The sequence below is a fragment of the Enterobacillus tribolii genome (assembly GCF_003363015.1).
In the GTDB taxonomy this organism is placed as follows: Bacteria; Pseudomonadota; Gammaproteobacteria; order Enterobacterales; family Enterobacteriaceae; genus Enterobacillus; species Enterobacillus tribolii.
Genome location: NZ_QRAP01000005.1, coordinates 344,283 through 401,953 on the forward strand (window position 1 = coordinate 344,283; position 57,671 = coordinate 401,953).

At 57.2% G+C, this 57,671-nt stretch carries 50 protein-coding genes and 1 pseudogene (2 of these 51 cut by a window edge); 17 read left to right on the forward strand and 34 right to left on the reverse strand.

The genetic code is table 11. The features are described 5' to 3' along the window. The 3 genes from C8D90_RS12880 to C8D90_RS12890 all read left to right on the forward strand — a co-directional run. Positions 1-3,240, forward strand: partial view of a response regulator gene (locus C8D90_RS12880; RefSeq protein WP_115458847.1) — the 3' portion only. It extends 258 nt beyond the left edge of the window; only the last 3,240 of its 3,498 coding nucleotides appear in the window; its start codon lies off the left edge, out of view; the stop codon is at positions 3,238-3,240. A 164-nt stretch (positions 3,241-3,404) separates the two neighbouring features. Then, positions 3,405-3,839, forward strand: a complete 435-nt coding sequence (locus C8D90_RS12885; protein WP_115458848.1) for a DUF1090 domain-containing protein — start codon at positions 3,405-3,407, stop codon at positions 3,837-3,839. Positions 3,840-3,931: 92 nt separating this feature from the next. Continuing rightward, on the forward strand, positions 3,932-6,160 hold the full coding sequence (locus C8D90_RS12890) for a fimbria/pilus outer membrane usher protein (RefSeq protein WP_115458849.1): 2,229 nt from the start codon (positions 3,932-3,934) through the stop codon (positions 6,158-6,160). Between the two features lie 35 nt (positions 6,161-6,195). On the opposite strand, the gene cybC is transcribed toward C8D90_RS12890, so the two are convergent. The 3 genes from cybC to pmbA all read right to left on the reverse strand — a co-directional run bounded on the left by cybC (position 6,196) and on the right by pmbA (position 8,694). Continuing rightward, positions 6,196-6,582 carry a cytochrome b562 gene (cybC, locus tag C8D90_RS12895; protein WP_115458850.1) on the reverse strand — a complete coding sequence of 129 codons (387 nt, stop codon included), beginning with the start codon at positions 6,580-6,582 and terminating at the stop codon, positions 6,196-6,198. Between the two features lie 140 nt (positions 6,583-6,722). Continuing rightward, positions 6,723-7,280, reverse strand: a complete 558-nt coding sequence (locus C8D90_RS12900; RefSeq protein ID WP_115458851.1) for a GNAT family N-acetyltransferase — start codon at positions 7,278-7,280, stop codon at positions 6,723-6,725. A gap of 73 nt (positions 7,281-7,353) precedes the next feature. Further along, positions 7,354-8,694 carry a metalloprotease PmbA gene (pmbA, locus tag C8D90_RS12905; protein WP_115458852.1) on the reverse strand — a complete coding sequence of 447 codons (1,341 nt, stop codon included), beginning with the start codon at positions 8,692-8,694 and terminating at the stop codon, positions 7,354-7,356. A 178-nt stretch (positions 8,695-8,872) separates the two neighbouring features. Between pmbA and yjgA the strand changes: the two genes are divergently transcribed. Continuing rightward, positions 8,873-9,415 (forward strand): ribosome biogenesis factor YjgA, encoded by a 543-nt coding sequence (gene yjgA / locus C8D90_RS12910; protein ID WP_115458853.1) that lies wholly within the window; start codon positions 8,873-8,875, stop codon positions 9,413-9,415. A gap of 48 nt (positions 9,416-9,463) precedes the next feature. Here the strand turns inward: yjgA and C8D90_RS12915 are convergent, their stop codons facing one another. From C8D90_RS12915 to C8D90_RS12925, 3 genes are all read right to left on the reverse strand, one after another. After that, the gene (locus tag C8D90_RS12915; RefSeq protein ID WP_115458854.1) at positions 9,464-9,739 is read right to left on the reverse strand and encodes a barstar family protein; all 276 of its coding nucleotides are present in this window, start codon (positions 9,737-9,739) and stop codon (positions 9,464-9,466) included. 4 nt (positions 9,740-9,743) lie between these two features. After that, positions 9,744-10,196 (reverse strand): ribonuclease domain-containing protein, encoded by a 453-nt coding sequence (locus tag C8D90_RS12920; RefSeq protein WP_115458855.1) that lies wholly within the window; start codon positions 10,194-10,196, stop codon positions 9,744-9,746. 197 nt (positions 10,197-10,393) lie between these two features. Continuing rightward, a complete protein-coding gene (locus C8D90_RS12925) occupies positions 10,394-10,657 on the reverse strand; it encodes a YdgH/BhsA/McbA-like domain containing protein (RefSeq protein WP_115458856.1) in 264 nt (87 codons plus the stop codon). 451 nt (positions 10,658-11,108) lie between these two features. Between C8D90_RS12925 and C8D90_RS12935 the strand changes: the two genes are divergently transcribed. Beyond that, positions 11,109-11,933, forward strand: coding sequence for an AraC family transcriptional regulator (locus tag C8D90_RS12935; protein ID WP_115458858.1), 825 nt, complete (start codon positions 11,109-11,111; stop codon positions 11,931-11,933). A 49-nt stretch (positions 11,934-11,982) separates the two neighbouring features. After that, positions 11,983-12,624, forward strand: a complete 642-nt coding sequence (locus tag C8D90_RS12940; protein WP_115458859.1) for a LysE family translocator — start codon at positions 11,983-11,985, stop codon at positions 12,622-12,624. A 38-nt stretch (positions 12,625-12,662) separates the two neighbouring features. Here the strand turns inward: C8D90_RS12940 and mgrA are convergent, their stop codons facing one another. Then, positions 12,663-13,697, reverse strand: a complete 1,035-nt coding sequence (gene mgrA / locus C8D90_RS12945; protein ID WP_115458860.1) for an L-glyceraldehyde 3-phosphate reductase — start codon at positions 13,695-13,697, stop codon at positions 12,663-12,665. 221 nt (positions 13,698-13,918) lie between these two features. Between mgrA and C8D90_RS12950 the strand changes: the two genes are divergently transcribed. Next, entirely contained in the window at positions 13,919-14,812 is an 894-nt protein-coding gene (locus C8D90_RS12950; protein WP_115458861.1) for a pirin family protein, read from the forward strand. A 35-nt stretch (positions 14,813-14,847) separates the two neighbouring features. Beyond that, the gene (locus C8D90_RS12955) at positions 14,848-15,834 is read left to right on the forward strand and encodes a hypothetical protein (protein ID WP_115458862.1); all 987 of its coding nucleotides are present in this window, start codon (positions 14,848-14,850) and stop codon (positions 15,832-15,834) included. Positions 15,835-15,865: 31 nt separating this feature from the next. Here C8D90_RS12955 and rtcR read toward each other — a convergent pair whose 3' ends face one another. Continuing rightward, positions 15,866-17,449, reverse strand: coding sequence for an RNA repair transcriptional activator RtcR (gene rtcR / locus C8D90_RS12960; RefSeq protein ID WP_115458863.1), 1,584 nt, complete (start codon positions 17,447-17,449; stop codon positions 15,866-15,868). A gap of 523 nt (positions 17,450-17,972) precedes the next feature. Here rtcR and C8D90_RS12965 point away from each other — a divergent pair. From C8D90_RS12965 to C8D90_RS12980, 4 genes are all read left to right on the forward strand, one after another. Further along, on the forward strand, positions 17,973-19,106 hold the full coding sequence (locus C8D90_RS12965; protein ID WP_115458922.1) for a slipin family protein: 1,134 nt from the start codon (positions 17,973-17,975) through the stop codon (positions 19,104-19,106). 4 nt (positions 19,107-19,110) lie between these two features. Next, positions 19,111-20,337 carry an RtcB family protein gene (locus C8D90_RS12970; RefSeq protein WP_115458864.1) on the forward strand — a complete coding sequence of 409 codons (1,227 nt, stop codon included), beginning with the start codon at positions 19,111-19,113 and terminating at the stop codon, positions 20,335-20,337. 19 nt (positions 20,338-20,356) lie between these two features. Further along, entirely contained in the window at positions 20,357-21,148 is a 792-nt protein-coding gene (locus C8D90_RS12975) for a nucleotidyltransferase domain-containing protein (protein ID WP_115458865.1), read from the forward strand. A gap of 108 nt (positions 21,149-21,256) precedes the next feature. Beyond that, positions 21,257-21,706, forward strand: a complete 450-nt coding sequence (locus C8D90_RS12980; RefSeq protein ID WP_115458866.1) for a MarR family transcriptional regulator — start codon at positions 21,257-21,259, stop codon at positions 21,704-21,706. Between the two features lie 15 nt (positions 21,707-21,721). Here C8D90_RS12980 and C8D90_RS12985 read toward each other — a convergent pair whose 3' ends face one another. After that, positions 21,722-23,125, reverse strand: a complete 1,404-nt coding sequence (locus C8D90_RS12985; RefSeq protein ID WP_115458923.1) for an RtcB family protein — start codon at positions 23,123-23,125, stop codon at positions 21,722-21,724. A gap of 262 nt (positions 23,126-23,387) precedes the next feature. On the opposite strand from C8D90_RS12985, the gene C8D90_RS12990 reads away from it, so the two are divergent. Then, complete coding sequence (locus tag C8D90_RS12990; protein WP_115458867.1) at positions 23,388-24,269, forward strand: PHP domain-containing protein; 882 nt, start codon at positions 23,388-23,390, stop codon at positions 24,267-24,269. A 1-nt stretch (position 24,270) separates the two neighbouring features. On the opposite strand, the gene C8D90_RS12995 is transcribed toward C8D90_RS12990, so the two are convergent. After that, positions 24,271-25,179 carry a LysR family transcriptional regulator gene (locus tag C8D90_RS12995; RefSeq protein WP_115458868.1) on the reverse strand — a complete coding sequence of 303 codons (909 nt, stop codon included), beginning with the start codon at positions 25,177-25,179 and terminating at the stop codon, positions 24,271-24,273. A gap of 224 nt (positions 25,180-25,403) precedes the next feature. On the opposite strand from C8D90_RS12995, the gene C8D90_RS13000 reads away from it, so the two are divergent. Next, positions 25,404-26,654, forward strand: coding sequence for an MFS transporter (locus C8D90_RS13000; protein ID WP_115458869.1), 1,251 nt, complete (start codon positions 25,404-25,406; stop codon positions 26,652-26,654). Between the two features lie 144 nt (positions 26,655-26,798). Here C8D90_RS13000 and C8D90_RS13005 read toward each other — a convergent pair whose 3' ends face one another. The 3 genes and pseudogenes from C8D90_RS13005 to C8D90_RS13010 all read right to left on the reverse strand — a co-directional run bounded on the left by C8D90_RS13005 (position 26,799) and on the right by C8D90_RS13010 (position 29,794). After that, positions 26,799-27,758: a hypothetical protein gene (locus C8D90_RS13005; protein ID WP_115458870.1), complete on the reverse strand. Its 960-nt coding sequence runs from the start codon at positions 27,756-27,758 to the stop codon at positions 26,799-26,801. A 229-nt stretch (positions 27,759-27,987) separates the two neighbouring features. Then, positions 27,988-28,308, reverse strand: a pseudogene (locus C8D90_RS22505) (putative T6SS immunity periplasmic lipoprotein); the annotation flags it as partial. A gap of 271 nt (positions 28,309-28,579) precedes the next feature. After that, complete coding sequence (locus tag C8D90_RS13010; RefSeq protein WP_115458871.1) at positions 28,580-29,794, reverse strand: MFS transporter; 1,215 nt, start codon at positions 29,792-29,794, stop codon at positions 28,580-28,582. A gap of 465 nt (positions 29,795-30,259) precedes the next feature. On the opposite strand from C8D90_RS13010, the gene C8D90_RS13015 reads away from it, so the two are divergent. The 3 genes from C8D90_RS13015 to C8D90_RS13025 are packed head-to-tail and all read left to right on the forward strand — an operon-like array spanning position 30,260 to position 35,162. Further along, positions 30,260-31,300 (forward strand): HlyD family secretion protein, encoded by a 1,041-nt coding sequence (locus tag C8D90_RS13015; RefSeq protein ID WP_376744967.1) that lies wholly within the window; start codon positions 30,260-30,262, stop codon positions 31,298-31,300. Further along, entirely contained in the window at positions 31,297-34,038 is a 2,742-nt protein-coding gene (rbbA, locus tag C8D90_RS13020) for a ribosome-associated ATPase/putative transporter RbbA (RefSeq protein ID WP_115458873.1), read from the forward strand. The genes C8D90_RS13015 and rbbA overlap by 4 nt, the downstream gene beginning before the upstream one ends. Beyond that, positions 34,038-35,162 carry an ABC transporter permease gene (locus C8D90_RS13025; RefSeq protein WP_115458874.1) on the forward strand — a complete coding sequence of 375 codons (1,125 nt, stop codon included), beginning with the start codon at positions 34,038-34,040 and terminating at the stop codon, positions 35,160-35,162. The genes rbbA and C8D90_RS13025 overlap by 1 nt, the downstream gene beginning before the upstream one ends. A 2-nt stretch (positions 35,163-35,164) precedes the next feature. Here the strand turns inward: C8D90_RS13025 and C8D90_RS13030 are convergent, their stop codons facing one another. The 21 genes from C8D90_RS13030 to C8D90_RS13130 form a co-directional block, all read right to left on the reverse strand. Beyond that, positions 35,165-35,728 (reverse strand): RNA polymerase sigma factor, encoded by a 564-nt coding sequence (locus tag C8D90_RS13030; RefSeq protein ID WP_115458924.1) that lies wholly within the window; start codon positions 35,726-35,728, stop codon positions 35,165-35,167. 5 nt (positions 35,729-35,733) lie between these two features. Then, a complete protein-coding gene (locus C8D90_RS13035; protein ID WP_115458875.1) occupies positions 35,734-36,225 on the reverse strand; it encodes a hypothetical protein in 492 nt (163 codons plus the stop codon). A 239-nt stretch (positions 36,226-36,464) separates the two neighbouring features. Beyond that, the gene (locus C8D90_RS13040) at positions 36,465-37,199 is read right to left on the reverse strand and encodes an SDR family NAD(P)-dependent oxidoreductase (protein WP_115458876.1); all 735 of its coding nucleotides are present in this window, start codon (positions 37,197-37,199) and stop codon (positions 36,465-36,467) included. Next, complete coding sequence (locus C8D90_RS13045) at positions 37,196-37,456, reverse strand: acyl carrier protein (RefSeq protein ID WP_115458877.1); 261 nt, start codon at positions 37,454-37,456, stop codon at positions 37,196-37,198. Before C8D90_RS13045 ends, C8D90_RS13040 begins: the two co-directional genes overlap by 4 nt. Before the next feature lie 18 nt (positions 37,457-37,474). Further along, the gene (locus C8D90_RS13050; RefSeq protein WP_115458878.1) at positions 37,475-38,296 is read right to left on the reverse strand and encodes a MaoC family dehydratase; all 822 of its coding nucleotides are present in this window, start codon (positions 38,294-38,296) and stop codon (positions 37,475-37,477) included. Further along, positions 38,293-39,552 (reverse strand): beta-ketoacyl-[acyl-carrier-protein] synthase family protein, encoded by a 1,260-nt coding sequence (locus C8D90_RS13055; RefSeq protein WP_115458879.1) that lies wholly within the window; start codon positions 39,550-39,552, stop codon positions 38,293-38,295. The genes C8D90_RS13050 and C8D90_RS13055 overlap by 4 nt, the downstream gene beginning before the upstream one ends. Beyond that, positions 39,545-40,945: an efflux transporter outer membrane subunit gene (locus C8D90_RS13060; protein ID WP_115458880.1), complete on the reverse strand. Its 1,401-nt coding sequence runs from the start codon at positions 40,943-40,945 to the stop codon at positions 39,545-39,547. Before C8D90_RS13060 ends, C8D90_RS13055 begins: the two co-directional genes overlap by 8 nt. Positions 40,946-40,947: 2 nt before the next feature. Beyond that, the gene (locus C8D90_RS13065; protein ID WP_115458881.1) at positions 40,948-42,906 is read right to left on the reverse strand and encodes an ABC transporter permease; all 1,959 of its coding nucleotides are present in this window, start codon (positions 42,904-42,906) and stop codon (positions 40,948-40,950) included. A gap of 2 nt (positions 42,907-42,908) precedes the next feature. After that, the gene (locus C8D90_RS13070) at positions 42,909-44,075 is read right to left on the reverse strand and encodes an efflux RND transporter periplasmic adaptor subunit (protein WP_115458882.1); all 1,167 of its coding nucleotides are present in this window, start codon (positions 44,073-44,075) and stop codon (positions 42,909-42,911) included. A 12-nt stretch (positions 44,076-44,087) separates the two neighbouring features. Next, positions 44,088-46,247 (reverse strand): peptidase domain-containing ABC transporter, encoded by a 2,160-nt coding sequence (locus C8D90_RS13075; RefSeq protein ID WP_115458883.1) that lies wholly within the window; start codon positions 46,245-46,247, stop codon positions 44,088-44,090. A gap of 22 nt (positions 46,248-46,269) precedes the next feature. Beyond that, on the reverse strand, positions 46,270-47,220 hold the full coding sequence (locus tag C8D90_RS13080; protein ID WP_115458884.1) for a lysophospholipid acyltransferase family protein: 951 nt from the start codon (positions 47,218-47,220) through the stop codon (positions 46,270-46,272). Next, positions 47,221-47,901 carry a DsbA family protein gene (locus C8D90_RS13085; protein ID WP_230473013.1) on the reverse strand — a complete coding sequence of 227 codons (681 nt, stop codon included), beginning with the start codon at positions 47,899-47,901 and terminating at the stop codon, positions 47,221-47,223. A gap of 215 nt (positions 47,902-48,116) precedes the next feature. Further along, complete coding sequence (locus C8D90_RS13090; protein WP_115458885.1) at positions 48,117-48,311, reverse strand: DUF4762 family protein; 195 nt, start codon at positions 48,309-48,311, stop codon at positions 48,117-48,119. Positions 48,312-49,143: 832 nt separating this feature from the next. Beyond that, on the reverse strand, positions 49,144-53,433 hold the full coding sequence (locus C8D90_RS13095) for an FKBP-type peptidyl-prolyl cis-trans isomerase N-terminal domain-containing protein (protein ID WP_115458886.1): 4,290 nt from the start codon (positions 53,431-53,433) through the stop codon (positions 49,144-49,146). A 151-nt stretch (positions 53,434-53,584) separates the two neighbouring features. Then, positions 53,585-53,989, reverse strand: coding sequence for a hypothetical protein (locus tag C8D90_RS21980; RefSeq protein ID WP_147291360.1), 405 nt, complete (start codon positions 53,987-53,989; stop codon positions 53,585-53,587). A gap of 378 nt (positions 53,990-54,367) precedes the next feature. After that, the gene (locus C8D90_RS13105) at positions 54,368-55,012 is read right to left on the reverse strand and encodes a LuxR C-terminal-related transcriptional regulator (RefSeq protein WP_115458888.1); all 645 of its coding nucleotides are present in this window, start codon (positions 55,010-55,012) and stop codon (positions 54,368-54,370) included. A gap of 27 nt (positions 55,013-55,039) precedes the next feature. After that, complete coding sequence (locus C8D90_RS13110; RefSeq protein ID WP_230473014.1) at positions 55,040-55,762, reverse strand: response regulator transcription factor; 723 nt, start codon at positions 55,760-55,762, stop codon at positions 55,040-55,042. Between the two features lie 166 nt (positions 55,763-55,928). Next, positions 55,929-56,441, reverse strand: a complete 513-nt coding sequence (locus tag C8D90_RS13115) for a fimbrial protein (protein ID WP_115458889.1) — start codon at positions 56,439-56,441, stop codon at positions 55,929-55,931. A gap of 35 nt (positions 56,442-56,476) precedes the next feature. Further along, positions 56,477-56,986: a fimbrial protein gene (locus C8D90_RS13120; RefSeq protein WP_115458890.1), complete on the reverse strand. Its 510-nt coding sequence runs from the start codon at positions 56,984-56,986 to the stop codon at positions 56,477-56,479. Between the two features lie 60 nt (positions 56,987-57,046). Next, a complete protein-coding gene (locus C8D90_RS13125) occupies positions 57,047-57,601 on the reverse strand; it encodes a fimbrial protein (protein WP_115458891.1) in 555 nt (184 codons plus the stop codon). Positions 57,602-57,640: 39 nt separating this feature from the next. Beyond that, on the reverse strand, positions 57,641-57,671 hold the final stretch of the coding sequence (locus C8D90_RS13130) for a fimbrial protein (RefSeq protein WP_162844397.1). Its footprint extends 1,112 nt past the window's final position; only the last 31 of its 1,143 coding nucleotides appear in the window; its start codon lies beyond the right edge, outside the window; it ends in the stop codon at positions 57,641-57,643.

Below are 57,671 nucleotides of genomic sequence, written 5' to 3' on the forward strand. Positions count from 1 at the left end.
TACAGCGGCATCAGCGCGGACTATGCCCAGCTTATCGGCCGCAACCTGAATATTCAGACCAAGGTTTACTACTATCCGGATTACAATTCGGCGCTGAACGCCATCCGCACCCGCCAGATTGATTATCTGGTGCTGGCCTCCGAGCGTGAACGCAACGAAGGGCTGATCCTGAGTACGCCCTACCTGCCTACCGTGCCCGCGATGGTGATGAACATTGATTCCACCAATACTCGGCGCGACCTGCGCATCGCCATCGATCCGCTGTACGCCGACAACGCAGAACTGCTGAAGCGCTATCCGGAGGCGACCCGGACGAAAGTAACGTCCACCCGCCACGCCCTGGAGTCGCTCTCGTTCCGCCAGCTCGATTTATTCGTCGGCGACATCGCCGGCGCCCAGTACATCGTCAATCAGGCCAACCTGCGCAACCTCAGCATCCGGCCGATTCCCGACGTTAACATCAGAGGGTTTTCTTTCGCCGCCCTGCCGGAAAATCAAACCCTGATTACCATCTTCAACAAGCTGCTGGCGGCGATTCCCGGCAACATCCGGGCCGACATCCAGCGCCGCTGGGACGGCGGTGTTCCGCTGTCGATGGGGAACCGCAACCTGTTGTTCACCACGCTGGAGCGGCGCTGGCTGGAAAAACACCCGGCGCTGAAGGTCGCGATCGTCGACGATCTGGCCCCCATCAGCTTCTTCGACAGCAAGGGCACCCTGCGCGGCATTGCAGAAGACATTATCACCGCCCTCGCCACCCGCACGGCCGTCCAGTTCATCCCCGAACGCTACGCCTCTTTGCACCAGGCGCAGGAAGCCATCGCCTCGGGCGAAGCGGATATCCTGATCAACTCGCTTTACAACAGCGCCAGCAAAAATGGCTTGCTGACCACCCGCACTTTTCTCTTTAACTCCTGGGCCGAAGTACGCCGCAAGAATGAGCTTAAGCACAAAGGCCCGCCCCGGCTTGCCGTCCTGACAGGCGGAGAACCGGACGCCACACTGGCGGAGCTGTATCCGGGCAGCCCGGTAACGCGCCAGGAAACGCTGCGCGCCGCGCTGGAACAGCTGAGACTGGGATTGGCGGATATCGCCATTATGCCGCTGATTAACGCGGATTTTCTGGTGTCTCACTACTATTCAGACACCCTGCGGATTAACGACAGCCTGGACGTCGAACCGGCCCGCTTCGTGCTGGCGGTCGCCGCCAACAACTACCCGCTGGCGACCATCCTCGACAAAACGTTGCTGAACATCCCGCCGGAGGATCTGCATACCATCACCCATAACTGGTACACCAACGCCAACCTTCCCGGAAATATCGGCCCGCGCCCGGAAAAACGCGTTACCCCCTGGTGGCTGCCCGCCGCCGCCGGCGTACTGAGCCTGTTCTGCCTGCTGCTGGCCTGGTACGCTTTTCGCCTGAAACGGTACAACCGCCAGATCGCCCGCAGCATTCTCGACACACTGCCGCTGCCCGCCTATGCCACGGATTTCAAAGGCCGTATCCGCTACGTCAACGATCGCTTCCTCAACGCGCTGTCGCTGCCCCGCGAAGAAACGCTGGGCAAACACCTCTCGACGCTGCTGCCGGTGCAATTGGACGACGCGCATACCCGCATTCTGCCCTCTTCCCGGCTGATCGAAACCGAGCGGGCCGACAAGAAAATCTCATTGCAGTTCTGGAATGAACTGATGCTGACGCCGGACGGCCAGGCCACCGGCTACATCGGCGGCTGGATCGACATTACCGCTCAGCAAAACCTGATCAGCGAACTGAAGAAGGCCAAAAGCGCGGCGGATAAAGCCAACCGCGCCAAGAGTACGTTCCTGGCGACCATGAGCCATGAAATCCGCACGCCGATGAGCGCCATTATCGGCATGCTGGAACTGGTGCTGCGCCGGAAGTCGGCGAATCAGCCGGACTGGGACGCCATCCACACCGCCTATGAGTCGGCGAACTCGCTGTTGATCCTGATCGGCGACATTCTGGACGTCTCGCGCATCGAATCCGACCGCCTGGTGCTGCACCCGGAGCGTGCCAATATCCGCCAGTTGATCGAGTCCGTGGCGGCGATGTTTGAAGGGCTGGCGCGCCAGCGGGGATTGCTGTTTCAGTTGGAGATCGACAGCGAAATCAGCGGCGACGTGCTGATCGACCCCGTGCGCTTCAAGCAGATTGTTTCCAACCTGCTGAGCAACGCCATCAAATTCACCCAGTCCGGGCGCATCCTGCTGCGGGCCGCGCCCGAACGCGAAGACTCCACCAGCCTCTACCTGGTGCTGAGCGTGCAGGACAGCGGCTGCGGTATCGATCAGGACACGCAGTCCCGCCTGTTCCGCCCGTTCCAGCAGGGCGACATGCCGGCAACGCGCCAGGGCGCGGGGCTGGGGCTGTATATCTGCCGCACCCTGGCGCAGATGATGGAGGGCGACATCACCCTGACCAGCCAGCCGGGCATCGGCACGGACGTCAATGTCCGGCTGCGCGTTCCCCGCCTTACGCACCTGGATCTGCTGCCGGTGTCTGCGCCGGCGCAAGCGCCGGAAAATCCGTCGCGCCTGATCCTGATCGTGGAAGATCATCCGGCCGGACGCATGCTGCTGACCCACCAGCTTCAGTACCTCGGCCACCGCGTCCTGTGCGCCAGCGATGGCGCACAGGCGCTGGCATTACTGGAACAACAGACGCCGGATCTGATCATCACCGACTGCAACATGCCGCGCATGAGCGGCTACGAGCTAACGCGCACCCTGCGCCAGCGCTATGCCGCGGACATCACCATCTGGGGGCTGACCGCCAACGCCCAGCGCGCGGTGCGGGAAGAGTGCTTACAGGCAGGCATGGATGACTGCTTGTTCAAGCCCATCAGCATCAACACCCTCTCCGAAAAGCTGGCTACGCTGCCCGCCCTGCCGGTCCACGCCTGGCAGCATTTCTCCCCGGAGCAGATACCCGCGGAGCTGCTGACACCGGAGAACCGGGAAGCCTTTGTCCGGCTGCAAATCGAGGCCATCGAAGAAGCGCTGCTCGTGCTTGACGGCGCCCCCGGCACGGCTACCCTGAAAGAAGCAATGCACAAGCTGCGCGGCGGGCTGTCGTTGATCGGCGCTGCGCCGCTGATCGCCCTGTGCCGGCAGGCCGAAGCCGCGCCGGAAGCCCCTCCCCTTGACGCACTGCGCCAGGAAGCCGGGCTACTGAGCGACGAGCTGAGCGCCTTTCAAAACATGTCATCATGAATGGACTACAGTGAAGTAGTCCATGCCTACCCCGAGCTTAGGAAGCAAGCCCATTGAGCTTACACAGGCACAGTACGTATCGTTATGGCTGAAGATTGCACGCCGGCGGATTAGCCGGTCGTGCGCCAATTGAAGTACTGATGACCTGAAATGGAGTTTACAAAATGAAATTTACCAAACGCACCCTGCTGTCCATCGCTATGATCGCTGGTCTGGGCACCATGTCTGCCGCTCACGCTTACGAAGACTGCAATGCCAAGCGCGCTGCGCTGGAAAACCAAATCCGTATCGCCGAGCAGTACGGTAACTACAACAAAGTAATGGGCCTGAAAAAAGCGCTGGCGAACGTCAACGCATACTGCACCAACGACAGCGTAGCCAAAGACGCAGAAAAGAAAGTGCAGAAACTGGAAAACAAAATCGCAGATAAAAAAGCTGACATCAGCGAAATCAAAGCCGATCTGAACAAAGCAAAAGCCAAAGGCGATGCGAAGAAAGTGGCTAAATACCAGAGCAAACTGACTGAGAAGCAAGCTGAGCTGAAAGAGCTGCAGGCAGAGCTGAAAGCTGCACGCGCTCAACTGGCTGCGATGAAGTAATTCCGCCGTATCCAATCTGTTACGCATTATAAGCCGGCCCCGCGGTAGTCCTGCCGCGGGGTCTTTACGTGCATCCGCCGGATATTGCCCTTATGCGTCGCCTGACGTCATGCCTGATACTCCACGCCCTGCTGGCGGCGCCCGCGCCCGTGCTCGCGGAGGCCCAACGCGTCTGGGTATTGGTTAACGACGAATATAAAGGCGAGCTGCTGCTCGATTTTAACGAAGATTTCCCCTGTCTGCGCCGCCCGCTGCTGGAAGAATGGGGCCTGCGCGAACAACTGCTGGCACAGGTCGTTCCGACACCGGATACCTGTCTTTCCCGCGCCGCGCTGCCGCCGGAAACCCACTATTACTACGACAGAATCGCGCAGCTCATTACCTTTACGTTTCCGGAAAAAGACGTGGAAATCCGCCCCAACGGCGTCAGCACCAGCCGCTGGGACGAAGGCATTACCGCGCTGTTCGTCAACTACCACCTCAACTACACCTGGGACAACGCCACCCGCAGCGAATACGAGCCCAAAAACAGCAACGCCTGGCTGGAGCTGGATTCCGGCCTGAACGTCGGCCCCTGGCGTCTGCGTTACCAGAACAGCATGCTGCGGGAGAAAACCGGCGAACGCACGTCCTACACCCGCCGCTTCAGCCTGGGTCGCAACATCCAGAGCTGGCGCAGCCGCTTCCTGGCCGGCGAAGGCGATACGCCTTCCGACCTGTTCGACAGCGTCTCCTTTCGCGGCGTGATGCTGAACAGCGACGAGAGCATGCTGCCCGACCGCTGGCGTGCGTTTTCTCCCAGAATTAAAGGGTTTGCCAAAAGTAACGCCGAAGTCACGCTGCGCCAGCGCGGCGAAGTGGTTTACCGCACCTTCGTCTTTCCGGGCGTCTTCACCCTGGACAACATCTACCCGCCCGAAGCCAACGGCGATCTGGAGATTACGGTGAAGGAGAGCGACGGAACGGAGAGCGTCAGGATCGTCCCTTACGCCTCCATGCCGAACCTGGTGCATGAAGGAAACGTCAATTATCAGTTGGTCTACGGGCACTACAAACCCTGGCGCGGCAGCGAACTGCCCCGCCCGGCCTTCGTGCAGGGCGCGCTCTTCGCCGGCCTGCCGGGCAACTTTTCGCTGTTCGGCGGCGTGATACACACCTCGCTGTATGACTCGCAGGCGCTGGGCATCGGTAAAAATCTGGGAACGTGGGGGGCGCTCTCCCTGGACGTAACCCACTCCCGCGCCACCCAGCCGCGCCGCAAAAGCGACGATCGCGGCGAAAGCTACCGCCTGCGCTACGCAAAAGCCTTTTTCGACACCGGCACCAGCATCAGCATGCAGCTACGCTATTATCCCGCAGGACGGCGCTACCGCAGCTTCCAGCAGGCGGTTAATCAGCAAAAAACCTGGTGGTGGGACTGGGACGACAACGGCAACTGGGACGGCGACGAAGATCCGGAAAAACGCTGGCGCGCCGAGCTAAACCTGAACCAAAACCTGTGGCAGGACGGCAACCTCTACCTGACCTACTGGCAGGAGGCCTTCCGCCGGGGCGGAAAAGAGCACAGCATGATGCTGGGCTATTCCGACACCTTCCGTGACGTGGACTACAGCATCTACGCCAGCTATGACAAAGCGCCGGGGTTGCGCGGCAACAAAGAGGTCAACTTTACCGTCAGCATCCCCTTCTCCGTTTTCCTGGGCGAAGATCGCGGGCGCGGCATGCGTCTTAATACCGAATATACCGCGGCGAACCGCAAAAGCGCGCGCGAAGCGCTGACCACGATTAACGGCTCCGCGCTGGACGACTACAGCCTGCGTTATCAGCTCGGCACCGCTTACAACGCGGAAAAGCACGGCAGCCTGCTCGCCAACCTGGATTACCAACACAACGCCGGGGAAATACGCCTGGGCACCACGCAGCGGCCGCACTCACGGCAATACGACGCAGACGTCACCGGCAGCGTGATGGTTCATCCGGGCGGCGTGACCCTGGGCCAAACGCTGGGCGATACCATGGCGCTGGTGGAAATTCCCGGCACGGCCGGCATCGGCATAGACAACCAGTTCGGCGTCACCACCGACAAAAACGGCTATGCGCTGGTCAGCTATATGACGCCATACCGCGTCAACCGCATTACGCCGGATACCCTCAATCTGCCGGAGAATATGACGCTGCCGCTGGAAGAAGTGGACGTCGTGCCCACGGCGGGCGCCGTTGCGTTTGCCCGTTTCCTGAGCGTGGAGTGGTCTGAAGATGAGGAAGGTGAAGATGAAGATGGAAACGCTGAGGGAGAGGCGCCGGTCCCCCCTCCCCGGTGAGCGCTTACTATCACGCCGGCGCGATGATGCGCAGCCTACTTATATTTCTTGTGATAAGTATTGCGCGTTTCTTTAAAGTTCTCCGCAGCCTGCTTCGCCTGCGTGAGCTGGCCAGCGTCCGCCAGTTGCTCCGCTTTATCGATCTGGCCGATCAACACGTCAAGGCCGTGGTGATAATCCTTCATTTTCTCGCTGTCCGCAGCTTCCTTTTCCAGCTTGGGCGGCGTGCCCTGTTTGGCCTCGTTGGCCGCCGTTTTCATTCCTTCCAGAGCTTGTTTAAAGTCCTGGGCGTTCTCCGCTTTCAGCGCCGCTTTGTAATGTTCGGCAAGATCATCCATAGCATCACCGACATCAACAGAGGCGGCGAGAGCATTACCGCTAAACAACGCAACGGCCACGATAGCCAGTAAAGTTTTACGCATAATGGGGTCCTTATGATTTATTCTTAACAATTACTCACGATGATTAACATAGGGGAGAGCGGAAAGCAGGGCAAGAGGATTTACATGAACATACATGAGGGCGGGCGTGATGACCGACCCGCACGGGAATGGCGGGAGCGTCAGCAGGCGGACAACGGGGCATTTTCCCATTCGCTGCGCAACAGTCCGTAAGCGTACTCGTCCCCCCACCCGCCTTTAAAAAAGATATTCTGCCGGAAGTGCGCCTCGCGGCGAAAGCCGAGTTTTTCCAGGAGACGGGCTGCGCGGTCGTTTCTGGCGTCGATGGTAGCAACAAGCCGGTGCTTGTTAAGCTGCTCAAACAACAGCGTAATAACCGCCGTAAGCGCTTCCCTGGCATATCCCTGCCGCTGGAATGGCTCATCAAATGTCATGCCCAGCTCAGCCTGCCTGCCTTCATCAATAAAGTGAACGGCGACGTCGCCGAGCAGTACGCCGTCTTCCGTGCGCACCACCGCAATCTGAAACCAGCTCCCCACGGTGTTGAATGCGAGGGGAAGCTGCTGCGCATAAAACGCTTCCGCGTCTTCCCGCGTGTAGTTTTCCCAGGTCTGAAAGCGGGCAACGGCGGGATTACTGCGATAACGGATGAAACCCGGTAAATCGGCATGCGTGAATTTACGCAAAGTCAGGCGTGAGGTAGTGAGCAGCAGTTCCATCAGTGACCCATCGAATTTTCTCTGTGGCGGCGTCGGAATAAACCACGCCGCCGGATGATCCTTCTTACGGCGCTTATTCCCCGGCAATCCGCATCGACGCCAGCAGCGCCGAGCCGCACTGAATATTACTGCGGGTTTCAATATCGTTGCCGAGGGCGACCAGGTTCCCCCACATCTCTTTCAGGTTCCCCGCGATGGTAATTTCGCTTACCGGGTACTGGATCTCGCCGTTTTCCACCCAGAATCCCGCCGCGCCGCGCGAATAGTCACCGGTCACACCGCTGACGCCCTGGCCCATCAATTCGGTAACCAGCAGGCCCTTATCCAGCTTTTTCAGCATGGCGTTAAAGTCGCCGCCGTTGCCCGCAATGCGCCAGTTATGGATGCCGCCGGCGTGGCCGGTGCTTTGCAACCCCAGCTTGCGCGCCGAATAGCTGGTCATCAGCCAGGTCTGCAACACGCCGTTCTCAACGATATTCCGCTCCAGAGTACGAACGCCTTCGCTGTCGAACGGCGTAGACGCCAGCCCTTTCAGCAAATGCGGGTGCTCGCTGATGGTCAGCCAGTCCGGCAGAATCTGTTTCCCCAGGCTATCGAGCAAAAACGTCGATTTACGGTAAACGCTGCCCCCGCTGATAGCGCCGACCAGATGGCCGAACAGCCCGGTCGCCACCTCAGCGCTGAACATCACCGGCGCCTGCATCGTCGCCAGACGGCGCGGGCTGAGACGCGCCAGCGTACGGCGCGCGCACTCTGCGCCGACCGCTTCCGGCGTGTCCAGATCGTGAATGTCACGGCCGATGGTGTAGGCGTAATCACGCTCCATGTCGCCGTTATGCTCGGCAATCACACAGCAGGAGATCGAATGGCGCGTGGAACAGTAGCTTTGCAGCATCCCTTCCGTATTCCCGAACACCTTGATGCCGTAATGGCTGTTGAAGCTGCCGCCTTCGGTATTGGTGATGCGCTCATCGGCCTCTAAAGCCGCCTGCTCGGCGCGCGCGGCCAGTTCAATACCCCGCTCGGCGTCAAGTTCGCAGGGGTGGAACAGGTCGAGATCGGGCGCCTCAAACGCCAGCAAATCCCGCTCGGCCACGCCGGCGCAGGGATCGGGCGACGTATAGCGGGCGATGTCCAGCGCGGCCTGCACCGTACGGGCAATCGCCTCCGGACTTAAATCGGTGGAAGACGCACTGCCCTTACGCTGCTGGTGGTACACCGTAATACCCAGCGCGCCGTCGCTGTTGAACTCTACGTTTTCCACTTCGCCGAAGCGGGTGCTCACGCCGATACCGGTGGTACGGGTCACTGACACCTCAGCGCCGTCCGCTCCCGCACGCGCCAGCTCCAACGCCCGTGACACCGCCTCTTCCAACGCCTTGCGCTGTTCTGCAACCTGAGTGACTATCTTCATCGATCCGCCGTCGTCATTGAGGATAAAAATGAACCGGAGGCATAATCCGGCTTTCCTTCGCTGAGTGTATCAGGAAGTTCGGGGAATTTCGCACTGCCCACCGTCATGCGCACTGGATAATCCCCCCGTCAACCTGATAGGATCACCCTCTTTACCGATAACGTTGCGGAGCCCGATCATGAACAAACACCCCGATGAAGAGTGGCTCGATGAGCTTCCTGAAGAGGAAGAAGACGAAGAGATTATCTGGGTCAGCAAAAGCGAAATTAAACGCGATGCCGAAGCGCTGAAAGATCTTGGCGCAGAGCTGGTTGAGCTGGGCAAAAACTCGCTGGACCGCATTCCGCTGGACGAGGATTTGCGTAGCGCGATTGAGCTGGCGCAACGCATTACCAGAGAAGGCCGCCGCCGCCAGTTGCAGTTGATCGGCAAACTGTTGCGCGCCCGCGATCCGGAACCGATCCAAATCGCGCTGGATAAGCTGAAAAACCGCCACAACCAGCAGGTTGCCCTGTTTCACAAGCTGGAACAGCTGCGCGACCGCCTGATCGCCGAAGGGGACGACGTCATCCCCGTGGTGCTGGAGCTGTATCCGCAGGCCGACCGCCAGCAGCTGCGCTCATTGGTGCGTAACGCGCAAAAAGAAAAAGCCGCGAATAAACCGCCCAAGTCCGCCCGCCAGATTTTTCAGTACCTGCGCGAACTGTCTGAAGGGAATTAGCCTTATCCCGGCGGCGGCCCGTGCCGCTGCCGGCGCTTTCTCCCGCCGTTACGCCCTGGGGCGGATATTAAAGCGCAGGTCGCCTTCCAGTTCTTCTTCAGCCTCTTCGAACAGCAGCACCAGCGCGCCGAAACGACGCTTTTTATGGGCGCTCAGGTTGACGAATTCAACCTCCACCGGCAGGCCGATGCCTCCGGTCACGACGTCCCATAGGGCATCCAGGTTTTCCCCGAATCCGTCCGGTAAGGCGAACTTCTGCGCAAACTGTCTATAAAATGCCGGAAAATCGGGAATTTCACTGAAATCAAAGCTCACCCTGGTCATGCGATCACTCCACACGGATAAAGTTACGATAGTGATCCTTGGTGACGTAAATCAGGCCGTCACTGGAATAAAGCAAACGATCGGCGTCACGCCGCCCGCAGCGGTAATTGATATCAGCCTCGCGCCATACCCGTTTGGCCTTATCCGGTAAACGCCCTTCACGGTTAGCGAAACGATCGCCGCCAATCGCCCGGCCGGGCAAAACGTCGCACAGGTTGCCGGAGCGCGCGTCCCAGCCGGCGCTGCGGGCCTGCTTCTTGGTTATATAGTAATCCGGCAGACGCTGGTGTTGCTGTACGTAACTCACCACCTTGTCCTGCCGGGTAAGCTGCTCGATGCTTTCCGTGCTCCCGGCGTCCTCGTCGGCGCGGACCTCCGCGTTGCCGCGCAGGTTCATCCATGCCATACCGGCCAGTACCAGAACGACCAGCAGTACTATCCATGTTCGTTTTGTCATATCTACCCCGTTTCGGCAAAGTCCGCCAAATCATAATCAAAAAAAATGAAACAAGCATGACACGGCGACGATGCACCGTTTCTGACAATGATAATAGCCGACGGGAAAGAAATCAGCGCGGAAGAATCCGCGCTGAATGACATCAGGGAGAAAGGGTAAACGGCGGGAAAACAGGTTTTCCCGACGTGAGGGAGTGCTTACTTATAAACGTCAGCAACGGCGCTGACGCGACCATGTTCACGGCCGGCAATGATCACGTAATATTTTCCGCCTTTCTCATCGGCCAGTTTCGACAGTTCCTCTTTGGCATCCATCGGCGAGGTTGCCTCCGCCGTCGTCGTCACTGTACCGATCTTGGTGTATTTTGCCGCTTCTTCTTTAGTAATTTCTTCTGCCGCGATGGCACCGAAAGACACTGCACTTACCAGTACCGCTGTTGTTATCAGTTTGAACGCCTTCATGCATCACTCCTGTTGGTAAGAATCATTAATAAACATTCGGTTAACAATACACACACAAAAGCTAGTACAATATCTCCTTTCACGCAATTTTCTTTATTATTTTAATTCAGAATAGTCACATTACTTAAAAAAGGTAAAAATAAAGAAAAGTGATGAGATAACACCATGAAAAACAAAAAGGATTATCTTTATTGACATTCATATCCGTCACTTAATAAGTATTGTCAAATAAATAAAGACGCGCACAAATCGATCACAACATAATGAAATTAATCAGGTTTTATCAAAATGCCCAAACATCTCAAAATTCACAAAACAAACGCATAAAATGTCAAAAATACCGCTTTTTATATTATAAATTAATATAAGAGATATCTTATATATTGCCATAATGAATTTAATGAGATACAGATAAGGTTTGCCGGAAAAAATAGCCAAAGGAATATCCGCTATGCCAACCCCCCGCCACATAACGCAATCCTTCCGGCGTTCCCCGGCCATACCTTATGCGGAGTTGCGTTCGACCTGGCATAGCCATCACGCGTATAAACGGCACACGCATCCTCAGCTTTCTCTCGGCGCTATCGTTCAGGGAGAGACGCACAGCGTTTGTCAGGGCAGGAAATATCATCTGCATGAAGGCGACCTGATTTTAATCGCTCCCAACGCCGTTCATAGCTGCAATCCGGTCGGCGGCGGCACGCGCAGCTATCATATGCTTTATCTCAAGCCGGAGTGGTGCCTGTCTCAGCTGGCCCCCTGGCATTCTTCCGGGGGAACGGCGCTGCATTGTCCTCCCGCCATCATCCGCGATCCCCGGCTGTTTCAGGAGTACCTGGACATTGTCGACCTGATGACACAACAACAGACTGACGTATTACCGCAACGGCTGAGCGCCCTGCTGCAATCGCTGCCCGGGCTGGGCGTCTCAAAAGCGGCGAACACTCTGCCGTACAGTGAGCGCTTGCAAACACGCCTGCTGGCGGATTTACAGTCTCCACCGACGCTGGATCAGTTGGCCGGTGAATTTTCCCTGCGCAAAGAAACGTTGATCAGGCACTTCCGGCGTGAAACCGGCCTGACGCCGGGCGCATTTCTCAGCAACGCACGGGTGGAATTCGCCCGGGAACGCCTGCGGGCAGGCGATGACATTACCGACGTCGGCTACCAGAGCGGCTTTGCCGATCAAAGTCACTTCCACAAAACGTTCGTAAATTACACCGCCTCAACGCCGGGCCAATATGCCGGGCGACGATCAATATCTGACAATTCCTGAGCCTTCCCCCTGCCTTACAGTGATCCGGTAATCGCATTCCGAGGTCGCTATGGACATATTCAACCTGCTTATTCCGCCCGCCTTTCCCGTGCTGGCGCTTTCTCATTTCGTTGCCCTGCTCAGCCCCGGCCCCGACTTTTTCCTGCTCACCGGCTATGCCGTCCGTTACCGTATGCGCGGCAGCGCGGGGTTATGCCTCGGTATCGCATCAGGCAACGCCCTCTACATCATGCTGGCGATCCTCGGCTGGAGCGGCCTGCGGCATGCGCCGGCGCTGTTTACCGTCATCGAGCTGACCGGCGCCGGATACTTACTGTGGATCGGCAGCCGCCTGATGCGCAGCCGACCCGCGGCGTTCACCGCCGACGGCACCACGGCGGCATTTCCTGCCTTCTCCCGTCAGATCCTGCTCGGCCTGGGTTCCTCCCTGCTTAACCCTAAAAATGCGCTGTTCTATCTGGCGCTGATGACTTCCATCCTGGGAGCGAACGTCACGCTGTTGCAGCAGGCTACCTGCGGCGTCTGGATGACCGGCGTCGTTTTGCTCTGGGATCTGATGATGGTATGGCTGATAGGTTTGCCGGGCGTTCAGGCACGCCTGACGGGGTATATACCGGTGATTGAACGCCTGGCCGGCGCGGTATTGGCCGGGTTCGGCGGTTGGATACTGCTGACGTTTCTTTGGCGTTAATGCCGGCCCCGGCGGGCCGGCATTAACGCCACGACAACTCAGCGATCGGACGACGCCTTCCAGATATTCAGCTTACCGTCCGCCACGTGGCGATCGATATTTTCCAACTCCTCGCGGCTGAAGCTCAGGTTCTTCAGCGCCGCACAGTTTTCTTCCAACTGCTCCGGACGGCTGGCGCCGATCAGCACGGACGTCACCCGCTCATCCTTCAGCACCCAGCTCAGCGCCATCTGCGCCAGCGACTGGCCGCGCTGCTGCGCCATCTCATGCAGCATTTTGATGCTTTTCAGGTTCTCCGGCGTCAGCATCGACTCTTTGAGCGAACCTCCCGCCTCGCGCACCATGCGCGAATCCTGCGGAATGCCGTTGAGGTATTTGTCCGTCAGCATCCCCTGCGCCAGCGGCGAAAACGCGATACAGCCCACGCCCGTATCGCCCAGCGTATCCAGCAACCCGGTCGTCTCCACCCAACGGTTGAGAATGCTGTAAGACGGCTGATGAATCAGCAGCGGAATCTTCCATGCCTTCAGGAGTTCGACCATCTCGCGGGTACGCGGCGCCGCATACGAGGAGATCCCCACATACAGCGCCTTGCCGCTGCGCACCGCCTGCGCCAGCGCGCCCGCCGTCTCTTCCATCGGGGTATTTTCATCCACGCGGTGAGAATAGAAGATATCAACGTAGTCCAGCCCCATGCGCTTCAGGCTTTGGTCCAAGCTGGACAGCAGATATTTGCGCGAACTCCCCTGACCGTACGGCCCCGGCCACATCAGATAGCCCGCCTTCGTCGAGATAATTAACTCATCCCGGTAAGGTCTGAAGTCTTCGCGCATCAAACGCCCGAAATTCTCTTCGGCGGAGCCCGGCGGCGGCCCGTAGTTATTCGCCAGATCGAAATGGGTTATCCCCAGATCAAACGCTTTACGCAACAACGCCCGCTGCGACTCCAGCGTACTGATGCCGCCGAAGTTGTGCCACAACCCCAGCGAAAGCGCGGGAAGCTGCAGGCCACTGCGGCCGCAGTAACGGTATTGCATCTGTTCGTATCGGGAAGGATCTGCATTGTAAGGCATGTGGGACTCCTTGCGCCTGAGAAGTGTATTTTCGAAACAGTATTTCTATTTTACATTTCTGTCACTTCACGGCAAGCTGGCGCTCAAAATAGCGCCACGAATAAGCAGGGATTTCAAGCATTAAATTTTTTTAATTTGTCGTTCGCTGAAAAGCTGGTCTGCTTAATGTCTGGCATTATAGGATAGAATCATTCGTCACCGCGGTGATAACGGAGTCGGTCATGGCCAACGAAAAAAATGTGGAAACCCCCGCCGTTCAACGGATAACGTCCCGGATCAAAGATGTCGGCGGTATCCCGGTGGCCCGCGCCTTGCCGGTGAAGGAACGCCGCCTGATCGGCGCGTGGTGTTTTCTCGATCACGCGGGTCCTTCCGTATTCCGCGGCGACGCCGATGCCATGCACGTCGGCCCGCATCCGCACACCGGCCTGCAAACTTTCACCTGGATGTTGCAGGGCGAGCTGCTGCACCGTGACAGCCTGGGTTACGAACAAATTATCCGTCCCGGTCAGGTGAACCTGATGACCGCCGGCCGTGGCATCGCACATTCGGAGAATTCGGTGCCGGGCGAGCGTCAATTGCACGCCGCCCAGCTCTGGATCGCCCTTCCCGAAGCCGTAAAGAATATAGCTCCGCGTTTCGATCACTATCCCCGGCTGCCGCAGTGGCAGCTTCAGGGCGTTCACTACACGTTGCTGACGGGCGAATTCGACGCTTATAAAGCCCCGACGCTCAGCTTCTCGCCGCTGGTCGCGGTAGACGCTTCCGCACAGCATCAGGCGGACGTAACGCTGGCGCTGCGCGGGGACTTCGAATACGGCGTTTTCGTGCTGGAGGGAGAGATCCGGCTTAACGAAGAAGTATTTATTCAGGACGAGCTGGCCTATCTGGGGCTCAACCATACCAAATTAAACGTCGCCCTGAGCCCCGGCGCCCGCATCCTGTTGCTGGGCGGGGAACCGCTGGGCGAAAACGTCATGATGTGGTGGAACTTCGTCGGACGCAGCAAACAAGAACTTCAACAGGCTGTGGACGACTGGAATGAAAACAGCGGCCGCTTCGGCGAGGTCGCCGGCGATACGCAGGCACCGACGCCCGCGCCGCAGATGCCCTGACTTTTTTATTTTTTCGTCAATCCGGATGACCGATTATGTATAACACTCGCATTTTTACCTTACTTTCAGCGCTGCTGCTGTACAGCGCTGGCGCCTGCGCCGCAGAAACATCCGCGGTGCAGGCAAGTCCAGACGATCAGCAAATCCGCGGGCTTGTCATGAGCTGGCAGGAGGCCCACCAGCAGCGCAACAACGAACTGCTGGCGTCGTTGTACGGAGCAGAGGTCGATTACTACGGCCAACACCTGGCGCACGAGCAGGTGATCGCCGCCAAACGGGCGTTTTTCAGTAAAGAAGAGAATAAAGAGTTCAGCCAGTCTATTGCCAGCCCGCTGCACATTGAGGGGATCGAAGGCAGCGCGGAAAGCGGCGAAGCGCCGGTCACGAACAGCAAGCAGGTTGAGTTTGTGAAGCGGGCAGGCAGTTCCGCCGATACCGTGCGCAACTACCCCTCTACGCTGCGGGTAAGCAAGGATGAGAGCGGAAAATGGAAAATCGTCGCCGAATCCGATGATATTACCGATCTGAACCTGAAGCAGCCCACCTACTCACGCGTCGTGCGCGGCAAGTTTGACGGTAAAACCGAGCAATATGCCTGGGTTCGCGGCCAGGACCCCATCAGCGGAAACTCCTGTACGCCGGACGGCGACTGCATTTGCAAGCTCTGGAACTCCGATCCCGCGGTCCAGCCCGTCAGCATTCCTTCCTGCATCGACGCCAGCCTGGCGGTGCTTCCCGGCCTTGACGGCACCGGCCGCGACCGCCTGCAGGTGATTCAGGACTGGTGGACCAGCGGATGGACGCTGGCGCGCCTCTACGACGTGCAGCAGACGCAGTGGATCCAGATCGTTCCCGCCTTCAGCACCAACGCGAACCAGCTGGAGGAAAGCGGCAACCGCATCCTGGTGGTAAGCAATCCCGCGCGCCCCGGCTACATCCGCATCAAAGTCACCCGTTTCGATCCCCAGACGGAAGAACTGCGCACCGAACAGCAGGATAAACCTCTGTTGGCATTACGTTAATCTCCACACGGACGCCATACGGCGTCCGTTTTTATACCTGCCTGATGGTTTCCCAGCTCAACCCGAAACGCGCCAGATATTTACGCAGACGATCGGCATCGTTGGGCTGTTTCTTTTGTTCGCGCGACACGGCGAACAGCGTGCGCCCGGCTTCCGACAAGCTGGAAGACGCCCGGCACACTTTCAGCACGCAGGCCAGTTGGCTGCGGTCAAACATATCCACGTCACCCACGATGGCCGGCAGTTCCGTTTCCTCTTCCTGCCAGTCCAGGCGCAGCCGCCGGATTTCTTCATCAACCAGTGCGGCATTAACGCGCCCGTTTTCCGCCAACGTCGCCATACGGGTTACGGACGCCCCCAGCTCGCGGAAGTTTCCCCGCCAGATGGCCTGCGCCGAACAGGCGAATTCCAGATAACGCTGGCGGGCGTCTTTATCAAAACGCACCAACGTCTGCTGCTCCTGCCCGTAGCGGTTCAGCTCGAACGCCAGGTTCGGCTCAATATCCTCACGCCGCTCGGCCAGGCCCGGCAACGGAAACGTCCACATGTTGATACGCGCATACAGATCCTCACGGAAATGCCCCTGCGCCACCCAGTGCCGCATGTCGCGGTGCGTACCGGCAATCAGTTGAAAATCGCTGCTCACTTCTTTATCCGACCCGTAAGGCAGAAAACGTTTTTCCTCAATGGCCTTCAGCAGCATCGCCTGCTCATCCAACCCCAGCTCACCGATTTCATCCAGAAACAGTACCCCGCCGTCCGCCTCGCGCAACAACCCGGTACGCGCCTGCTGCGCGCCGGTAAACGCGCCCCTGACATGGCCGAACAGGGTCGACATCGCGTTATCTCCGCGCAGCGTGGCGCAGTTCACCTCAACGAAGCGGCCCCCGACCTGATGGCGGGACTGTTTAAGCTGAAATATCCGCCGCGCCAGGAACGACTTGCCCGCCCCGGTCGGGCCGGTCAGCAGCATCGGCGCGCGGGAGCGCAGCGCCACCCGCTCAATCTGATCGATCAGCGCGTTAAACGTCGGATTGCGGGTGGCAATGCCCGCCTTAAGGAAGGCCACCGAGGACTGCCGCTCGCGTTGAAAACGGCTGGTCAGCGCCGTATAACGGCTCAGATCGAGATCGATGACGGAATAAGTCCCGGCCGGCGATGCCTTGTCCTCCTCCTCCTGGCGCCCCACCGGTGAGGTTTGCAGCAGGCTGGCGGGCAGGTAGCGCGCTTCGGTCAGCAGGAACCAGCAAATCTGCGCCACGTGCGTCCCGGTAGTGATGTGTACCAGATACTCTTCGTTTTCGGTGTCGAAAGGATAGCGGGTCGCGAAATCCAGAAAAGCGGAGTACACCACTTCGAAATCCCAGGGGTCGTGCAGTTCCACGGCGTGTAAACGCACCTCCGTGGCGGGAGAAACTTCCGCGATGTCTTCACAGAGCCTTTGCGCCATGCCCAAATCACGCGGCTGATGCAGCAGCTCCAGCCGGTCGACGGGCAGATCCGGCTGCTGGCACAGCCCTACCGTCGGCCGCCATTTGTTCCAGCGATTATTACGCTTACCCCGTCTGTCGAGCACCGTTCCCAGCACCCCGATCACCACCCTGCGTTTCGTCATGATTTATCCATAAATATAAAAGGCGAGATAATTTTATAATAAATCGTCTCCCGTCAGAATCCCACCTTACGACCAGACTATTTTTAATCAATTATTTATCAATGAGATAAAAAATATTTCCGCTGTTTTTCAAAACTGGCACGTCTCTGGCAATAGTAATAGCGTCCGCACGCTGGAACTTGCCGGGGTTCAGAACCCCGCCGGCGCACCAGGAACGGCACGGGCCGTTTTCCGGTGGTACGTTCCGCCAGCGGTAGGACTTCGCGATAAATACAGGATTGCAGCAGGGTTCGAGTCCCCGCGATCGCACCATACTTTCAATATGGGATTGAACACATAAACGTAAAAAAACTCCGCGTAACCGGGCAGTTAACGGTTACCGCACCGGGCAGCCGGCAGAGATGCCGGGCCACGGGTAAAACGTCAGCCAGCAGCAACATCGTCCGCTGACCTTTCCCCCGCGGCTTCGCACAGACGTCCGCTCCCCGGCGCGCAGGAGAAATACCGATGGAGAATCAACATGATGGCTAAAAAAATTACAATACGGAAAGGTCAGTTAGGTTTGCTGTTAAAAGACGGCGATTACACGCAGATACTGGAAGCCGGCGAACACCGCCTGAGCTGGTTTAATACGCCGCAGCTTGAGGTTGTTAACCTCAGCGACAACGAGGTTACCGCCGGACTGGCGGAGCAACTGCGCCGCTATCAACCGGCGTGGGTTGAAAAATATTGCCTGCGCGCCGACCTGGGAGAAAACGAAGTCGGCCTGCGCTTCGAAGACGACGTGTTGCAGGAAATCCTGCCGCCCTCTTCGCGCCGCCTGTTCTGGAAAAACGGCGAAGGCCAGCGCATTGAACGCATCAGCACTGAGGCCGCCCGCGTGCCGGACGCCATCGTCAGCGCGCTGTTGCAGCCGAAGCTGCGCAACCGCGCGGTAAAAGGCGCGGAAGGCGTTCTGCTGGTGCAGGTTCCGGCCTGGCACGCCGGCGTACTGAAGGTCGACGGCGTAACCCAGGACTTACTGGCGCCGGGCGTCAGCGGCTACTGGCGTTTCAACCACGTGGTGGAAGCCGACGTGGTGGATACCCGCCTGCAGGTGCTGGAAGTCAGCGGTCAGGAAATCCTGACGCGCGACAAGGTGAACCTGCGCCTGAACCTGGCGGCCAACTGGCGCTATCGCGACGTACTGCAGGCCTTCGCCCAGCTCACCAAGCCGGTCGATCACCTGTACCGCGAGTTACAGTTCGCCCTGCGCGAAGCGGTCGGCACCCGTTCGCTCGACGAGCTGCTCGAAAACAAGCAGATCATCGACGAGGTGGTCAGCGCCCAAGTCGCGGCGCGCATGGCGGAGTACGGCATCGACCTCGCTTCGCTGGGAGTGAAAGATATCGTCCTGCCGGGCGACATGAAGACCATCCTGTCACGGTTGGTGGAAGCGGAAAAATCGGCACAGGCCAACGTCATCCGCCGCCGTGAAGAAACCGCGGCGACCCGTTCGCTGCTGAACACGGCGAAAGTGATGGAAAACAACCCGGTGGCGCTGCGTCTGAAAGAGCTGGAAACGCTGGAAAAAGTAGCGGAACGCATTGATAAAATCTCTGTTTTCGGCGGCCTGGATCAGGTGTTGCAGGGATTGATACAGATTAAAGGAGCATAACAAAATGAAAAATAACGATTACCAGATCATGACGTCAGAAAACGCCGCCCCGGTGAAGATGTGGACCCAGGGCGTACCGGTGGACCCGGGAGCGCGCGATCAGTTGCTGAACACGGCGAAAATGCCGTTTATCTTCCGCCATATGGCCGTGATGCCGGACGTGCATCTGGGTAAAGGATCGACCATCGGCAGCGTGATCCCAACGCGCGGGGCGATTATCCCCGCAGCGGTCGGCGTGGATATCGGCTGCGGAATGATCGCGGTGCGAACGTCGCTGAACGCCGCCGATCTGCCGGATAACCTGTACGGGATCCGCAGCGCGATCGAGCAGGCCGTTCCGCACGGACGTACCGTTAACCGCAGCGGACGCGATAAAGGCTCCTGGAACCGGCCGCCGGAAGCGGTGGACCGCCACTGGGCGTCGTTGCTGCCGGGCTTCAAGCGCCTGACCGATAAGTATCCGGACCTGCTGAAAACCAACAACTATCAGCACCTGGGAACGTTGGGAACCGGTAACCACTTTATCGAACTGTGTCTGGATGAACAGAATCAGGTATGGGTGATGCTGCACAGCGGATCGCGCGGCGTAGGTAACGCCATCGGCAACCTGTTCATTACGCTGGCGCAGGAAGACATGCACCAGCATATCGCCAACCTGCCGGACCGTAACCTGGCCTACTTCGAAGAAGGCAGCCGCCACTTTGACGACTATATCGAAGCGGTAAGCTGGGCGCAGGAATACGCGCGCCGTAACCGCGAAGTGATGATGCAGCACGTGCTGGAGGCGCTGGCGCGCGAAATTCCCAAGCCGTTCACCGCGGTACAGGAAGCCGTGAACTGCCACCATAACTACGTACAGCGCGAGCGTCACTTCGGTGAATCGGTGCTGGTAACGCGTAAAGGCGCGGTGTCGGCGCAAAAAGGCGAAATGGGGATTATCCCCGGTTCGATGGGTGCCAAAAGTTACATCGTGCGCGGGCTGGGTAACGAAGAGAGCTTCTGTTCCTGCAGCCACGGCGCGGGACGGGTAATGAGCCGTACTGCGGCCAAAAAGCACTTCACGCTGGAAGACCAGAAACGCGCCACGGCACACGTGGAATGCCGTAAAGACAGCGACGTGATCGATGAAATTCCGATGGCGTACAAAGACATCGACGCCGTAATGGCGGCGCAGTCTTCGCTGGTGGAAATCGTGCATACCCTGCGCCAGGTGGTGTGTGTGAAAGGATAAAATCATTAAGGAAAGAGAAATGGAATGGGAAAGCGGCGGCGTCAGCGCCGCCATGCGCACCCGGGTCACGGAGACCCTGCGCATACTGGAGCAAGAACACAAGGTGCGGGTGCTTTATGCCTGCGAGTCAGGCAGCCGCGGCTGGGGGTTCGCCTCGCCGGACAGCGATTACGACGTACGCTTTATCTACGTCCACCAGCCGGAGTGGTATCTGCGCGTTGACGCGCCGCGCGACGTGATAGAGATGCCCATCGACGATGAGCTGGACGTCTGCGGCTGGGAGTTACGCAAAACGCTGGGCCTGCTCAAACGCGCCAACCCGACGCTGATGGAATGGCTGGACTCCCCCGTCGTCTATCAGCAGGAGAATGAAACCGCCGCCGCGCTCAAAGCGCTGGCGCCGGCCTATTTCTCCGGGCCGCGCGCCCGTTATCACTATTTGTCGATGGCGCGCAAAAACTTTCGCGGCTATTTGCAGGGCGAACAGGTACGGCTGAAAAAGTATTTCTACGTGCTGCGCCCCCTGCTGGCCGTGCGTTGGATAGAGGCCGGCAAAGGCGTACCGCCGATGCGCTTCGATAGCCTGATGGCGGGAACCGTCACAGACCCGGCGCTGCGGGCGGAAATCGACGATCTGCTGGCGCTGAAGCGCCGCTCAGGCGAAGCGCAGTACGGCGTCCGGCGTGAACGCATCCACGCGTTCATCCTGGATGCCCTGGAGGAAACGCGGAGCATACCGCTGCCGCACGATCGCGAGCGGCGTGATACGCACGAGCTGGATCGCTTACTGCACGACGTCGTGCTGGGGTAAATCGTGCCATAGCGCCGGACTAAACGCCGGTTCTATGGCACAGCCATTTGACAGCCTGAGGAGGCGCTCAGTAAGATCGTCTAAAAGTAAATCATTTTGGTACGGCTTATGGCGCAAACTTCTGCCTGTTCCCCTGAGGACATTCCGTTAGGACGGCTTATCCACCAGGTCAATCAATATAAGGATCGTCTGCTGACGCAAATCCTGGCGGCTCAGGATATTACGGCCTCGCAGTTCAAAGTGCTGGCGTCCATCCACTTTGAGCACTGCCAGACGCCGGTTGAAATCAGCCGGTTACTGTCCATCGACGGCGGTGCAATGACCCGTCTGCTGGATCGTATGGTCAAGAAAGGATTGCTCAAGCGTCAGCCGGCCCCCGACGACAAGCGCAAAGTGCTGCTGAGCCTTACCGACTACAGCGAAGAGCTGTGTAATAACTGCCGCCATCAGATCGCGGCCGGAATGCATGACATTCTGACGGAACGTCTCTCGCAAGAGGAAGTCCTCCAGTTAAAAAGGCTGCTGTGGCGTTTGCTGCCCCATGAAGGGAAGGAGTAATCCTCCCCCGCATGTTTACGCCTTGAACGTCATCCACGGACGCAGGCGCGCCACCCGCTGAATCAGTCCTGCTTCCTCCTGCGCATCGATAACCGGTCCAATCCGTTTATACGCCGCCGGCGCCTCCTCCACCCGACGCTCTTCGCGCAGCGTCACGCAATGCCACGGCAGCGCGTCATCCGCCGTTGGGCGCAGCGCCCGCACAGCCTGACGGCGCATGCGGCGACCGGCGCCATGACTACAGGAATTCAGCCATTCCGCATTACCCAACCCGCTGACGACGTACGAATAATCCCCCATCGAGCCGGGGATCAGCGCCAAATCGCCCGCCGCCGCCGGCGTCGCGCCTTTGCGGTGGATATTCATCCCGCCTTCGCGCAGCACCACGTTATGCGGAACGTCCACCGTCAGACGGGAATCGTCCTGCTGAAAAACATCCGCCAGACACTGACGCACCATTTCCGCCAGCGCCACCCGGTTCAGCCAGGCATAGCGTGCGGCGGCGCCCATCGCCTGCAAATACTCATCGGCCAGAGCGCCCGTCAACCCGTACAAACCGGAAGCAGGATGTTTTTCTCCCGCCGGCCACTGGTTACGGGCGTTGTCCATCCAACGCTGGCCGACGTAAAACCCGACGTCGCGTGAACCGCTGTGAATCATAATGACCACATCCCCTTCACGCAGCCCATACTGCCAGGCGGCGCGGCGTTCAAGAATGCCGTCCACCACCTGCAGCTCAACGAAATGATTCCCCGCGCCCGGCGTTCCCAGCGAAGGATCGCGCAGCACATCGCGCGCGGTCGTCGTCAGCGCCGGCGGTGCCCAGGCGGCCTTACCGCCGAAGTCCGTCAGCCCGATGCAGGCATCGACTTCACGTTGCAGACGATCGCCATCTGCCGACGCCCACAGCCCCTGCTTCAGCAAACGATCCAGGCAGGCCTGCGGCCCGTCGTCGAACAGCGCGCGAAACGCCGCGCCGGTCATCGGGATATCACGCCCGTTCTGCAACAACGCGTGCGTAAGCCTCCGGCATACGTCCTCACGCCGCGTTTCGAGCTGCGCCAGCGTCAGGCCGGTCGTCAGCAAACGCATGCCGCAGTTGATGTCCGTGCCGATAGCCGCCGGAATCACCATATCCGGCGTGGTTGCCACGATGCTGCCCACCGGCGCAATGGCGCCGGGATGGAAATCCGGCGTAGCGCAGGCTTTGCACACATGGCCTTCGCTGCCCGGTACGCGCACGGCGGCAAAGTTCATCAGTTGCGTCACCGCTTTTTCTTCCAGCGGCAGCGCAGCGGGCAACAGCACGCTGGCGGATACGCCGTCGGTGATGCGGGTCAGGGATACAATGTCATTTACGCGGGATACACGGATCCCTTTGCGTAAAAACGCTTTCTCAATTCTTGAGATGGAATACATCAGAAACTGCCTCTGAAAAAGACATAACAAAATCACCCCATGAAAACGGGGCATGTTGTCTTTCCTGTCAGCAGCATTACGGGGAAAGGATCGGCAGTGTGGCGGAAACCGTAGCGGAAAGCAAGCACCGGGCTTTTCCCCTTTTTCATCCCGCAATAACCGTCACGACAGAAACCACCGCCGGTATTTAATTTTTCCCCGCTTCCGGGGTTAGGATAAGGTCAGTTTCGGCACGGCCGATGTTAACGACGGAGAAACGGCGATGGAGAAAATCGATTTACACATGCACTCCCACCACAGCGACGACGCTGACCTGCCGGTGGACGATCTTATCGCCCGTTGCCGGGCCAACGGCATCGGCGTGCTGGCCGTCACCGATCACAACTCGGCGGCCTCCGTGCCGGAAGCGGCCCGGCACCACGGTAACGGTCTGACCGTCATCTCCGGCATCGAAATCGACTGCACCGTTGAGGGCACCAATTTTCATCTGCTGGGTTACGGATACACGCCCGGTGACGACTTCGCACGCGTTCACCGTAATTTCAACGCATTACAGGCATCGCTGGTACCGGAAAAACTCGCCAAACTGCGTGCGCTGGGTTTCTTGCTCGATGAGGACGAACTGGCGCGGCTGGCCGGAGATCGTTTGCCGCAGGAAGAACAGATGGGTGAGGCGATCCTCAACGATGACCGCAACCGCGATCACGCCTTATTGCTCCCCTACCGCAGCGGCGGCGCACGCGCGGACATGCCGCTGATTAACTTCTACTGGGATTTTTTCGGGCGCGGTAAGCCCTGCTACGTGCCGGTGACCTATCCGGCGATGAGCGAGATGATCGCCTTGATCCGTGACCACGGCGGGCTGCCGGTCGTCGCCCACATCGGGGCCAACATCAAAGATGACTATGAGCGCACCCTCGGCGCCATGCTGGACGCAGGCGTGGCCGGTATTGAAGTCTTTTCCAGCTATCACGCGCCGGAACTGACGCAGCGCCTGTATGACTTCGCGGCGTCCAGAAATGCGCACGTCACCTGTGGCAGCGATTTCCACGGACGTAACAAACCGAAAATCGAAGTTGGTCAGTGCAGCTACAGCGCGTCGCAGTATGCCGCCGTGCGGCGGTTCGTCGACGCCGTGGCCTGAGCTATAGTGCGGAAAGCGCCGTCAGACGTTTATACAGGTGCTCCAGCATAAACGCGCTGAACGCATCAAACTTCAGCACCGGCTCTTTCTGCGGCAGGTAAAGCATATGCAACGGGCGGGTGGGCGGCGGGTAATCCGCCAGCACCCGCACCAGCGTGCCGTCGCGGATATCCCGTTCCAGAATAACCTTGGACTGAAACACGATCCCGAACCCCGCCAGCGCCGCCTGCCGCCCGCCTTCCCCGGAGTTGACCACCAACCGCGGCGTCATCGGGCTGCCGGTTTCTTCTTCCGCGCCGATAAGCTGCCAGAATTTGCCGCCCTCGCGCTGACTGAAGCCGAGGCAATGGTGATGCTTCAGCGCCGCGGGCGTTTCCGGGGAGCCGTACGTCGCAAGGTATTCCGGCGTCGCGGCCAGCATCATTTCGTAGTCAGGCAACGCACGCGCCACCAGCCCCTCATCCATGATATCCCCGATGCGGAAAGCGAAATCGAAACCCTCTTCGATCATATCGACCTTGCGATCGGCCAGCATGATCTCCACCCTGAGCTCCGGGTAACGCTTAAGAAAGCGGGTCACCAGAGGCGTGATGACGTGGTTGCCCAGCGTATAGGGCGCCGTGATGCGGATTTGCCCGACCGGCGTGGCCTGCAGGGCGTTGACCAGCGCCTCCGCGTTATCAGCATCGCGCACCAGCCGCCGGCAATGCTCATAATACAACTGCCCCGCTTCGGTCAGCCCCTGACGCCGGGTGGTGCGCACCAGCAGCTTGGCCTTCAGCCTGCGTTCCAGAAAACCAATGTGCTTGCCCACCATGGTCGGCGACATGTTCATCACATCGGCCGCCGCGACAAAGCTGCCTTTTTCCACCACGGCAATGAACACCGACATGCTGGTCAAACGATCCATATATTCCGACTCCGGCTACGCATTTTCACATATCGATACTCGGGAGAACGGCCGGCATTGTCAACGGCGGGCGCATTACACACCACGGGTTTATTCTCCACGGATAAACTAAGGGTTTTTCCCGCCCCCGGATCATGGAATACTGCACCAAAAAGATTCAATACCTATGATGTCAATGCGATTCGCCTTAGCGCACCCTGACGCCGACAAACCTGGCTGGACTTATGCAACCAAACACACCCCCCGTCATTTCCCGTTCCGTCTTGCTGAAAACGCGCAACAGCGTGTTTCTTACGTTTTTCCTTTGCGGCTTTATGCTGGCCTGCTGGGCAGGGCGCATTCCCTTAGTGATGACGATGCTCAACATTAATACCTCGCAGATGGGGATTTTGCTGCTGTGTATGGCGGCGGGATCGATCATCGCCCTGATCCTCGCGGGTTGGATCACTTCACATTTTGTGAACGCCATGACTCTTTGCGGCGGCGGCGGTCTGTTCTCCGGCGGACTGCTGATCACCGGGCTGTCGGTGCACTACGGCAGTTACCCGCTGGCCGGCGCCGGGCTGTTCGTCGCCGGGCTGGGGTTCAGCGCTGTCGACGTCGCGATGAACCTGGAAGGTTCGCGGGTGGAGCGCCTGATGAAACGCACCATCATGCCGCGCCTGCACGCCTTTTTCTCGCTGGGCACCGTGGCCGGCGCCCTGTTGGCCGCCGGCTTGCAGTTCGTCAGCATTCCGTTTACGCCGCCGTTTCTGACGCTGGCTGTGCTGACGCTGCTCGGGCTTATCGCCTGTAGCCGTCGCTACCTGCCGGCGGAATACACCCGCGCGGCCACCACGCACGATGGCGCCTCCGGAGAAAAAGCCAATCCGTTCGCCGCCTGGCTGGAACCCCGCACGTTACTGATCGGTTTTATCGTGCTGACCGCCTCGCTGGTGGAAGGCGCGGCGTTTGACTGGCTGGCGCTGGGCGTGGTAACCGGCTTCGGCACCGGCGCGGCTGCACCGGCTGAATGGCTGGGGTCGCTCTCTTTAGCACTGTTCGTCACCGGCATGACCAGCATGCGCTGGTTCGGCGGCGCGCTGATCGACCGCTACGGCCGCGTCGCCATCCTGCGGCTGTGCATGCTGCTGGGAATTACGGGGCTGCTGATTTTCGGGCTGGCGCCGTCTTACCATATCGCCATCCTCGGTATCATCTGCTGGGGGCTGGGCAGCGCGCTGGCCTTCCCGATGGGCATGAGTGCGGCATCGGACGAGCCGTCTAACGCCGGCGCGCGCATCGCCGTCGTTGCGGCGCTGGGGTATTGCTCCATGCTGGCAGGGCCGCCGGTATTAGGCTTTATCGCCCACGCTACCGGCGTACGCAGCGCGTTGCTGATGCTGGTCCTCCCGCTGATCCTCAGCTTCTTCCTGCTGCCGGTGATGAAACCGCCGGCACAAAAGCAGGCACAGGCCGAGCGGATTTCCGGATAAGTTTTTTCATGGAAAGCCAGGGGGTATTAGGCTGCTGGCTTTCTGATTAACGTTGAGTCGTCAAAGAAGATAAAGGGGGCTGATGCCAGCCACGGTATCTTACTTAATACTGGCTGGGTGACTTCGGTTTGAAGATATAAATGGTCAATCTTCGTTATAGTCAGGGACAATGTTACACCATTCATCTCCATCGAAAGTCCAGACAGCAGAGGATGAAGCAATTAACATCATAGAATTACTGCTGTCCATCGAGCCTGATGGATGAATCACTTCCCCATTGCAAATAAAAAAGTCTTTAATACTATTCCCATCCCAAATGAAAAAGTCTGCCTCCCCGATCCCCCAAAGCATATTATTAAACCAGCACAAATCATTAAGCTCATCATGCAATTCAATAATATCTATTTTTTCCCAGGTATTCTTTTTTCCCCGCCAAATTGCGCTTCCAGATGCCACATAAACAAAACCATCACCAGCACACACAACATTTTTCAATTTATCATTTGTTGGAAATCCACATTGCTGCCATGTTTGGCCATCAAACCACCAAATGTCTCCTTTCCCACCAACCGCATAGACTTCACTTTCAGAAAATCCCGATATATCTTCAAATCCGTAATCAAAAATATCTTCTCTGTCACGGTCAATTTTAAAATGGATTCCATTTACCATTGGCCGCCAATCATTAATTCCATACCGTTTTGATACTAATCGCTTTAAACCTACTGCCCAGGCGTATCCATCAATCATTTTGACTTTTCGGATGAGAGCACTGTCATTCCCGCCAACCAACTCCGGTTCCCAGGTTGTTTTCCCCCCACCGCTGGGTAAGGCAAACCCACCAATACTATCAACCATGAGGCCTTGTGATACAGGTTTTTGAGATGCGCCAAGCACACTGGAAAACGCCTCATCAAATTGTATCGATGAGTAACCCAGTTCATCATCCCCGGCGTCTTCAATAAGAGTTACTTGCCTCATATCATCATCTGTACAGTTTTCAGCCTTAAGATAAATGATATCGCTTTCCCTAATGGCGCAGTCGGTAATAATGTAATTGTTCAGTATCTTTTTCCAATCTTTTTTTGCCAGCTTCTTTTTCATTTTATTCTCCGTATTTACTAGCAGTCCTGTCATCTGGAGCCTAACCCTGGTGATTTTTCTATCTGGGAACTAATTGCTCTGATCCTTTTAGCCCTCCCACCTCAAGATCTGTCAGTTTATCCTTATCTACCAACACCAGACTCTATTTCTATGCACCATTCACTGAATCACCCTGACTAATAAATAAGAAACCGAGCATTAATCCGGCTTCTTATGATAAATCAAAAAGCTAACTGGAAGTCATCGACGCCAACCGTCCATTATTATCCTGTAAAATAAAACTGGTACCATAAACACGTACAGCAGGACTAACGTGATTCTTCAGCTTATTCTCTGACTCAAGGAATATGTCGAATGTATATCGTTTTCCAGCTTCAAAGTGATAGCCATAGGTAGGAATACATTTATCTGAGGACACAGGCACATTAATGCTAAACTTTTTTAAAATGTTCTCTTTATTGCCTACCTCCATAATGATGAGAGTAACCAGTTTTTCATCATCTTCTGGTTGAACCAAAACACAAACATCATTATTAACAGTAGTTACTTTGGCATCACAATCTTGTTGTAATCAATTGAGTTACCGTACACAGCCCGGGCCAGAACAATGACCATGGAAGCATTTTTCACCCCATAGATCAATTAGGCATTACTTAAATATAATTTATGAAATCAACAACTTTTCGATATTCCCTTTGACGGCATATTTCTTTTCACTCACTGAGTTTTAAGCGTTTCGCCACCGCCCTTTCGGGCGGCAATCAATAAAGCAACAATGCACTGAAAACGGAATCGAATGGCCCGTAGCCAGTACCTCCCAACTACGCCGGCTTATGCGCAATCGCCCGGCACAGCACCAACGCCAGAACAATCCCCAACGCGCCCCAGGCGCTGGTCAGCACCCATACCCATTGCCAGCCGTGGGTGTAGTCCACCACAAATGCCACAATAATCGGCCCCGCAAACTGGCCGAAGCTGATCCAATGCTGCTGCCAGCCAATGGTGATGGGAATGGTGCGCGGCGACACGGAAACCTTTACCGCCAGGTTAAACAGCGTGGCCGGCGCCAAACCGCCCACGGCGGAAAACAGGGTAATCGCCACGAACTGTACGCCGGACGACACGTTTAAGCCAAAAGCAATAAACGCGGTGACGATCATGGTGGAAAAAGCGACCATCAGCAGCGAACGTGCAGCGACCCCACGTTGCAGCAGCCGCCCGGCCATCAGGTTGCCGATGATGTTGACCCCCGCCGCCACCGCGGTAAAGGTTCCCATCAGCGGGCCGGAAATGCCGGCCTCATGGTAGATGATCGGTAAAAAGCTGATAATCGCCACCCATTGGCCGGTATACAGGGAAAAGCAGATCGCCACCAGCCACGGCTCTTTCACCGCCAGCGTCTCTTTAATCGACTGCCACGCTTCGCCGCTCACCGGCCGCGTCGCCGCCGGATGTTCCGTATCCGTCACCGAGCGCCACACCAGCAGCGCCATCAGCAGGGAGATCAGCCCCGTACCGACCCACAGCGATACCCAGCTAAAGACATTCAGCATCGCCGCCCCCACGAACAGGGCGATAACGGTCGCCGTGGGGATATACGCACTCCACAGCGCCACGAAGAAGTTAAGCCTCTCCTTCGGCGCGACCTGACGCATCAGGCTGGGCGCGGCCATCGAGACCATCAGCAGAGCAAAACCTTCGATAATGCGAAACAGCAGCAGCGCTATGACGCTTTGGGAAAACGCACCGGCAAAGGAAGCCAGGGACAGGATAATCAGGCCGAACAGGATACTGCGCTTCTGCCCGATACGCTGAACGAACAGGCCGAACGCCAGCCCCATCAGCATTCCGGCAACCTGAAACACCGAGATAAGCCAGCCAGCCTGAGACAGCGTCAGCCCCAGGGTTTCCTGCAATACCGGCAGCGCCGGGGGAAGTTTCCAGATGTGCAACGCGGCGCTGACGCCAGCACCAAAAACCAACATCGCCTGACGGGCGGAGGGTTTGCACTCTCTTTCCGATGAGATCGCGGACATAATGCTCCTGATTGTACCTGGGTAATTGTTTTTTCACTAAATGATAACTAATGAAACTGTTAACCCAATATCCTATTCTGAATGTGGCTTTTTGTTAACAACATATTATCCATTTTGCTACATTGTTGGCACTTTACGCCATCAGGCAAAATTTTGATTTTTCTCACCTTCGCATCATTAACCATGATGTTAGTATGAGAAATATTCCTTATATTTTTAGGATTTACCCAATACGCGCCAGAACGACCGATTCACATAACAAGGAGTTTCCCTTATGCGAATATCCGTTCCTGAAGCCGGAAGCTTTTTCCCCAGACCCACTTTTTTCTTTTTGTTCAGTATGTTGTCGCATCATTCTGCCGCGCTGACCAGGCCGTTGCGCCCGTGCGTTATGCGTTGCTTTCCGCTTAACGTTGATTAAAGGAGTGATTCATGGCTGCACAAAACCGTAAACGTCTTCTTCTCATGCTGGTGCTGGCTGCCGTGATCGTCATTGCCATCCTGTCCTGGTGGAGCATGCGTACGCCCGGCCTGCCGGAAGGGTTCGCCCGCAGTAACGGACGCATTGAGGCCACCGAAATCGATATTTCCACCAAATATGCCGGGCGCATCGACGCCATTCTGGTGCGCGAGGGCGCCTTCGTGAAGCAGGGAGAAGTGCTGGCGCGTATGGATACGCGGGTACTGAACGAGCAGCGCAATGAAGCGCTGGCGCAAATCAGCGAAGCCCAAAGTATGGTGGCGACCGCCCGTTCGCTGCTGGCCCAGCGGGAAAGCGAGAAGCTGGCGGCCAACGCCATCGTGAAGCAGCGGGAAGCGGAGCTGAATTCGGCCAGTAAACGCCTCGCCCGCTCGCAGGCGCTGTCACGCCGCGGCGCCGCCTCTGAGCAGCAGCTGGACGATGACCTGGCCGCAGCGCAAAGCGCCCGTGCGGCGCTGGAGTCGGCGCGGGCGCAGGTCGCCGCCTCGCAGGCCGCCATTGAGTCCGCCAGAGCAGGCATCATCCAGGCCACCACCCGGGTAGAAGCCGCGCAGGCTACCGAGCGTCGCCTTCAGGCCGATATCGACGACAGCGATCTTAAAGCGCCGCGCAACGGCCGTATCCAGTACCGCATTGCGGAGCCGGGCGAAGTGCTGGGCGCTGGCGGCCGCGTGCTGAATATGGTGGATCTCAGCGACGTGTACATGACGTTTTTCCTGCCGACCGCCGATGCCGGTAAGGTCGCGCTCGACAGCGACGTCCACATCATCCTGGATGCAGCGCCCGATCTGGTGATCCCGGCCAAAACCAGCTACGTCGCCAGCGTCGCCCAGTTCACGCCGAAAACCGTGGAGACTGACAATGAGCGGCTGAAGCTGATGTTCCGCGTCCGGGCGCGCATTCCCCCCGAACTGCTGGAAAAGCATCTGGAATATGTAAAAACCGGCCTGCCCGGCATGGCTTATGTGCGGATCGACGCCCAGAAATCCTGGCCTGATAACCTGCAAGTGAGGATACCGCAATGACACACGCCCCGATCGTCCGCCTCCGGCAGGTCAGCCAGCAGTACGGACAAACGCGGGCGCTGCAGGAAATCACGCTGGATATTCCGGCACGCCAGATGATCGGGCTGATCGGCCCGGACGGCGTGGGAAAATCCAGCCTGCTGTCATTGATCGCCGGCGCGCGCAAAATCCAGAGTGGCGAAGTGTGGGTGCTGGACGGCAACATGGACGACGCCGCGCACCGGCGCGACGTGTGCCCGCGCATCGCCTACATGCCGCAGGGGTTGGGCAAAAACCTTTACCACACGCTGTCGGTCTTCGAGAACGTTGATTTCTTCGGCCGTCTGTTCGGCCATAACAAAGCCGAGCGGGAGGCGCGCATCGACGATCTGCTGCACAGCACCGGGCTGGCGCCGTTTCGCGATCGCCCGGCGGGCAAGCTTTCCGGCGGGATGAAGCAAAAGCTGGGCCTGTGCTGCGCGTTGATCCACGATCCCGAACTGCTGATCCTGGATGAGCCGACCACCGGGGTTGATCCCCTGTCGCGCGCCCAGTTCTGGGATCTGATCGACCGCATCCGCGAACGGCAAACCAACATGAGCGTGCTGGTCGCCACCGCCTATATGGAAGAAGCGGAGCGCTTCGACTGGCTGGTGGCGATGGACGCCGGCAACGTGCTGTCTACCGGCAGCGCCGCCGAACTGCGCGGGCAAACTCACTGCGATACGCTTGAGGAAGCGTTTATCGCCCTGCTGCCGGAAGAGAAGCGCAGCGGCCATCAGGCGGTGGTGATCCCGCCGCGTGACGCCAGCGACGATGAAACCATCGCCATTGAAGCGCAGGATCTCACTATGCGCTTTGGTGACTTCGTCGCGGTCGATCACGTTAACTTCCGTATTCCGCGCGGTGAAATCTTCGGCTTTCTCGGCTCTAACGGCTGCGGTAAGTCCACCACCATGAAAATGCTCACCGGCCTGTTGCCGGCCAGCGAGGGCAAAGCCTGGCTGTTCGGTCAGGAGGTCGATCCGCGCGATATCGAAACCCGCCGCCGTGTGGGCTATATGTCGCAGGCATTCTCCCTGTACAGCGAACTGAGCGTGCGGCAAAACCTTGAGCTTCACGCCCGGCTGTTTCACCTGCCGGAGGAGCAGATTCCGGCGCGCGTGCAGGAAATGAGCGAGCGCTTCATGCTTACCGGGGTGGAAGACGCCATGCCGGAAGCGCTTCCGCTGGGCATCCGCCAGCGTCTGTCGCTGGCCGTGGCGGTGATTCACCGCCCGGAAATGCTGATTCTCGATGAGCCGACCTCCGGCGTCGATCCCATCGCCCGCGACATGTTCTGGAGCATGATGGTGGATCTGTCGCGCCGCGACGGCGTTACCATCTTCATCTCCACCCACTTTATGAACGAGGCCGAGCGCTGCGACCGCATTTCGCTGATGCACGCCGGTAAAGTGCTCGCCAGCGACACCCCGCACGCGCTGGTAGAGCAAAGCGGCCTGGCGACGCTGGAAGAGGCGTTTATTGCCGCGCTGCGCCAGGCGTCCGGCGACGCGGGCAACGCGCCGCCGGAACCGCCCGTTATCGCAGAAAACACGCATACGCCGGAGCGGGAACATGCCGGACGCAGGGGCTTCAGCCTGGCGCGCATGTTCAGCTACAGCCTGCGTGAGTCCCTGGAGCTGCAACGCGATCCGGTGCGTTCCACGCTGGCGTTGCTGGGGACGGTGATCCTGATGTTCATCATGGGCTATGGCATCAGTATGGACGTGGAAAACCTGCGCTTTGCGGTGATGGATCGCGATCAAACCGGTACCAGTCAGGCCTATACGCTGAACCTTGCCGGATCGCGCTACTTTATTGAACAGCCGCCGCTCGCCGATTACAACGAAATGGAACAGCGGCTGCGCAACGGCGAGCTGGCGGTAGCGATCGAGATCCCGCCGAACTTCGCGCGCGATCTGGCGCGCGGGCATACGGTGAAGATCGGCGTCTGGGTAGACGGCGCCATGCCCAACCGCGCCGAGACGGTACGCGGCTACGTGCAGGCCATGCACATGACCTGGCTGACGGAGATGGCGACCCGCCAGACCGGCAGCGTGGCAAACGGCGCGCTGCTCGACATCGAAACCCGCTACCGCTATAACCCGGACGTCAAAAGCCTGCCCGCCATCGTACCGGCGGTGATCCCGCTGTTGCTGATGATGATCCCGGCGATGCTCAGCGCGCTCAGCGTCGTGCGCGAAAAAGAGCTGGGTTCCATCATCAATCTGTACGTTACGCCGATCACCCGGGCGGAGTTTATCATCGGCAAACAGCTCCCTTACGTGGTGCTGGGCATGTTTAACTTCTTCCTGCTGTGCGCCCTGTCGGTGTTCATCTTCGGCGTGGATCATAAAGGCAGCTTCCTGACCCTGACGCTGGCGGCGCTGCTCTACATCACCACCGCGACCGGTATGGGGCTGTTGATCTCAACGTTCATGCGCAGCCAGATCGCCGCGATTTTCGGCACCGCGATCATCACCCTGATCCCCGCCGGGCAGTTTTCCGGCATGATCAATCCGGTATCGTCGCTGGAGGGCATGGGCCGCTGGATCGGCAATATCTACCCGACTACCCACTTCCTGACCATCACCCGCGGAACGTTCTCCAAAGCGCTGACGCTGGTCGATCTGTACGCTTCGTTTATTCCGTTACTGATCGCCGTGCCGGTGATCGTCGGGCTGAGCGTCATACTGCTGAAGAAACAGGAGGCCTGATGCGTAAGCTGGGAAATATTTTCAATCTGGGCATCAAAGAACTGCGCAGCCTGTTGGGCGATAAGGCGATGCTGGCGCTGATCGCGTTTTCGTTTACCCTCTCGGTTTACTCCACGGCGACCGGCGTGCCGGGATCGCTGCACATGGCGCCCATCGCCATCGCCGATCAGGATCAATCCCAGCTTTCCACGCGCATCGTCAACAGCTTCTACGCGCCCTACTTCATTACGCCGGCGATGATCGATGCAAATCAGATCGATCCCCTGCTCGACGAAGGAAGCTACACCTTTGCGCTGAATATTCCGCCCAACTTCCAGCGCGACGTGCTGGCAGGGCGTCAGCCGGCAATCCAGCTTAACGTGGACGCGACCCGCATGAGCCAGGCTTTCCTCGGCAACAGCTATATCCAGAACATCATTACCGGAGAGGCCAGCGAATTCGCATCGCGCTTTCGCGCTAACACTGAGCTGCCGGTCGATCTGGAAATCCGCACCCGTTTTAACCCTAACCTGACGCAGTCATGGTTCGGCGGCGTGATGTCGATTATCGACAACATCACCATGCTGGCGATCATCCTGACCGGCTCGGCGTTAATCCGCGAGCGGGAGCACGGCACCATTGAGCATTTGCTGGTCATGCCGATTACGCCGTTTGAGATCATGGTGGCGAAGGTGTGGTCGATGGGGCTGGTGGTGCTGGTGGCTTCCGGGCTGTCGCTGGTGTTCGTCGTTCAGGGGCTGTTGCAGGTGCCGATTGAAGGCTCCGTGCCGCTCTTTATGATGGGCGTGGCGCTGAGCCTGTTCGCCACCACTTCCATCGGCATTTTTATGGGAACGATCGCCCGCTCAATGCCGCAGTTGGGGCTGCTGACGATCCTGGTGCTGCTGCCGCTGCAAATGCTGTCCGGCGGCAGTACGCCGCGCGAAAGCATGCCGGAGCTGGTGCAGGATCTGATGCTGACGATGCCGACAACCCATTTCGTCAGCCTGGCGCAGGCGATACTTTACCGCGGGGCGGATTTCAGTATCGTCTGGCCACAGTTCGTATATTTGCTGGTGATTGGCGGCAGCTTCTTTTTGATCGCACTGAGCCGGTTCAGGAAGACCATCGGGACGATGGCGTAGGGCTACTCTTCCGTCAGTTCGTCGTACAGGCCACGCAGGCGGGTGCGCAGGTAGAGCACGGCTTTGTGCTTACGTGACAGCAGCGCCTGCACGCTGGCGCCGGATTCTTCCGCCAGCGCCTTAAAGCTGTAGCCATGCAGCTCGGTCTTTTCGAAAACGTCACGCTGCGCCGCCGGCAGCTCCGCCAGCGCTTCGTCCAGCTCTTCCCAGATCAGCGCGCTCAGGTACTCTTCCTCCGGCGTTTGCGGCACGCCAAACAGGGTTTCAGCCAGCTCGTTTTCCGGCGCATCTTCTTCGTCGCCATCTTCGTCATAATAGACGGGCAGCGGCAGCTCGCGCTTTTTCCGCGCCCGATCGGTGATCTCATTGCGCGCGGCGCGGAACAGCCAGGCGGCGACGTTCTCCACCGGCTGTTCAATCTTCATGAGTTGATAGGTGACTTCCTGCAGGATATCGTCCGCATCATCACGCACCGCCGTGCGGCCACGGATAAAGGCTTTCAGCCGCGACCGGCAGGCGTTAAGGGCGGACATCACCAGGGAATCGCCTTCCTTACCGACCTTCATTACGCTCACTCTGCTTCCGGCGTTTTCTGTTCGCCGTTTTCCGGCTGACGGCAGCATTCCCGTTCATTCCGCGGGCCGCGACGACCGTCGTGCTCAGGGCGCCCGCAATGGCCATGATGACCGTGATGACCGTGATGACCGTGCCGTCCGAATCCGTCGCGCCGCTGGCGGATAAATTCTTCGCGCTCTTCCGGCGTCATGTTCATCCAGCGCGCATGCATCCGCCGGCGGTCACGCGCCATGCCGAACATGCCCGGACGCATTCCCAGCCCGCCGAACAGAATGCGGCACAGGATCAGCAAACCCAACGCCTGCCAGAAACCAATGCTGCTCACGCCGAACAAGGCGGGCAACAACGCATTCCACAGCGACATGACCAACAGGCCCAGCACGACAAACAACACCGCGCCGATCGCCAGCGGTTTAACCATCGGATGACCGCCGAAGCCATCGTGACCGCGGCCATGACCATGACCGCGCATACCAAATTCTCTCATTTTTTCTCTCCTCATAGCATAAGCTGATTACGCTTTCTGATGAGGTAGACGAATGAGCGACGGAAATATTGCCGGAAAAATAGAAAATTTTTAGTCGCCGGGGAAATTACGTCAGGAAACGTGCTCCGCCACTGATATTACGGACGGGGGGAAGCGCGATTAAAAAGCAGGGAGTAATGATAACACGCATGAAAAAGATGGGCGAAATACCCTCATTCCGCCCACCTCAATAAACCACCTTACGCCGTCAACCCGCCATCCAGCACCAGCGTTTGCCCGGTCATATACCGGCTGTCATCGCCGATCAGAAACGCCGTTGCGCGCGCCACTTCCAGCGGGGTGCCGAGCCGTTTCAGCGGAACCTGTTTGCGCATCGCCTCCAGCTTGGCTGGCGGCATGGCTTCGGTCATCTCACTTTCGATGATGCCCGGCGCCAGGCAGTTAACGCGCAGGCCGAAACGGCCCAGCTCCGGCGCCAGCGAACGGCACAGGCCGATCATCGCCGCCTTGGTCGCGCCGTATGCAGTCTGCCCGATGTTACCCTTGATGCCGGTGACCGAAGACATCAGCACCAGCGCGCCGTCGCCGTTCATGATCATCGCCGGCAGCAGGTGCCGGTTCCAGTAAAACACCGCGTTCAGGTTGGTATTGATAACCTGTTGCCAGGTTTCCGCCGTTTGGTGGATGTGCAGGCCGTCCTGCGTAATGCCGGCGTTGTGGATCACGGCATGCGGCGCGCCGTGTTTTTCCAGCAGTTGCTGCGCCAACACATTAACCTGCTCTTCATTGCTGCCGTCGCACGGGTAAGCCTCTACCCATCCCGGCAGGCCGGCACAGGCGTCAACGACCGCCTGGCTGGCTTCACCGGTGTTACGGCAGGTGAACACCACGTTCCAGTCACGCGCCAGCTCTTCCACCAGCGCGCGACCGATCCCCCGGCTACCGCCGGTAATCAGCAGCCATTTTCTGTTCATGGCGCTGACTTCTGCTGTTGATCCGCCAGATGCTGGCACAGTTCGCCCAGCGTCATTTCCGGGTTCTTGGTAAACATTTCCGCGTCGATGGTGACGCTGAACTCACGCTTGGCCAATACCATCAGTTCAACGTAGTCCAGGCTGTCGAGCTTCAGCTGGTGGAGAGGCATTTCTGCAGAAAGCTCATCCATCTCCATATCTTTAGCATCGCAGATCATTTCGCAGACTTTTTCATATACGGTTTCATACTGGCTCATAGATAGTTCCCTTACTCATTATTGTTGATATGAATTGACCTGGGCCGGCAACGTTTTCAATGTTACCGCGGTGGACAGCAACGGCTGTTCATCCGACCAGGCCTGAATCACTATGCTGAGAACAAACCCACTTTCCCCTGAACCTGTTACTAAGGTGGGCTGAATCGCACAGTGCATACCCGAACCTGCGTGGAAATCGGCATCGGGCGAGAATAAACATGCATTAAAATGAACATCATGGTGCGTCTGTACTACCGGAACGCGGCCAAATACGTCGATCAGTGCATTGGCCCGTAATTGCGGAAAAACTTCTTTTACCATCCGCATGGTGTCCGGCGCTTCCACAATGCGCTGGAACAGCACGGCGTCCAGAAAACTCCACAACCGGGCCGGTTCCTGCGCCGGTAGCGGAAAACGATGGCTCAGCGTACGTAGATCGTCCGAGGAATAGACGAGCACGTTGTCCGCGGGCGCGATCGTCAGCGGGGCGGCGGCGGTCAGCTTGGCGGAAAAGCAAACACTGTCGCTCTGCTCATCAACCAGCGTTCCCCTGACTTTCGTCCCGTCCGGCTGGCCGGTCAGCGACATCTGATAAGACTTATGGCACATCAGCGGCTGGCGCAGGCGTGCGCTGAACATGTAGAACTCCGCCTGCGGCGATGCCTGCAGCAACGCCGCGCTAAGATATTGTTTCATGTCCAGCAAAGCACGCATGCCATGTACGCTGAGATCGTCGCCGCCCAGCGCGCGGGCGCGCTCCAGATCGAAATGGATCGGGTTGTAGTCGCCGGAAAAGGCGGCCCACTGTTCGGCGTCACGTACGGTATACGTCAGGATCATGATCCGCTCCGGCTGATGATCAACGCCGCGTTAGCCCCGCCGAAGCCGAAGCTGAGATTCAGCGTATTATCCAGCTTGCCCGCCCGGTGCCCCTCGGCGACATAGTCCAGATCGCACGCCGGATCGGCGTTCTTCAGGTTGCAGGTAGCCGGCATCATCTGATGCTCCAGCGCCTGCAAACAGACGATGGACTCGAAGCTGCCCGCCGCCGCGATCAGGTGACCGGAATAAGACTTGGTGCTGGAGATCGGAATACGGTATGCCTGCTCGCCCAGCGCGATCTTCACCGCTTCGGTTTCGTTCAGGTCGTTGAGCGGCGTGGACGTACCGTGCGCGTTGATATAATCAATATCCTGCGCCGTGAATCCCGCCTGCTTCAGCGCCCGCTCGATGGTTTTGACGCGCGCCACCTTGTCGCCCGCCGGGGCGGTAAAGTCGAAGGCGTCGGAATAGTTTCCATAGCCTTTGATTTCGCCCAGGATGGTCGCGCCGCGCGCCAACGCTGCTTCGCGCTCTTCCAGGCACAGCACGGCGGCGCCTTCAGACAACACGAAACCGTTGCGATCGGTGCTGAACGGGCAGCAGGCACGGGTGACCTCTTCTTTTTCACTGGCCAGCGCCCCCAGAACATCGATGTTCCAAACCGATGCGTCGCTGCGCAGGGATTCACCCGCGCCCGCCAGCATCATGGACGCCCGGCCGCTGCGGATGATTTCAAATGCATCGCCAATGGCGATGGTGCCGGTCGCGCAGGCGGCAATCGGGGAGTTCTGGTAACCGCGCAGGCCCCAGAACAGGCTGCACGCCGCGGTGGCGACGTTCGGCATCGAGAAGAAGCAGCCGAAAGGCGAACCGACGCCGGAACGCTTGTATTCATCATAAAATTCGTAAGTTTCATCCTGCCCGGCCCAGCCGGTGCCGATGATGGCGCCGCACTCCAGCAGATCGTAATGATCCTTCGGATGCCCTTCGCCGAAGGCCATCGTCATGGCTTCACGCGCGGCGGCCAGCGACAGGCGCCCATGGCGCGGCAGGCGGCGGCGAATGGCGGCCGGTACGCCTTTCAGGCTGGGTTCTTCATCAATCAGGCCGAAGAAACGGGCCGAAATCCCTTCATCGGCACGGTCGACAAAACGGTATCCCAGGCGATACGCCATGATGGAATCCCAGCTTTCCCCGGCATTGCCTCCCAATGGGGTGACGGCACCATAACCTGTGACGACAACCCGACGCGGCATATTATTATCGTTATCCATTATTCATCCCTCCGAGGTCTTTTTCGTTATCGACACCCCCACCCAACGCCAGCCAAAGCTTCATCGTGGCGTACAAGTAGTTGTATTGCATGGTCAACAAATTGTTCTCACTACTAAGCAGGGAATCCTGCGCATCCAGTAAGGTCTGGAAAGAAACGGCACCGGCCTGATATTGGCTGGTGACCAGCGCCAGACGGCGCTGGCTGAGCTCCAGGTCGCGCATCAGGCTGGCTTTTTGGCTTTCCGCATTCAGGCGTTGCGCCATGGCGTTATCCACGTCGGAAAGCGCGCTGTAGGCCGTGCTGCGGAACTTCACCGCGGCCTGTTGGACGTTCAGGTCGGACTGTTCGATCGTCAGCTGAACCGTATTCCACTGAATAAAAGGCAACGCGACGGCGGCGCCCAACGTCCGCACCGGGTTGGTGAACCATTGGGAAAATACGGAGCTACCGGCGCTTGCCCCGGCAGACAGCGACAGCGAAGGGTAGAAACTCAGTTTCGCCGCATCCTTACCCGCCAGCGCGGCGCGCAGACGCCACTCTTCGGCCTGCACGTCAGGGCGATGACCGATAACCTGCAACGGAACGCGATCGGCAATGGCGATGCTCTGCATGAAGTCGAGCGTGCTCAGCTCATCCTGACGCTGGGAGGGGGGGCGGTTAAACAGGATCGCCATCGCGTTACGCGCTTCTTCCCGCTGTTCTTTCAGATCGCGCAGGCGGTTACGTTTACTGATGACGGACTGCTCCGACTGCAGCAGATCCACCTGCCCCACGTTGCCGGCTTCATAGCGCGAATTCACCATATCGAGCGTCTTTTCCGCGATCTCCAGGCTCTTTTCCTGGTTGGCGATCTGCTGATTGAGGCTGCCAATCTGCCAGTAAAGCTGCGCGGTAGTCCCGATCAGCGACAGGGCGGTAGCCTGGCGGTCGAACTCCGTCGCCTTCACTTTCCAGGCGGACTGCTCGCGCTCACGCGCCAGCTTGCCCCACAGATCCAGCTCATAGCTCAGGGAGATCGACGAACTGTAGGTTTCCTTCGGATCCGTATTGTTGTTCAGATTCTTGGTGTTGCTGGCGGAACCACTCACGCTCACGTTCGGCGTCAGGTTGGTGTTGGTCAGCCCGGCCGCCACGCGCGCCAGTTGCAGTTGAATGCCGGCCGCCGCCAAATCGTTGTTGGTCGCCAGCATCTGGCTGATGATGCGTGAGAGCTGGGGATCGTTGAAGTTGTCCCACCAGTGAGGCGTATTTTTCAGGAACGTCGTACCGGTGCTGTCCTGCTGCTGCCAGGTGTCCGGCACCGACAGTTCCGGGCGCTGATATTCCGTTTTCGTCAGCGCGCCGCATCCGGTAAGCAGCAGGGTTAACAACGCTATCTGATATCTTTTCATATTTACTCGCGTGCCAGCGCCTCCGTTGGGTTAAGACGAGCGGCGTTCCTTGCCGGGAAGAACCCGAAGCACAAACCGATCAGCGCTGAGAAACCGCACGACAACAGGACCGGCAGCAGGGTGAACACCATCGAGAACTCCTGGGTAACGAAGGAGAACAGGACCCCGAATATCCAGGAGCCGGCGATCCCCATCAGTCCGCCCAAGACACAAATCACGATCGCTTCAATCAGGAACTGCAACATAATGTCCGCCGGCCGCGCGCCGACCGAAAGACGGATGCCGATCTCGTGGGTACGCTCCGTGACCGAAACCAGCATGATGTTCATTACCCCGACGCCCCCCACCAGCAGGGAGATCGCCGCGATGGCGGTGATCAACAGCGACATGGAGTCAGACGTTTTTTGCAGCGCCTTCGCCAGTTGATCGTCGGTCTGCGTGAAAAAGTCACGCTTCTCGTGTACCTGCTCCAGCAGCAATTCGACCCGGCGCTGCGCCTCCGACAGAGACACACCCTCATGGAAACGCAGCGTCAGTGATTCGATCGGCATAGTGCCGGACATGCGTTCCATCAGCGAGGTATACGGGATCCAGCCGCCCATCAGGCCGCCGATCACCTTAGGTCCTTTCTTGCTCGCCACGCCGACCACGCGGAACGGAACCCCCGACAGCAGGATTATTTCGCCGTTCGGATCTTCCCCCTCCTCAAACAGGATCGACTTCGCCAGTTGATCGATGATGATGACCGGCTCGCGGTTCTCTACGTCTGCACCGGAGAAAGGCGCGCCGCTGCTGAAGTTGACGTCCTGCACGCGGAAGTAATCGTCGTTCACGCCGGAAAGCTGCATCATCGTCATCGGGATGTTGCCGCGGATGGCCTGCGCATTTTTACCGACCACCGGCGATACGCTGTCAACGTAGGGCTGTTTTTGCAGTAGCTCTACGTCGGCCACCGACAGCGCATTGGCGTATTCGGGGCTTACCCGCCCCATGCTCAGGCCGGGGCGGACTTCGAGCGTACTGTTACCCAGCTTGCCGATTTCCTGCATGATGCTCTGACGTGCGCCTTCCCCTACCGCCATGGACGAAACCACCGATGAGATGCCGATGATGATCCCCAGCATGGAGAGGAAAGCACGGGTACGGTGCCCCAGCAGCGAGCGCCACGCCATGCGTACCGCTTCCGTCACGCTCAGCCAGAACGGCGGGCGCCCGTTGGAGTCCACCTTGGGCAAACCGCCGGAAGCGACGTCTTCGCGGTTGGACTCATTGACACGGTCGGCGATGATCTCGCCGTCGCTGATTTCGATGATGCGCTCGGCCTGATTGGCGATTTCCCGATCGTGGGTCACGATGATGATGGTGTGCCCGGCCTGATGCAGGGAGTGCAGAATGCCCATCAGCTCCTGGCCGCTGGCGCGGTCCAGCGCGCCGGTCGGTTCGTCCGCCAGAATGATGCTGGCGCCGTTCATCAGCGCGCGCGAGATACTGACGCGCTGCTGCTGGCCGCCGGAAAGCTGCGCCGGCTTATAGCCCATACGATGGCCCAGGCCCAGGCGCTTCAGCAGGTATTCAGCGCGGCTCTGCCGTTCGGCAACCGGCATCGCGGTATAAAGCGAGGGGATCGCCACGTTTTCCGTCGCCGTCAGGTACGGCATCAGGTGATAACGCTGGAAAATAAAGCCGATGTACTGGCTGCGCAACTGCGCCAGTTGTTCGCTGTCGGCCACGTGCGCAGGCACGTCGTGGATAAACATCTCGCCCTGCGTCGGCTTGTCCAGGCAGCCGATGATGTTCATCAGCGTAGACTTGCCGGAGCCGGAAGCCCCGACGATCGCCACCATCTCTCCCTCATGGATCTTGAGGGAGATATCCTTCAGCACCGCCACGGTCTCATTCCCCGACGGGAAGTGCCGGTAAATACCATTTAATTCAATCAGCGGCGAGGTGTCTTTCGTCATAGCTACTTCCTGGCCATCGCGATGGTGCTGCCAATAACGACCTCTTCACCTTCCTGCAGGCCTTCCTTCACTTCGGCATACAGGCGATCATTTACGCCGGTTTTTATCCAGCGTGTTTCCACGCTATCGCCTTTTTTCACCCGCACCTGATAGGTGTTTTGATCTTTGCGCTGCCCCAGCGCGGTCATCGGCACTCTCGGCACGCCTTTAGCCTGCTCCGTGATGATGAAAACCTGGGCTGTCATGTAAGTCCGCAGCAGGTGCTCGCTGTTGTCGATGTCGAACACGCCGTTGTAATAAACCGCGCTTTGCTGCTGGGAGGAGCTCATGGAAGAACTTTGCTCCATCAGCGCTTCATCCGGCGCGGATTGAATATTGCCCATCGTGCCTTCGTAACGGCGCTTGGGATCGGCCAGCACGTAAAACCACAGAGGCTGCCCCGGCTGTACCTTCAGGATATCGGCTTCTGAAATCCGGGTGTGGACCGTCATGGTGTCCATGTCCGCCAGCACCAGAATGGTCGGCGCGGTTTGCGAGGAAACGACCGTCTGACCTTCTTTGGTGACGATGCCCAGCACTTCGCCGTCCATCGGCGCCAGAATCTGGGTATAGCCGACGTTGGCCTTCGCTTTCTCCACCGCGGTTTCCGACTGGGTGATCTGCGCTTCATTCATGCGCAGTTGTTCAAGCTGGGCGTTATATTGCGCCTGAGCTTTCTCCAGATCGCTCCGCACGCCGGCGCCATCGCGGAACATTCTTTGCTGACGCTTCAATTCCTGCTGATACTGCTTAATCAATACGCGGGTGGAAGCGCGCTGCGCCAGCGAGCTGACCAGCTGAGCTTCGGAGGTGCGCAGTTCGTTTTGTTGCAGCGTGGGGTCGATTTCGGCCAGCAGATCCCCTTTCTTGACCCGGTCGCCCTGCTTCACGTACAGCTTCTTCAACTGCCCGTTAACCTGGGCGCCGACGCTGACCTGCAGCGACGGTTTGATAATGCCGGTGGACAAGACGGTCTTTTCAATATCGCCAATGGATACCGGTTCCGTCAGCAGAGAGGCGGTTTCTTTATTTCCTCCGCTGAACATCTGGCTGATGGCTACCGCCACCAGCGCGATCACGGCCAGTGCCAGGAGAACAACCTTTTTGCGCTTTCCGCTCCATTTCGCCATTTCAATGCATCCTTAATACGCAGCGGTCGCGACGAGTGGCTGCTCCACAGACGGAGTTGCCGAAGAGGCTTTTTCAAGCCGGCCATTTTCCATGCGATACACCTGATCAAACATCGCCAGCACCGTTTCGCTGTGCGTCACGGTAATCAAGGTCTTGCCGTATTCGCGGCAGTGCTCCAGCAGGGTTTTGATCACCTGCTGAGCGGTAACTTCGTCCAGGTTGGCCGTCGGTTCGTCCAGCACCAGAACCGGTTTGTCGCTGTACATCGCCCTGGCCAGCAGCAAGCGCTGGCGTTGCCCCAGCGACAGCGCGGCATGGCTTTCACGGATCAGGGCGTTTTGCCCGCCGGGCAGCTTCGAGACGACCGACGTCAGATTCAGCCCTTCCAGCGAGGCATCTACGCGCAGCTGTTTCTTCTCATCGAAGTCGGCGTCAAACAGCGTAATGTTTTGCAGCACGGAGGCGTTGAACAGAATGTCCTCCTGGCTTTGCAGGAAAAACAGGGAGTGAGCCTGACGGGCGTTAATCAGCACGTCGTCCACCGCGATCTCGCCAGCGGTCGGCGTAATCAGCCCGGCCATGATGCGCAGCAGGGTACTTTTACCGGCGCCGGATTCACCCACGATGGCCGTACTCTGGCCGCGGCGCAGGGACAACGATAAGTCGCTCAGCACCATCTGCTGCGGCTCATAGCCGAAGCAAATGCCGCGGTAGTCCAGCTGGCGCTCGAAGTGCACCACGGGCACCGGCGTCGCATCCCGCTCCTGTGCGTTTTCATCGTCGGTTTTGACCGGGAACAGATCCTTGGCGCGGGTATCAATAACGTGGATCTGGTTCTTCTGCAAAACAGAGAAAAAGATTCGGGTGATATAGGAGGTGAAGATCTGCCGGATAAAGTTATAGGCAAAGAATTCACCCAGGCTGATCACCCCGTCTTTCAGCATCGGCAGAGAAAGGAACATGAACAGCACCATCTCAATGCTGCCAATCATCTGGTAAATGCTGTTTTTAACCTGCTCGTAAATCCGTTGCTTTTGCAGCGTGGTGAACAATGCCCAGGTATAGCGGGCGAAATTGCTCTTGCGCTGGCTGTCCAGCCCTGCGGATTTGATGGTGGAAAAGCCCTGAATGGTTTCCAGAATATAGTCGTTCTGATCGGCGCTTTTCACCTGCAGCTGCTGGGTGTAGTAACGGTCGCGGTAAATCGCCCAGACGCTGACCAGCCCCATCAGGCTTACGCCGACGGCAGACACGGCCGCCAGTACCGGGCTGATGTAACACATCAGCGCCAGCGCAATAACGCCGATGATCCAGTCGGTGCGCAGGCCGTTATCCAGTTCAATCTTACGCGCCGCGGCCATCTGCCAGGCTGAGAACCGGCTGAATATTTCACCGGGCGAGCGTTTGTCGAAAAAGCGCAGTTGGTTGCTCAGCAGGCGGGAAAATCCGGCCGTGCTGTTCAGAATGACGAACCGTTTGACGAACCGCTCAGTCAGTATGCGCAGCCCCATCGCCAAACCGGTGGAAGCGACAAACGCCAGGAAAAAGTAGAAATACGGGAAGTCAGTATTCCCGGCCCCCGAGAACACCTGGTTAATGGCCGAGCTGACCATGGTCGGCATGATGAACAGCGACAGGGAAATGATAAACGCGCAGATCATCAGCCAGTAAATACCGGGAAGCTTTGAGGTTTCCTTCAGGCTCATGCTTTCCATGGCGCGGAAACGCTGGCTCTCCTTACGGGCCTTCAGCGTGGCTTCATCGATAGTGGCTTCTTCGTCCAGCACCAGGGCATAACCGCTGATTTGCGCCTTCAGCGCATCCAGCGGCAGCAGCTGCTGCCCGATGGCCGGGTTCATCACGCAAACGTAGTTTCCTTTACGGTAGGCCAGCACGACGTAATGGCTGGCGCCGTAGTGCAAAATCGCCGGCAGCGGCAGCGCATCGAGTTCGTTAAACGCGAACGCGACGGGGTAAACCGGGATCTTCAGATCTTCGAGAATGGAACACAGCGTCGCCAACGACGTGCCGTGCTCGGATGCGGGGTAACTCTCCCTCAGTTCGCGCAGCGGAACGTGCACGCCCTGCGTTTCCGCCAGCATCGAAATGCATGCCAGACCGCATTCATTGGTTTCTCCCTGAAATACCTGAGAAGGAATGATCTTTTCCATGAGCGATATCTTCTAATCCATTCTATTCATTGATGAAATACAATGAATGCGCATGCCACAATAACCAGTCGGCCGGATGGCGGGTTATTGACTCTTCAATAATGACCGGCATTTTCTTTTTCAACTCGCGGGCCGCAACCGGCGGCTCAATGTGAATTTTGATGCCTTTGTCGTAATACAGGTTGTAAAACACCACCTGCGCCGACAGCACCCTGGCCAGCCGGATAATGCCGCTGTGCAAATGCGCAGGGCGGTTGAACAGGGTACAGTTCAGCTTGCCGGCCCGGGTTTCGTTGGTATCCAGGGTATAGTCCGGCGTGATGTCGGGAAAAATCATGATATTGCGCTGGTGGTCGGCGGCTTCCATGATGGAATCCATCAGGTTGCCGGCAATCATCCGGTTGTCACTGTGGATTGAGCAGTAAGTGAGGTTGACCCCGCCCATGGCGCGATCCTGCTCCTGATAAATCTCCGCGCTGGAAGACACCACCACCGTGGCCTTCCCCGGATAAACCATGCTGCCGACGATGCCGGCCAGAATGTCCGATACCATGTGCATCGGCGCCAGGATCACCGGGGAGCCGTTCTGATGCAGCGGTTCTACGATCTGATTAAGCTGATCGGCGCACTGCTTCAGTTCAGACTGGATCTGAGCGCTTTGCCCGTAGGTTGCGGCCAGGTCCAGCAGTTGCCGGCGCTGGGACACCCACGTATGACGCAACGGGGCCGCATCCGGCCCCAGCAAGCATCTTTTATTCTCTTCGGCCACCAGCGCCAGGTTGCGCCGGCGGCGCCCTGTCAGCCGCAGCCCGCGGCTGATGTGCGCCAGCAGAAACCCGGCGCGGTAGTCCAGGTGACGAAAGAGAAAACGGGCGGTTTTGCCGTGCCACTCACGTGACTTGCCGACCTGTTCAGCCAGTTTCCCGGTGAAGTTTTTCCAGCTGAGATACAGCCACACGGCAAAGAAACGCATTTACTTCTCCAGTGACTTATCGTGTTGCAACAGCGACAGCAACTGATCGGCAAACGCCGGATATTTACGGTCCTGCAGGGCAACCCATTTCTTATTAACGATGAAGCTCGGCGTAGCTTTAATGTCGTAGTACGCGGAAACGTCCGCCATATACTTCAGCAGATCCTTGGCTTCCTGGGATTCGCTGGCTTTGTTATAGGCATCAACGTCGATACCGATTTTCTTCAGCCAGAGCTCACGGGTGGTGGCATCGCTGATATCCAGCTTGTCTTTGATCACCGCGTCGTAGGCTTTATCGCGATATTGCTTTTCAATCCCCATCACCGACAGCGTGGCGAATATGCCGCTGTAGCGCGACAGACCGCTGCTGGAGCGGTTGAGGTGCAGGTAAACAATTTTGGTCCCTTGCGGCATACGGGCGCTGAGATCGTTAATATGCGGCTCATTCAGCGCACAGTAATGGCAACCGTAAGAGAAGAATTCAATGATAGTATTTGCTTCTTTAATTGGGCTTTCATCAACCTTGCTCTGGCTAACCTGAATAAGGTCCTGATGAGGTTCAATATTCTCAGCCTTGCTACCCAATACGAAATTATTACTGATATAGGTAGTTGTAATTACCGCAGATATTACGGCAACCACAATGGTATAAAGTAAAATAACAAGCGACTTTTTGAACATAAGAACTCACGTCCTTTATAGGAGGGATACAGATAAAACAGGTGCACGCAAAGGCCGAACCGGACTCAGGTCTGCAGGTAAGCGATAATCCTTATCGAAACCCGGTACAACGTTTAAAGACAGAGTAGGCAGATACAAAGCAAGCGTCCGTATCTGCCTACCGAACTGCTACGACTTACGCCGGAAAGCTTACGCCCCCCGGCGAAAAGACGTTATCAGCCCAGGTTGCAATCAGCCAGAGTTGCTGATTTAACGGTCTGAGTTTCAACGCCGTGCTTGTCAACGCAAGTAGTCAGTTCAACACAGGTCAGTTTGCCGCCAACCGGAGTAGCTGCTACGAACTCAGAAGTACAAACGTCTTCACAACCGCCAACAACCTGCATAGCTTCGATCATGTTGATCTTTTTCATTACAATATCCTTATGTTATACAATTTTTAAAATAACACCCTATTTATTGGCCACCTTCATGGCGACCAATTCTTACTGCATAAACATTACTGCTTATGCAAATCTGACAGGCTCTACGTATCGTGTAATTGGCGCCAGGCGCCGATATTAACTTTACAGGTACGAGGCCAAAATCCTTTTAATAATAAACGCTACATTGCTATATAATGAGTTATAGCAATGTATCATCCATATCGGGTCAGGATTGGCCTACCGGGATAAAAAGCCTCTTTCTCATATGAAGGAAGCCTTTTAATAAAGAAAGGATGTATTCCATTACCGTTCTCGCTCTGTTCCAATTTCATCCATGATTATCAGTGAATCACCTCAACTGATGACAAAGAGTATAATAGGTCGTAAAAATTAGATCAACAGCTAGCCCGCTATTTAGTCGCTATATTTGTCACAATAATCAGCTTTTATTTTGAAAAATTTCCCTCTGTCGAGGGGGATTATTCTCCATTTCACAAATCACCCATCAATTACCAAAGATAATTCCGGATTTTGAAGGAGCTGGCTTATTTTTTTGCAGGAAACCTTAAAGGTTACATTTCGTCTCTGTTTTGACAATTATTATTCCCGGGATCAGCTTATATTTATCCCGAACAAATCAAAAAATAATTCCTTTAAGGACGAATAATATATTCTGATGAAATAAATAACCAATCATAATAGATAGATAGTGCTATGGCGCCGGAAAGCGGCAGATTAAGGCATTTTCTCTGCGTAATGATTCTGGATAAAAAAACCCGGCGCGATGGCCGGGTTTTTCTGAACATTAATTAATCTTAATTTATTTCGCGGCGGCCGTTGTTTGCCCCGCCGGTAAGACATCCAGGATCCTGACGTTATAAACCATCGTCGCACCCGGCGGGATATCAGGCGGCAGCCCTTTATCGCCATAAGCCAGCGACGGCGGAACCACCATCGTCAGGCTGCCGTGATTCTGCAACTGGGAGATTGCGGCCTGGAACAGCGGCGGATACGCGTTCAGCGGTTGTGACACTGACGTTCCCGCCACGTCCATATCCTTAATCACCTTACCGTCTGTCAGGCTCTCTTTCACCACCACAACAACGTTGTCCGAATCCTTAATCTCACCCTGACCGGCATAGTCAATGCGATAGTAGAAACCGGAAGGCGCCTTCTTGACCTTAGCTTGCTTGCTGAACTTGGCAATGTACTGGGCACCCTGCTTTTCCATGTTCTCCTTCAGCGACTTCTCCTGCTTATTAAACGCAACGTCCAGTTCATACAACGCTTTGGCAACCTTATCTTTCGGTAACTTCATCTGACCGCTGAAAGCATCCGCAACGCCGCTCAGCGCCTGCTGCCGGCCAATCTTAATGCCGTATCCCTCACGCTCTTTCAGCATGGCGATCATATCGTTGCCCAACGAGGTTCCCACCGCGTAATCACGGATTTCATCCACCGTTTTAGGCTCGCCGGCATCGATAACCGCGGCTTTCTGCCGGGCTGCCGTCAGCTGCAGTTGCAGCTCCTCCACTTTCTTCTGGGTTTCCGTCAGCGTCTGCTGCAGTTTGGTGCCGTCTTGCTCCTGCTGCGTTTGCGACGTTGTCAGCGCCGTAACCTGCTGCTCCAGTTCCTGCGCCTTCTTCTGGGTTTCCATCAGCGTTTGCTGCAGCTTGGTCGCTTCTTCTTCCTTCTGCGCCTTCGCGGCCGTCAGCTCGGTTACCTGCTTAAGCAGCTCATCCGCCTGCTTCTGGTTTTCACTCAGGCTTGCTTGCAGCTTGGCGCCATCCTGCTCTTTCTGCGTCTGCGCCATCGTCAGGGTCGCAACCTGCTGTTCCAGCTCCTGCGCTTTCTTCTGGCTTTCAGTCAGCGTCTGCTGCAGTTTGGTCGAGTCCTGCTCCCGCTGCGTTTGGTCAGCCGTCAGCGCGGTGACCTGCTGCATCAGCTCTTCCGCCTTCTTCTGGCTTTCGGTCAGCGCCTGCTGGAGTTTGGTCGTGTCCTGCTCCTGCTGCGTCTGCGTCGACATCAGGCCGGCGATCTGCTGCTGCGATTCTTCCGCTTTCTTCTGCGCTTCCGCCAGCATCTGCTGAAGCTTCGCGGCGTCCTGCTCTTTCTGCGTCTGGCCCGAGGTCAGCTCGGCAACCTGTTTCTCCAGTTCATCCGCCTTCTTCTGGGTTTCCGCCAGCGTTTGCTGAAGCTTCGCGGCGTCCTGCTCTTTCTGCGTCTGGCCGGAAGTCAGCGCGGCAACCTGCTGTTCCAGCTCATTCGCTTTCTTCTCACTTTCGGTCAACGCTTGCTGGAGTTTCGCGGCGTCCTGCTCTTTCTGCGTCTGGCCGGAGGTCAGCGCGGCGACCTGCTGTTCCAGATCGTTCGCCTTCTTCTCACTTTCCGTCAGCGCCTGCTGGAGCTTCGTGACATCCTGCTCTTTTTGCGTCTGGCCTGACGTCAGCACGGCAACCTGCTTCTCCAGTTCGTCCGCTTTCTTCTGGGTTTCCGTCAGCGTCAGCTGAAGCTGCGTGGCATCCTTCTCTTTTTGCGTCTGGCCCAGCATCAGGCTGGCAACCTGCTGCTGCAAGGCTTCGGCCTTCTTCTCGCTTGCCGCTAACGCTTCCTGAAGTTTAGTGCTGTCCTGCTCCTGCTGTGTCTTACCAGACAACAAACCGGCGATTTGCTGCTGCAAATCGTCTGCTTTCTTCTGCGAGTCATCCAGACTCTGCTTCAGTTGACTGTTGTTGCTCAGATGCTGATTTTGTACGGAAACCAACGCAGCCAGCTGTTGCTGGAGCTGCATAATCTGGCTCCGGCTTTCCTCCAGAGACTGTTGTGACGTTTCGCTATTTTGCACCGCCTTGGCATACTCATCCTTCAGCGCGGCGATCTGCTGCTGCATGTCATCGGCATCCCGCTGACTGGCGGCTAGCGCCTGCTTCAGACGGTTGTCATCTTTCTCTTTCTGCGACTGCGCTGCCGTCAGTTCGGCAACCTGTTGTTTCAGCGCCTCGACTTCACTCTGGCTGCCCGCCAGCATCTGCTTAAGCTTGTCGCCGTCCTGCGTTTTCTCGCTCAGGCTGGCGGTAAGCTGCTGGAGCAAATCTTCTGCTTTCTTCTCACTGGCCGCCAGCTGCTGTTTCAGTGTTTCCGTGGCCGCCTGATTTTCTGCCAGGATGGCCTTCATTTGCTCGCCGTCCTGGTTGTTTTTCTCCAGGCTGGCCGTCAGCTGTTTCTGCAGTTCTTCAGCTTTTTGCTGACTTTCCGTCAGCGCCTGCTGCAGCTTGTTACCGTCCTGCGCTTTCTGCGCTTCGCTGCTCGTCAGACGCGCAATCTGCTGCTGCAATTCTTCGGCTTTCTTCTGGCTCTCTGCCAGGGCTTGCTGAAGTTTCGCGGCATCTTCTTCTTTCTGCGTCTGGCCGGAGAGCAGGGTTGCGATCTGCTGCTGCAGTTTGCTGTTATCCTGATCTTTCTGGTCGGCACTGGCCGTCATCTGCTTTTGCAGATCGTCCGCCTTCTTCTGGCTCTCAGCCAATGCCTGTTGCAGCTTGCCGAGCTCTTCATCTTTCTGCGCCTGGCTGGCGGTCAGGGCTTCAACCTGCTGTTGCAGTTTGGTGCTGTCTTTTTCCTGCTGCATCTGCCCGGATAACAAACGTGCGATCTGCTTTTGCAGCTCTTCGCCATTTTTCTGGCTTTCCGTCAGCGTCTGCTGAAGCTTCGCGGCATCCTGATCTTTCTGCGTCTGCGCTGCCGTCAGCGTCGCAATCTGCTGTTGCAGATCGTCCGCCTTCTTCTGGCTCTCCGTCAGCATCTGCTGGAGCTTGCCGCCGTCCTGCTCTTTCTGCGCTTCGCTGGTCGTCAGGCGGGCCACCTGCTGCTGCAGCTCGTCTGCTTTGCTTTGCATTGCAACCAGGGATTGCTTCAACTGAGCCGTTTCCTTCTCTTTCTCGCCCTGGCCGGCGGTCAGACTGGCAATCTGCTTCTGCAGCTCTTCCGCCTGCTTCTGGCTGTCTGCCAATGCCTGCTGGAGCTTGGCTGCGTCCTGCTCTTTCTGGCTCTGACCCGACGTCAGGGAAGCGACCTGCTGTTGCAGTTCCTCCGCCTTCTTGCGACTTTCCGCCAGTTCCTGCTGAAGTTTGGCTGCGTCCTGCTCTTTCTGGCTCTGGCCCGACGTCAGGGCGGCAATCTGCTGTTGCAGCTTGCCGTTATCCTGATCTTTTTTCCCCAGCTCGGCCGTCAATTGCTTCTGCAACTCTTCGGCCTTTTTCTGGCTCTCCGCCAGCGCCTGTTGCAGCTGCTTCGTATCCTGATCTTTTTGCGCCGTCAGGGCGGCAATTTGCTGCTGCAATGCTTCCGCATTCTTCCGGCTTTCCGTCAGATCCTGCTGCAGCTTGTTGCGGCCCTGCTCTGACTGTGATTGTCCTGAAGTCAGGCCGTCGATTTGCGATTTCAGCTCAGCCGCTTTCTTCTCGCTTTCTTCAAGCGCGGCTTTCAGCGTGCTGTTCTCCTGATCCCGTTGCTCCTGACCGGCAGTCAGGCTGACGACCAGGCGCTGCAGCTCATCGGCCTTTTTCTGGCTGGCCGCCAGGGCCTGCGGTTTGCCGTCCTGCCCGCCACGGCTCGCGGCGGCCAGTTGTTCCTGGAGTTCATCGATTCTTTTTTGGCTTTCAACCAGGGCCAGTTTGAGGCGGGTATTTTCCTGCCCGCCCTGAGACTGGGCGGACTGCAATTGGCGTTTCAGATCGGCGAGCTGATTGTTGCTCTCCAGTAATTGCTGGCGCACTTTGTCATCCGGCAACTGGCCCATCTGATTTTTCATGGAAACAATAGAGATCATCTGCCGTTCGAGCTCGACGGCGCGGCTCTGGCTCTCCGCCAGGGCCTGTTTCAGCGCCTCGCGCTCCGTATCAAACGCATTTTTTTGCTGGGCAAGCGCTGCGCTGAGCTGATTCACAGAATCCTGCAACTCTTTCAGCTGGTTGCGTTCAATAAGGGAAGGTGCGGAAGAAGAGGAAGAAGGTACACTTGAGGGCGGCCGGCGCGTTTGCAAACGGCGCGCGGGTTTCCGCTCCTCAGGCTCCGCCGGTAACGCCGTGGAAGACGCATTCGGCGACGTCAGCATCAGTAATGCCGGCGCGTCACTGGATTGCCGTGTGATTGCATCCAGTGACTCCAGGGTTTGTGCTTCGTTAGACGCACTCAGGGCAACTGAGTGCGCTAAAATACCCGTGACAGGTAATGTCAGAATAAAAAAAAACTGTTCTTTAGCTTACTCATTTCACGCTTTCCCCGCGACGAATCAAGCCATCCATGACCGCACGCTCAATTTCACTGCACATTTGGTTAGTCTTGTATTTATACAATGCATCCATCGTGTCTTTGGTCTGAGCGTTAATGTCGCCACGGACTGCGGTATAAACAGAGGCGCTGCGAATCAGGTTATCAAATGACGCTTTTTTAGCGGCATAAGTTTTCGGGCTGATTTTTTGCAGAGAGGCTAATTCACTCTGACACAATCCGATACGTCCGCGCTCAGCCGGTGAGGAAACCGGTTCTGGCATCGGCGCAGGAGCGGGCGCAGGCATAGGCGCGGGCGCCGACTGAGCGGTCTGGGTGCTTCTCGGCGTCGGCGCAGGCACCGGTGTTACCGTCGTTGAAGATGAAGACGACGTTACCACGGTCTCACTCCGGGACTTATCTGACCATTTATTGCTGTTTTGGCAACCTGCCAACAAGAAAATGCCGGCTAACAAGGGTAAAACAATCCCCGCCTTTCCCCAACCATACCCCTGAAAATTCTGAACCTTTTTCACACAATGACTCCCTACATATATCGTGCAGTTTTTCCCTATTTTTCACATCAGGAAAATATCAGGTAATCGTTCTAGCTTTGCATTACACATAAAATTTCTGGTCATTATCCGCTAATGCGCTTCTTATGTGCAATATCCGATTTTCCGGTTGTCGTGCTAGATGGTTCAGATCAATCACCTGACTGATACCTCTGTCACAATTTCCAACTCTCAGAATGTTTAATTTCCGTTATTTCCCCGCGATCAAAACGTAATCGTCTTGCTCAGGGAAAATAACTCGAAATCATTCATCGCACCAAGTTTACGCATGGCGTTACATTTATGTGTACTGACTGTTTTAATACTGCGGTGTTGTAGTACAGCAATCTGGCCCAGCGTCAGTCCGTTAAACAGATAGCGCAATACTTCATTTTCACGCCGGGTCAACGTCCCCAGCTGCGCGCTGGTTGCCTGAACCATCCCCTGCTGGAGGCTGGCCTGAATCAACGGGCTGTATGTTTGCTTACCGGCAAATATCTGGCCGAAAACGCCTTTGAGCTGCGTCAGCGGTTCAAAACGGGAGACGATGCTCACGTTCGGCATATCCGCCAGTTCACGTAATATGGAGCCAGACTGTATACGGGTATATACCACAATATGCAGGGATGGCATACACAAATTCAGAGAGGATAACTGACTGACACCCTGAGAAACGACATCTTTTCCTCCGTTAAGCTCAGTAATCAGCACATCGACCTGCTGATAAAGTAAATCTTCAGCAATGCTGGTCAAGCTATTACGCTGTAAAACAATTTCGTTCTGAGCCGAAAGCGTACGAATAAAATAGGACAAGCCGCACATCGTTAAAGAGCAGCGATCCATCAAAGCAATTCTCAGAGATTTATCCATCCTTTATCCTCCTTTAAGGCCTGCGTATCACGCCAGGCTGTTGTTGCTTTTCGCCATCCATCCTCCGTGGGAGAACAATTCGCTGTCGCTGTGGAATCCCAGTTTAAACATGGCGTTGCGCTTGTAAGTGCTGACAGTGCGGATATCCAGGTGCATCATGGATGCTGTACGGGTAACGTTTTTCCCCGTAAACAAGTGATCAAGCACGTCCAGTTCACGCGCGGTGAGGTGCTTCTGCACGATATCGGTCTTGGCGATCATCTGCTGTACTTTCGGGCTGTAGGCGCGTCCGCCGGTTAATACCGACTGAATGCACTGTACCAGCGCGATGATCGGTTCCTGCTTCAGCACCAGCCCGCTGACGCCGGAAGAAACCAAAAGCTGGATCCCGCGGGGATCGTTAAGCTCGGTGCAGACAACGACCGGCGTTAACGGCCAGGATTCATTGCAACGGGAGATAAGACGCAGACCGTCCAGTACGGACTCGCCTTCTCCGCACAGTTCCATAACCAACACACGGGGGTGATGAAGCTGCAACAACGCGTGAATCTCAGAAAGTTTACTTGCATGGAGAACCCCCCCGGTGATGCCGCATTTTTGTTCCAGCATCAGCCCCATTCCCAGTGCCGTCATGGGGGACGTTTCCATCAATAACGCACATTCCCCTTTTACCACGGTGGACAGACGCTGCTCATCCGGCAACAGGGGTTGATAATTCGGGGTGGATAACATCGCGGGTTGATTATTCATGATCTCGCTTCCTGCAATTGATAAAGAATCTCTCACTGCTTCTCCCGGAGGCTATGCCGGGATAACACGTCGTTACTGACCTTTAAACCTTACTCCAACAATCATTGCCGGAATTCGGCCCGCCGCCTTAACGGCGGCAGGCCTTGCTACGATGGGGATAAATCCATCAGGGGTAGCTGAAGTTAACCTGAACCACACTGTTGAGGGTGCCGCTAACTGCACCGCCCTGTTCGCTGTAGGGCCGGCCGACCAAAGCAAACGTCACTGACTTATCGTTGGCTACGTTCACCGTCATGGTGCTCATGTTCCCCAGAATGATGCTTTGGTTATCCCGCTGCGCCATCTGTACCGCCACGTTTTGCGCGGTTCCCTGGTTAGCGAAAAGATTGTTCGCTGAACCCGCCGGGTTACCCGTGAAGGTAGCCGTCAATGAGCTGATCGTGTCAGGGCAGTTAACGACCTTGATGTCGAAAGCTGTCCAGGCGTGACCGCTGTTCGCTTCGCTCAATCCACTGCGGCTGACACGACCGAGATTCACGGTCTTATTGACAGAGTCGGGATCAACCTGACAGGGAAATGCCACCACGTTACCCGTGATATTCAGTTCCGCTGCGGTGCTCCCGGAGCTAAACAACCCCGCCGTCAACATTGCGGCCAGCACCGCCAGATAATTTTTCATAATGCCCTCCTGATACGACGAGGCTTATCTTTGGCTTAGCTATAGGTGAAACTAACCTGCACGGTGCCCTGAATGGTACCGGGAGAAGCGGTGCCTTGCGTGCTGTATGCGTTCGTCTTCAGCTTGATAGAAGCGCCGCCGCTGGAAATTGAGCCGGAGATTGTCTTGTTAGTGACAACGCTGTTGCCGCTCTCATCCACCATCCTGATTTCAACATTGCCGGCCGTACCGCCGTTTGCAAACATGGTGTTGTTTGCAGTAGCAGCCGTTCCTGAAAATGTCGCCACAAAACCTGTGGTCGTGACCGGGCAATCTTTCAGGTTGATTTGAAACTCTTTTTCCGGACTTTGGGAATTCTGACTCAGCAACGTCGTAGCCTGAATGTCACCAAGGTTGATCGTATTGCCGCTGCCGCCAACCACTTCAGAGTCACAGGCTGAAGCCACAACATTGCCCGTAACATTGATATCAAGCGCAAACGCGCTGCCACTTGTTCCCGCCAGTACTAACAACGCAACCGCGGACCGCTTCATTAATCCTTCCATGTCTTTTCCTTGTATGCTTTTAGTGATACCAACCGTTACCGCCCGGCGATTAACGGTGATTTATTCATATGAGAATGTTGCTAATACCGCGCTTTGAATCGTTCCTGGCGACACGTTTCCGGCGCTAAGGGCGTGTGCGCGCGCCTTCAGGTTAATAACCGCACCTTTTGTCGTGGGATCAATATCCTGAACCCACGTTTGGTTGTTACCCAAATTCTGATCAGTCTCGGCCGACTGAATCTCTACATCCACGTTTGTTGCCGTACCGCTGCTGTGATAAAACTTGGTGCCATCACCCGCAGAAGGCGTACCGCTAAACGTCACGCGAACTTTGTCTGTTTGATCCGGGCAGCTTCCCACGGTAATGGAAAACGCCTTCCACTGACCGCCGTAGCCGTTATTCCCGGCTGCCGTGAAGTCCGTGGTATACATATCATCTAACTTGACGTCGACATCGTTCGCCTGAACGACACAGGGCGCCGCCGATATCTGATAAACAAAGTTCAGTGTGGTTTCCCCCATTGCCGCATTCGCAACGGAAGCGCTATACATGGCGAACAATCCAGACAACCACAGGCCCCGGCGGAACAGCGATGAAAAATTGAGATCCTTCATACTTAATATCCTTAAGCTAATTCACGATTACGATGGAACTCATTCCAGAGAAACCGAAATCGTTGCCGTT

Excerpts from the sequence above, each read along its gene's own strand:
- C8D90_RS13090 (WP_115458885.1), bottom strand. The coding sequence starts at position 48,311 with ATGAAAAAGATCAACATGATCGAAGCTATGCAGGTTGTTGGCGGTTGT.
- C8D90_RS12980 (WP_115458866.1), top strand. The coding sequence starts at position 21,257 with ATGGCGCAAACTTCTGCCTGTTCCCCTGAGGACATTCCGTTAGGACGG.
- C8D90_RS13115 (WP_115458889.1), bottom strand. The coding sequence starts at position 56,441 with ATGAAAAATTATCTGGCGGTGCTGGCCGCAATGTTGACGGCGGGGTTG.
- C8D90_RS13025 (WP_115458874.1), top strand. The coding sequence starts at position 34,038 with ATGCGTAAGCTGGGAAATATTTTCAATCTGGGCATCAAAGAACTGCGC.
- C8D90_RS13005 (WP_115458870.1), bottom strand. The coding sequence starts at position 27,758 with ATGAAAAAGAAGCTGGCAAAAAAAGATTGGAAAAAGATACTGAACAAT.
- mgrA (WP_115458860.1), bottom strand. The coding sequence starts at position 13,697 with ATGCCTTACAATGCAGATCCTTCCCGATACGAACAGATGCAATACCGT.
- C8D90_RS12890 (WP_115458849.1), top strand. The coding sequence starts at position 3,932 with ATGCGTCGCCTGACGTCATGCCTGATACTCCACGCCCTGCTGGCGGCG.
- C8D90_RS12975 (WP_115458865.1), top strand. The coding sequence starts at position 20,357 with ATGGAATGGGAAAGCGGCGGCGTCAGCGCCGCCATGCGCACCCGGGTC.
- C8D90_RS13060 (WP_115458880.1), bottom strand. The coding sequence starts at position 40,945 with ATGAAAAGATATCAGATAGCGTTGTTAACCCTGCTGCTTACCGGATGC.
- C8D90_RS12925 (WP_115458856.1), bottom strand. The coding sequence starts at position 10,657 with ATGAAGGCGTTCAAACTGATAACAACAGCGGTACTGGTAAGTGCAGTG.
- C8D90_RS13080 (WP_115458884.1), bottom strand. The coding sequence starts at position 47,220 with ATGCGTTTCTTTGCCGTGTGGCTGTATCTCAGCTGGAAAAACTTCACC.
- C8D90_RS12950 (WP_115458861.1), top strand. The coding sequence starts at position 13,919 with ATGGCCAACGAAAAAAATGTGGAAACCCCCGCCGTTCAACGGATAACG.
- C8D90_RS13000 (WP_115458869.1), top strand. The coding sequence starts at position 25,404 with ATGCAACCAAACACACCCCCCGTCATTTCCCGTTCCGTCTTGCTGAAA.
- C8D90_RS13120 (WP_115458890.1), bottom strand. The coding sequence starts at position 56,986 with ATGGAAGGATTAATGAAGCGGTCCGCGGTTGCGTTGTTAGTACTGGCG.
- rbbA (WP_115458873.1), top strand. The coding sequence starts at position 31,297 with ATGACACACGCCCCGATCGTCCGCCTCCGGCAGGTCAGCCAGCAGTAC.
- C8D90_RS13065 (WP_115458881.1), bottom strand. The coding sequence starts at position 42,906 with ATGACGAAAGACACCTCGCCGCTGATTGAATTAAATGGTATTTACCGG.
- C8D90_RS13055 (WP_115458879.1), bottom strand. The coding sequence starts at position 39,552 with ATGGATAACGATAATAATATGCCGCGTCGGGTTGTCGTCACAGGTTAT.
- C8D90_RS13105 (WP_115458888.1), bottom strand. The coding sequence starts at position 55,012 with ATGGATAAATCTCTGAGAATTGCTTTGATGGATCGCTGCTCTTTAACG.
- C8D90_RS12885 (WP_115458848.1), top strand. The coding sequence starts at position 3,405 with ATGAAATTTACCAAACGCACCCTGCTGTCCATCGCTATGATCGCTGGT.
- C8D90_RS12915 (WP_115458854.1), bottom strand. The coding sequence starts at position 9,739 with ATGACCAGGGTGAGCTTTGATTTCAGTGAAATTCCCGATTTTCCGGCA.
- C8D90_RS13050 (WP_115458878.1), bottom strand. The coding sequence starts at position 38,296 with ATGATCCTGACGTATACCGTACGTGACGCCGAACAGTGGGCCGCCTTT.
- C8D90_RS13085 (WP_230473013.1), bottom strand. The coding sequence starts at position 47,901 with ATGTTCAAAAAGTCGCTTGTTATTTTACTTTATACCATTGTGGTTGCC.
- C8D90_RS13015 (WP_376744967.1), top strand. The coding sequence starts at position 30,260 with ATGCTGGTGCTGGCTGCCGTGATCGTCATTGCCATCCTGTCCTGGTGG.
- C8D90_RS12955 (WP_115458862.1), top strand. The coding sequence starts at position 14,848 with ATGTATAACACTCGCATTTTTACCTTACTTTCAGCGCTGCTGCTGTAC.
- C8D90_RS12985 (WP_115458923.1), bottom strand. The coding sequence starts at position 23,125 with ATGTATTCCATCTCAAGAATTGAGAAAGCGTTTTTACGCAAAGGGATC.
- yjgA (WP_115458853.1), top strand. The coding sequence starts at position 8,873 with ATGAACAAACACCCCGATGAAGAGTGGCTCGATGAGCTTCCTGAAGAG.
- C8D90_RS12940 (WP_115458859.1), top strand. The coding sequence starts at position 11,983 with ATGGACATATTCAACCTGCTTATTCCGCCCGCCTTTCCCGTGCTGGCG.
- C8D90_RS13125 (WP_115458891.1), bottom strand. The coding sequence starts at position 57,601 with ATGAAGGATCTCAATTTTTCATCGCTGTTCCGCCGGGGCCTGTGGTTG.
- C8D90_RS12995 (WP_115458868.1), bottom strand. The coding sequence starts at position 25,179 with ATGGATCGTTTGACCAGCATGTCGGTGTTCATTGCCGTGGTGGAAAAA.
- rtcR (WP_115458863.1), bottom strand. The coding sequence starts at position 17,449 with ATGACGAAACGCAGGGTGGTGATCGGGGTGCTGGGAACGGTGCTCGAC.
- C8D90_RS13010 (WP_115458871.1), bottom strand. The coding sequence starts at position 29,794 with ATGTCCGCGATCTCATCGGAAAGAGAGTGCAAACCCTCCGCCCGTCAG.
- C8D90_RS13095 (WP_115458886.1), bottom strand. The coding sequence starts at position 53,433 with ATGCTGACGTCGCCGAATGCGTCTTCCACGGCGTTACCGGCGGAGCCT.
- C8D90_RS12920 (WP_115458855.1), bottom strand. The coding sequence starts at position 10,196 with ATGACAAAACGAACATGGATAGTACTGCTGGTCGTTCTGGTACTGGCC.
- C8D90_RS12935 (WP_115458858.1), top strand. The coding sequence starts at position 11,109 with ATGCCAACCCCCCGCCACATAACGCAATCCTTCCGGCGTTCCCCGGCC.
- pmbA (WP_115458852.1), bottom strand. The coding sequence starts at position 8,694 with ATGAAGATAGTCACTCAGGTTGCAGAACAGCGCAAGGCGTTGGAAGAG.
- C8D90_RS13035 (WP_115458875.1), bottom strand. The coding sequence starts at position 36,225 with ATGAGAGAATTTGGTATGCGCGGTCATGGTCATGGCCGCGGTCACGAT.
- C8D90_RS13045 (WP_115458877.1), bottom strand. The coding sequence starts at position 37,456 with ATGAGCCAGTATGAAACCGTATATGAAAAAGTCTGCGAAATGATCTGC.
- C8D90_RS13040 (WP_115458876.1), bottom strand. The coding sequence starts at position 37,199 with ATGAACAGAAAATGGCTGCTGATTACCGGCGGTAGCCGGGGGATCGGT.
- C8D90_RS13110 (WP_230473014.1), bottom strand. The coding sequence starts at position 55,762 with ATGAATAATCAACCCGCGATGTTATCCACCCCGAATTATCAACCCCTG.
- cybC (WP_115458850.1), bottom strand. The coding sequence starts at position 6,582 with ATGCGTAAAACTTTACTGGCTATCGTGGCCGTTGCGTTGTTTAGCGGT.
- C8D90_RS13070 (WP_115458882.1), bottom strand. The coding sequence starts at position 44,075 with ATGGCGAAATGGAGCGGAAAGCGCAAAAAGGTTGTTCTCCTGGCACTG.
- C8D90_RS12900 (WP_115458851.1), bottom strand. The coding sequence starts at position 7,280 with ATGGAACTGCTGCTCACTACCTCACGCCTGACTTTGCGTAAATTCACG.
- C8D90_RS13075 (WP_115458883.1), bottom strand. The coding sequence starts at position 46,247 with ATGGAAAAGATCATTCCTTCTCAGGTATTTCAGGGAGAAACCAATGAA.
- C8D90_RS13030 (WP_115458924.1), bottom strand. The coding sequence starts at position 35,728 with ATGAAGGTCGGTAAGGAAGGCGATTCCCTGGTGATGTCCGCCCTTAAC.
- C8D90_RS12970 (WP_115458864.1), top strand. The coding sequence starts at position 19,111 with ATGAAAAATAACGATTACCAGATCATGACGTCAGAAAACGCCGCCCCG.
- C8D90_RS12990 (WP_115458867.1), top strand. The coding sequence starts at position 23,388 with ATGGAGAAAATCGATTTACACATGCACTCCCACCACAGCGACGACGCT.
- C8D90_RS12965 (WP_115458922.1), top strand. The coding sequence starts at position 17,973 with ATGGCTAAAAAAATTACAATACGGAAAGGTCAGTTAGGTTTGCTGTTA.